Origin of the sequence: Streptomyces sp. NPDC016469 (genome assembly GCF_040632905.1) — a bacterium.
Classification (GTDB): domain Bacteria; phylum Actinomycetota; class Actinomycetes; order Streptomycetales; family Streptomycetaceae; genus Streptomyces.
The window spans coordinates 111430-167601 of record NZ_JBEYCQ010000013.1; the positions used below are offsets into that span (position 1 = coordinate 111430).

At 71.7% G+C, this 56172-nt stretch carries 51 protein-coding genes and 1 riboswitch (1 of these 52 only partly in view); of the genes, 18 read left to right on the forward strand and 33 right to left on the reverse strand.

Translation table 11 applies throughout. The annotated features are described in order from the left end of the window. Window positions 1-532: the 5' portion of a helix-turn-helix transcriptional regulator gene (locus ABZ565_RS17225; RefSeq protein ID WP_361026768.1), read on the reverse strand. It extends 329 nt beyond the left edge of the window; only the first 532 of its 861 coding nucleotides appear in the window; its start codon is at window positions 530-532; its stop codon lies beyond the left edge, outside the window. A gap of 203 nt (window positions 533-735) precedes the next feature. On the opposite strand from ABZ565_RS17225, the gene ABZ565_RS17230 reads away from it, so the two are divergent. After that, on the forward strand, window positions 736-1167 hold the full coding sequence (locus ABZ565_RS17230) for an ATP-binding protein (RefSeq protein WP_361026771.1): 432 nt from the start codon (window positions 736-738) through the stop codon (window positions 1165-1167). Window positions 1168-1177: 10 nt separating this feature from the next. Here ABZ565_RS17230 and ABZ565_RS17235 read toward each other — a convergent pair whose 3' ends face one another. The 3 genes from ABZ565_RS17235 to ABZ565_RS17245 all read right to left on the reverse strand — a co-directional run bounded on the left by ABZ565_RS17235 (window position 1178) and on the right by ABZ565_RS17245 (window position 3105). Beyond that, on the reverse strand, window positions 1178-1651 hold the full coding sequence (locus tag ABZ565_RS17235) for a C40 family peptidase (protein WP_361026774.1): 474 nt from the start codon (window positions 1649-1651) through the stop codon (window positions 1178-1180). A 3-nt stretch (window positions 1652-1654) separates the two neighbouring features. Then, a riboswitch (cyclic di-AMP (ydaO/yuaA leader) is annotated at window positions 1655-1851 on the reverse strand. A gap of 305 nt (window positions 1852-2156) precedes the next feature. Next, window positions 2157-2465: a hypothetical protein gene (locus tag ABZ565_RS17240; RefSeq protein ID WP_361026777.1), complete on the reverse strand. Its 309-nt coding sequence runs from the start codon at window positions 2463-2465 to the stop codon at window positions 2157-2159. A 7-nt stretch (window positions 2466-2472) separates the two neighbouring features. Continuing rightward, on the reverse strand, window positions 2473-3105 hold the full coding sequence (locus ABZ565_RS17245) for an ATP-dependent Clp protease proteolytic subunit (RefSeq protein ID WP_361026780.1): 633 nt from the start codon (window positions 3103-3105) through the stop codon (window positions 2473-2475). Between the two features lie 96 nt (window positions 3106-3201). Between ABZ565_RS17245 and ABZ565_RS17250 the strand changes: the two genes are divergently transcribed. Further along, window positions 3202-3486, forward strand: a complete 285-nt coding sequence (locus tag ABZ565_RS17250; RefSeq protein ID WP_361026783.1) for a type II toxin-antitoxin system Phd/YefM family antitoxin — start codon at window positions 3202-3204, stop codon at window positions 3484-3486. Between the two features lie 19 nt (window positions 3487-3505). Here ABZ565_RS17250 and ABZ565_RS17255 read toward each other — a convergent pair whose 3' ends face one another. The 7 genes from ABZ565_RS17255 to ABZ565_RS17285 form a co-directional block, all read right to left on the reverse strand. Then, window positions 3506-4555 (reverse strand): NAD-dependent epimerase/dehydratase family protein, encoded by a 1050-nt coding sequence (locus ABZ565_RS17255; RefSeq protein WP_361026786.1) that lies wholly within the window; start codon window positions 4553-4555, stop codon window positions 3506-3508. 64 nt (window positions 4556-4619) lie between these two features. Beyond that, complete coding sequence (locus ABZ565_RS17260) at window positions 4620-5333, reverse strand: lysophospholipid acyltransferase family protein (RefSeq protein ID WP_361026789.1); 714 nt, start codon at window positions 5331-5333, stop codon at window positions 4620-4622. Between the two features lie 79 nt (window positions 5334-5412). Beyond that, window positions 5413-7014, reverse strand: coding sequence for a sigma-70 family RNA polymerase sigma factor (locus ABZ565_RS17265; protein WP_361026792.1), 1602 nt, complete (start codon window positions 7012-7014; stop codon window positions 5413-5415). 167 nt (window positions 7015-7181) lie between these two features. After that, window positions 7182-9311, reverse strand: a complete 2130-nt coding sequence (locus ABZ565_RS17270) for a glycoside hydrolase family 6 protein (protein WP_361026795.1) — start codon at window positions 9309-9311, stop codon at window positions 7182-7184. A 140-nt stretch (window positions 9312-9451) separates the two neighbouring features. Continuing rightward, complete coding sequence (locus tag ABZ565_RS17275; RefSeq protein WP_361026798.1) at window positions 9452-9652, reverse strand: hypothetical protein; 201 nt, start codon at window positions 9650-9652, stop codon at window positions 9452-9454. Beyond that, window positions 9649-12408: a glycoside hydrolase family 48 protein gene (locus ABZ565_RS17280; RefSeq protein ID WP_361026990.1), complete on the reverse strand. Its 2760-nt coding sequence runs from the start codon at window positions 12406-12408 to the stop codon at window positions 9649-9651. The genes ABZ565_RS17275 and ABZ565_RS17280 overlap by 4 nt, the downstream gene beginning before the upstream one ends. Window positions 12409-12590: 182 nt before the next feature. After that, on the reverse strand, window positions 12591-14138 hold the full coding sequence (locus ABZ565_RS17285; RefSeq protein ID WP_361026801.1) for an endo-1,4-beta-xylanase: 1548 nt from the start codon (window positions 14136-14138) through the stop codon (window positions 12591-12593). Window positions 14139-14962: 824 nt separating this feature from the next. Between ABZ565_RS17285 and ABZ565_RS17290 the strand changes: the two genes are divergently transcribed. Further along, entirely contained in the window at window positions 14963-15442 is a 480-nt protein-coding gene (locus ABZ565_RS17290; RefSeq protein ID WP_361026803.1) for a diadenosine tetraphosphate hydrolase, read from the forward strand. Here ABZ565_RS17290 and ABZ565_RS17295 read toward each other — a convergent pair. The 5 genes from ABZ565_RS17295 to ABZ565_RS17315 form a co-directional block, all read right to left on the reverse strand. After that, complete coding sequence (locus ABZ565_RS17295) at window positions 15426-15584, reverse strand: hypothetical protein (RefSeq protein WP_361026806.1); 159 nt, start codon at window positions 15582-15584, stop codon at window positions 15426-15428. The two genes, ABZ565_RS17290 and ABZ565_RS17295, sit on opposite strands and share 17 nt — an antisense overlap. A gap of 66 nt (window positions 15585-15650) precedes the next feature. After that, window positions 15651-16601: a cytochrome c oxidase assembly protein gene (locus ABZ565_RS17300; protein ID WP_361026809.1), complete on the reverse strand. Its 951-nt coding sequence runs from the start codon at window positions 16599-16601 to the stop codon at window positions 15651-15653. Between the two features lie 118 nt (window positions 16602-16719). Continuing rightward, a complete protein-coding gene (locus ABZ565_RS17305) occupies window positions 16720-17745 on the reverse strand; it encodes a 6-phosphofructokinase (RefSeq protein ID WP_361026812.1) in 1026 nt (341 codons plus the stop codon). Between the two features lie 167 nt (window positions 17746-17912). After that, window positions 17913-18641, reverse strand: a complete 729-nt coding sequence (locus ABZ565_RS17310; protein ID WP_073865163.1) for a glutamine amidotransferase — start codon at window positions 18639-18641, stop codon at window positions 17913-17915. A gap of 34 nt (window positions 18642-18675) precedes the next feature. Then, complete coding sequence (locus ABZ565_RS17315) at window positions 18676-19914, reverse strand: MurT ligase domain-containing protein (protein WP_073968916.1); 1239 nt, start codon at window positions 19912-19914, stop codon at window positions 18676-18678. Window positions 19915-20302: 388 nt separating this feature from the next. Between ABZ565_RS17315 and ABZ565_RS17320 the strand changes: the two genes are divergently transcribed. After that, complete coding sequence (locus ABZ565_RS17320) at window positions 20303-21469, forward strand: alanine--tRNA ligase-related protein (RefSeq protein ID WP_361026817.1); 1167 nt, start codon at window positions 20303-20305, stop codon at window positions 21467-21469. 56 nt (window positions 21470-21525) lie between these two features. On the opposite strand, the gene ABZ565_RS17325 is transcribed toward ABZ565_RS17320, so the two are convergent. Beyond that, complete coding sequence (locus tag ABZ565_RS17325) at window positions 21526-22719, reverse strand: right-handed parallel beta-helix repeat-containing protein (RefSeq protein WP_361026820.1); 1194 nt, start codon at window positions 22717-22719, stop codon at window positions 21526-21528. 148 nt (window positions 22720-22867) lie between these two features. Then, window positions 22868-23545 carry a 2-phosphosulfolactate phosphatase gene (locus tag ABZ565_RS17330; protein ID WP_361026822.1) on the reverse strand — a complete coding sequence of 226 codons (678 nt, stop codon included), beginning with the start codon at window positions 23543-23545 and terminating at the stop codon, window positions 22868-22870. Window positions 23546-23662: 117 nt separating this feature from the next. On the opposite strand from ABZ565_RS17330, the gene def reads away from it, so the two are divergent. Next, on the forward strand, window positions 23663-24208 hold the full coding sequence (def, locus tag ABZ565_RS17335; protein ID WP_361026825.1) for a peptide deformylase: 546 nt from the start codon (window positions 23663-23665) through the stop codon (window positions 24206-24208). Window positions 24209-24232: 24 nt separating this feature from the next. Here def and ABZ565_RS17340 read toward each other — a convergent pair whose 3' ends face one another. Beyond that, window positions 24233-24883 carry a TetR family transcriptional regulator gene (locus tag ABZ565_RS17340; protein ID WP_361026828.1) on the reverse strand — a complete coding sequence of 217 codons (651 nt, stop codon included), beginning with the start codon at window positions 24881-24883 and terminating at the stop codon, window positions 24233-24235. 170 nt (window positions 24884-25053) lie between these two features. Between ABZ565_RS17340 and ABZ565_RS17345 the strand changes: the two genes are divergently transcribed. Both ABZ565_RS17345 and ABZ565_RS17350 read left to right on the forward strand, forming a co-directional pair. Continuing rightward, a complete protein-coding gene (locus tag ABZ565_RS17345; RefSeq protein WP_361026831.1) occupies window positions 25054-26280 on the forward strand; it encodes an acyl-CoA dehydrogenase family protein in 1227 nt (408 codons plus the stop codon). 151 nt (window positions 26281-26431) lie between these two features. Then, complete coding sequence (locus tag ABZ565_RS17350; protein ID WP_361026834.1) at window positions 26432-26830, forward strand: hypothetical protein; 399 nt, start codon at window positions 26432-26434, stop codon at window positions 26828-26830. Here ABZ565_RS17350 and ABZ565_RS17355 read toward each other — a convergent pair. Together ABZ565_RS17355 and ABZ565_RS17360 are read right to left on the reverse strand one after the other, a co-directional pair. Then, entirely contained in the window at window positions 26827-27315 is a 489-nt protein-coding gene (locus tag ABZ565_RS17355) for a glutathione peroxidase (RefSeq protein ID WP_361026837.1), read from the reverse strand. The genes ABZ565_RS17350 and ABZ565_RS17355 overlap by 4 nt on opposite strands. A gap of 35 nt (window positions 27316-27350) precedes the next feature. Then, a complete protein-coding gene (locus ABZ565_RS17360; protein WP_361026840.1) occupies window positions 27351-27893 on the reverse strand; it encodes a GNAT family N-acetyltransferase in 543 nt (180 codons plus the stop codon). A 201-nt stretch (window positions 27894-28094) separates the two neighbouring features. Here ABZ565_RS17360 and ABZ565_RS17365 point away from each other — a divergent pair, with 201 nt between their 5' ends. Beyond that, window positions 28095-28529 (forward strand): hypothetical protein, encoded by a 435-nt coding sequence (locus ABZ565_RS17365; protein ID WP_361026843.1) that lies wholly within the window; start codon window positions 28095-28097, stop codon window positions 28527-28529. 7 nt (window positions 28530-28536) lie between these two features. On the opposite strand, the gene ABZ565_RS17370 is transcribed toward ABZ565_RS17365, so the two are convergent. Together ABZ565_RS17370 and ABZ565_RS17375 are read right to left on the reverse strand one after the other, a co-directional pair. After that, window positions 28537-30288, reverse strand: a complete 1752-nt coding sequence (locus ABZ565_RS17370; RefSeq protein ID WP_361026846.1) for a cation:proton antiporter — start codon at window positions 30286-30288, stop codon at window positions 28537-28539. 171 nt (window positions 30289-30459) lie between these two features. Further along, a complete protein-coding gene (locus ABZ565_RS17375) occupies window positions 30460-31122 on the reverse strand; it encodes a helix-turn-helix domain-containing protein (protein WP_361026849.1) in 663 nt (220 codons plus the stop codon). Between the two features lie 81 nt (window positions 31123-31203). On the opposite strand from ABZ565_RS17375, the gene ABZ565_RS17380 reads away from it, so the two are divergent. Beyond that, a complete protein-coding gene (locus tag ABZ565_RS17380) occupies window positions 31204-32229 on the forward strand; it encodes a hypothetical protein (RefSeq protein ID WP_361026852.1) in 1026 nt (341 codons plus the stop codon). A 6-nt stretch (window positions 32230-32235) separates the two neighbouring features. On the opposite strand, the gene ABZ565_RS17385 is transcribed toward ABZ565_RS17380, so the two are convergent. The 3 genes from ABZ565_RS17385 to ABZ565_RS17395 form a co-directional block, all read right to left on the reverse strand. Further along, window positions 32236-32934, reverse strand: coding sequence for a hypothetical protein (locus tag ABZ565_RS17385; RefSeq protein ID WP_361026855.1), 699 nt, complete (start codon window positions 32932-32934; stop codon window positions 32236-32238). A gap of 61 nt (window positions 32935-32995) precedes the next feature. Continuing rightward, window positions 32996-33880, reverse strand: coding sequence for an acyl-CoA thioesterase II (locus ABZ565_RS17390; protein WP_361026858.1), 885 nt, complete (start codon window positions 33878-33880; stop codon window positions 32996-32998). A gap of 17 nt (window positions 33881-33897) precedes the next feature. Next, window positions 33898-36411 (reverse strand): DUF3516 domain-containing protein, encoded by a 2514-nt coding sequence (locus ABZ565_RS17395; RefSeq protein ID WP_361026861.1) that lies wholly within the window; start codon window positions 36409-36411, stop codon window positions 33898-33900. A 169-nt stretch (window positions 36412-36580) separates the two neighbouring features. On the opposite strand from ABZ565_RS17395, the gene ABZ565_RS17400 reads away from it, so the two are divergent. Beyond that, window positions 36581-37372 carry a metal-dependent hydrolase gene (locus tag ABZ565_RS17400; protein WP_361026864.1) on the forward strand — a complete coding sequence of 264 codons (792 nt, stop codon included), beginning with the start codon at window positions 36581-36583 and terminating at the stop codon, window positions 37370-37372. 49 nt (window positions 37373-37421) lie between these two features. Here the strand turns inward: ABZ565_RS17400 and ABZ565_RS17405 are convergent, their stop codons facing one another. Further along, on the reverse strand, window positions 37422-39263 hold the full coding sequence (locus ABZ565_RS17405) for an ABC transporter ATP-binding protein (protein WP_361026993.1): 1842 nt from the start codon (window positions 39261-39263) through the stop codon (window positions 37422-37424). Between the two features lie 11 nt (window positions 39264-39274). Continuing rightward, a complete protein-coding gene (locus ABZ565_RS17410; RefSeq protein ID WP_361026867.1) occupies window positions 39275-41113 on the reverse strand; it encodes an ABC transporter ATP-binding protein in 1839 nt (612 codons plus the stop codon). 329 nt (window positions 41114-41442) lie between these two features. Between ABZ565_RS17410 and ABZ565_RS17415 the strand changes: the two genes are divergently transcribed. Then, on the forward strand, window positions 41443-42162 hold the full coding sequence (locus ABZ565_RS17415; protein ID WP_361026996.1) for a L,D-transpeptidase family protein: 720 nt from the start codon (window positions 41443-41445) through the stop codon (window positions 42160-42162). Between the two features lie 9 nt (window positions 42163-42171). On the opposite strand, the gene ABZ565_RS17420 is transcribed toward ABZ565_RS17415, so the two are convergent. Then, complete coding sequence (locus ABZ565_RS17420; RefSeq protein WP_361026870.1) at window positions 42172-45105, reverse strand: FAD-binding and (Fe-S)-binding domain-containing protein; 2934 nt, start codon at window positions 45103-45105, stop codon at window positions 42172-42174. Between the two features lie 59 nt (window positions 45106-45164). After that, a complete protein-coding gene (locus tag ABZ565_RS17425) occupies window positions 45165-45608 on the reverse strand; it encodes a MarR family transcriptional regulator (RefSeq protein ID WP_361026873.1) in 444 nt (147 codons plus the stop codon). A 156-nt stretch (window positions 45609-45764) separates the two neighbouring features. Here ABZ565_RS17425 and ABZ565_RS17430 point away from each other — a divergent pair, with 156 nt between their 5' ends. Continuing rightward, a complete protein-coding gene (locus tag ABZ565_RS17430; protein WP_361026876.1) occupies window positions 45765-47570 on the forward strand; it encodes an ABC transporter ATP-binding protein in 1806 nt (601 codons plus the stop codon). 64 nt (window positions 47571-47634) lie between these two features. Further along, window positions 47635-48495 (forward strand): endolytic transglycosylase MltG, encoded by an 861-nt coding sequence (mltG, locus tag ABZ565_RS17435; protein ID WP_361026879.1) that lies wholly within the window; start codon window positions 47635-47637, stop codon window positions 48493-48495. A 25-nt stretch (window positions 48496-48520) separates the two neighbouring features. On the opposite strand, the gene ABZ565_RS17440 is transcribed toward mltG, so the two are convergent. Further along, window positions 48521-49609: an NAD(P)-binding domain-containing protein gene (locus ABZ565_RS17440; RefSeq protein WP_361026999.1), complete on the reverse strand. Its 1089-nt coding sequence runs from the start codon at window positions 49607-49609 to the stop codon at window positions 48521-48523. 103 nt (window positions 49610-49712) lie between these two features. Between ABZ565_RS17440 and ABZ565_RS17445 the strand changes: the two genes are divergently transcribed. From ABZ565_RS17445 to ABZ565_RS17460, 4 genes are all read left to right on the forward strand, one after another. Further along, window positions 49713-50138: a YjbQ family protein gene (locus ABZ565_RS17445; protein WP_361026882.1), complete on the forward strand. Its 426-nt coding sequence runs from the start codon at window positions 49713-49715 to the stop codon at window positions 50136-50138. A 112-nt stretch (window positions 50139-50250) separates the two neighbouring features. Then, on the forward strand, window positions 50251-51435 hold the full coding sequence (locus ABZ565_RS17450) for a pyridoxal-phosphate dependent enzyme (protein ID WP_361026885.1): 1185 nt from the start codon (window positions 50251-50253) through the stop codon (window positions 51433-51435). Continuing rightward, complete coding sequence (locus ABZ565_RS17455; RefSeq protein WP_361026888.1) at window positions 51432-52073, forward strand: PAS domain-containing protein; 642 nt, start codon at window positions 51432-51434, stop codon at window positions 52071-52073. Before ABZ565_RS17450 ends, ABZ565_RS17455 begins: the two co-directional genes overlap by 4 nt. Window positions 52074-52099: 26 nt before the next feature. Beyond that, a complete protein-coding gene (locus ABZ565_RS17460) occupies window positions 52100-52504 on the forward strand; it encodes an FKBP-type peptidyl-prolyl cis-trans isomerase (protein WP_361027002.1) in 405 nt (134 codons plus the stop codon). A 13-nt stretch (window positions 52505-52517) separates the two neighbouring features. Here the strand turns inward: ABZ565_RS17460 and ABZ565_RS17465 are convergent, their stop codons facing one another. After that, window positions 52518-53753, reverse strand: coding sequence for a DUF6357 family protein (locus tag ABZ565_RS17465; RefSeq protein WP_361026891.1), 1236 nt, complete (start codon window positions 53751-53753; stop codon window positions 52518-52520). A gap of 30 nt (window positions 53754-53783) precedes the next feature. Further along, on the reverse strand, window positions 53784-54647 hold the full coding sequence (locus ABZ565_RS17470; protein ID WP_361026894.1) for an alpha/beta hydrolase: 864 nt from the start codon (window positions 54645-54647) through the stop codon (window positions 53784-53786). A 630-nt stretch (window positions 54648-55277) separates the two neighbouring features. On the opposite strand from ABZ565_RS17470, the gene ABZ565_RS17475 reads away from it, so the two are divergent. After that, window positions 55278-56111 (forward strand): PIG-L family deacetylase, encoded by an 834-nt coding sequence (locus ABZ565_RS17475; protein WP_361026897.1) that lies wholly within the window; start codon window positions 55278-55280, stop codon window positions 56109-56111. Window positions 56112-56172: the final 61 nt, after the last annotated feature.

Genomic DNA, 56172 nt, shown 5'->3' on the forward strand with positions numbered 1-56172 from the left:
GCACCGCCTCGTCCAGGACCGCGCTCAGCCGCAGCGGCGGATCGCTCCGCAGCACCCCCTGCCGGGTCAGCCGCACTTCCACCAGTGAGTCCAGCTGACCGGAAGGCAGCCCGTCCAGGGACGCCCGGGTCACCGCGCGTGCGTAATCCGCCGTCTGCAGCAGGCCCGGAACCACCGAGGTCTCCAGCGTGCGGGCGGTGCGCGCCTGCGACTCCAGACTGATGAAGTCGCGGTACTGGGGCGGGATGAGCCCCCGGTACGCGTGCCACCACCCGGCGCCGCCCCCGCCCGCCGAACCGGCGAGCGCGCCCAGGACCTCGCGGAGCTTCGGATCGTCCATGCCGTACGCGTCGAGGAGCCGGTTCACGTCATCCGGCCGCACCCCGCTGACACCTGTCTCGATCCTGCTCACCTTCGACTGGTGCCAGCCGAGCAGTGCCGCCGCCTCCCGGCTCGTGAGACCTGACGCGTGACGCAGGCTCCGCAGCTCCTCTCCCAGCTTGCGGCGCCGTACCGCAGGGCCGTGCTGCATCCGATGGCTCCCTCCCGCTGCCCGACGAGCAGACAGTGTGGCGCGGAGCGGGCCCGGGTGGGGAGAGTTCACCGGTTTGAGCGACAGATATATGCATATCTTGGTGGATCGCCGCCACGGAGGGCAGCATCGGTGGCAATCTGGCGCAAGCACAACCGGACCGCTCGCCGGGCCGGTAACGGGTGGGAAAGGGACGGCTCGCCATGGCAGACCATCAGGAAGCACGTGTCACCCTGCCGAGCGAGCCGGTCTCGGTCTCCACGGCCCGGAGGTTCGTCGCCCGGGTGCTGACCGAATGGGGCCTGCCCGAGGACGCGGAGGCCGCCGACACCGTCCGCCTCATCCTCTCGGAGCTGGCCACCAACGCCGTGCTGCACACGTTCGGGCAGTCACCCACCTTCACCGTCGACCTGCGGCTCGAACGCGACGAGGAACTGCGCGTCGGCGTCACGGACAGCCATCCCCGCCGGCCCCAGCGGCTGCCGGCCGCCGTCCAGCAGGACAACGGCCGGGGCATGGTCATCATCCGCTCGCTGGCCAAGGAGTACGGCGGCCGGCTGACCGTCACCCCCACCGCCGACGGCGGCAAGACCGTCTGGGTGGCGCTCCCGTGGCAGGTCCCCGTCCAGCCCTGAGGCGGCCGGGTCAGCCCACCCGGCCGTAGTAGACGCTCCGGGTCCAGATCTTCTCGAGGCGGACCACGGCGCCGGTCTTCGGCGAGTGCCAGATCTTCCCGCTGCCGGCGTAGATGCCCACGTGGTAGACGCTGCGCCCGGAATGGAAGAAGACCAGGTCACCTCGTTGCCGCTTGGACGCCGAGATGTGCCTGGTCCTGTTGTACTGCTGCTGGGCCGTCCGGGGGAGTCTCTTGCCGGCCTTCTTGAACGAGTAGAGCGTCAGTCCCGAACAGTCGAAGCTGCTGGGCCCGGTGGCGCCCCAGCGGTAGGGCGCCCCCTTCTTCGACGCGGCGATCTTCAGGGCCTTCATCGCGTGGCCGGCCGCCTGCGCCTCGGGCGCGGCTCCTGGGACCCACAGCGTGCCGCCGACGGCGGCGAGTGTCATGACCGAGGCCGTGGTGGCCCGGGCGAGCAGAGACGGGACATGAACCTGCGCACTCATGCGCAACCCTTCGTCAGCCGCCTGTGAAGGATGACCTGTCGGGTTCGGGCTGGCGAAGTTGCCCGGCCGCGCGCGGCGGCTTCACCCCGAGGGACAACCGGAGATCCGGCGGTCCCGTAGTGCTCGGGTCCTCCACTCCTGCCGATCCACTCCTGTCGACCAGTCATCCGGGCGGCGGCAGGACTCGGCGTCCGCCCGGACCGCCCCGTCGCGGTGGCGGGGGCTTGTCGTCCCAGGGATCTTGACTCACCTCGTGCCGGATTTCCGAGCCGGAACAGCCATCGGTGAAGACCACCGCGGATGGCCCGTTCAGGTGGGCCGGAACCCGTTCGGCGGTCCCTCCGCCGCCGGCGGCCACGGCCGTACCAGCGGTGTCGCGAAGCAATCCGCCCCACGCGCATCAGGAAAAGGCAAATCGGTCCGTCGCTCGTGAGAGGGAACGCCTACGCCGAACGAGCGAGGAAATCCCGCGCGCCCCTCGGGCGTGTCGGTGACCTCCGGCGCCTCAGCCCGGCGGGGCGGGCGGCAGGGCGATCCGGGCCGCCCGCCGCTCGCCGTCCAGCGCCCGCAGCGCGCGGGTCAGCGTGGTGCCGTGGATACGTGTTTCGCCGCGCCGGTGCATCAGCGCGAGGGCGTCCCGCAGCTCCGCCGCGTGCGAGGCGAGCGCCTGGGCCGCGCGCAGGGCCGCGTAGGTGTCATGGCCGTGAGCCGGGTTGATCCGGCCCACCTGGTCGAGCACATGGAGATAGCGGTCGATGAACTCGGACTCGGCCCGGGTCAGGGCGGGCAGCGGCGAGAACTCCGGTGGCTGCATCGGCGGTTCACCACCCGGAGCGCGGCGGCGCCGGCACCCGGCTCCGCACGATGTGGTCGACCAGCCCGTACGCGAGCGCGCCCTCCGCGTCGAGCACGAGGTCGCGCTCGGTGTCCTCGGTGACCTGCTCGACGGAGCGCCCCGTGTGCCGGGCCAGCATGCCGGTCATCGTCCCGCGCATCCGGGCCAGTTCCCGCGCCTCGATCTCCAGGTCGGACGGCTGCCCCTGGACCGGCTCGTCCAGCGCGGGCTGGCTCACGACCACCTTGGCGCCGGGGAGCATGTGCCGCCTCCCCGGGGCGCCCGCGGCGAGCAGCACCGCCGCTCCGGCCCCGGCCCGGCCCAGGCAGAAGGTCTCCACCTCGCAGCTGAGGAAGTTCATCGTGTCGTACAGGGTCGTCATCGCACCGAACGAGCCGCCCGGCGAGTTGATGTACAGCGAGACGGGCCGGTCCGGCGCGTCGTGCTCCAGGTACATCAGCTGGGCCACCAGGTCGTTGGCGGCCGTCTCGTCCAGGGCCGTGCCGAGGAAGACCACGCGCTCGGCGAGCAGCTTGGAGTACGGGTCCAGGGTCCGGGACCCCTGGGAGGTGCGCTCGGTGAACTCGGGCAGGACGTGACGGGCGACGGGACGGTACACGGCTGTGCCTCTCCTCCGGTAGCGCGGGCACAGCGGTGTGCCCGCGCACGCTTCCGTAAAAAATGTACAGGACGTACAGAAGGTTATGATGGGAGCATGGCTCACGAGATTCCGGTGACGCAAGCCCGGGCTGAACTCGCCGAACTGATCAACCGCGTCGTCTACGGCGGCGAGCGCGTCGTCGTCACGCGGCACGGCAAACCGCTCGTCGCCCTCGTGTCGGCCGCTGACCTCGAACGACTCGAGAAAGAGGAAGCGGTGGAGCAGGAGCCCGTGATCAGCTCGGTCTCCTCGCTCGGCTCCACCCCGTCCGCTCCCGGCGAACGGCAGCGCTTCGGCATCGCCGCCGAGCACCGCGGCCACCACGGCCGGGACGACTGACCGCCGCACCGCCCGGGAGTCATGCCTTCCGGGCGTGCTCCTCCAGCCAGGCGTCCTCCGCCGCGTAGTCGAACAGCCAGGTGCCGTACGCCCGCACCATGGCCGGGTAGGCGTCCTGCCAGTCCCGCCCGGCCAGCTGCCCGGCGATCCACTCGACGGTCTCCGGCAGCGACTCCACGTAGCCCGTCACCGGCCGGTAGCCGAGTTCCCGCTCGGCGGCCGTCATGTCGTAGACGATGGGGTGCGGCGCGCTCCAGGGGGTCGTGCCGACGTGCTCCGGCGACGGGGCACCGGGCATCAGCACCGTCTCCGTGGTCCGGCCCAGTACCGCGTCCACCGCCTCGCCGATCTCCGCGACCGTCGGCGCCTGCGGATCGGCGGCGTTCAGCACCCGGGACCCGGGCCGGGCGGCGGCCAGCCGGATCAGCTCGGCCACGTTCGCCGAGTGGACCGGGTGGAAGCGCGAGGCTCCGCCGTAAGCCAGCACGCGCCGGGTCCGGCCGTCCAGCGCCCGCTTCACGAAGTACAGCTCACGCGGCGAGCGGCAGTACGGGCCGTGCACCGCGCCCGCCCGCAACAGCGTGGTGGGCAGTGCCTCGCCCGCCGCCAGGAGATCGCGCTCCAGCCGGATCTTGCGCGAGGAGTACGTGGTCTCGCCCGGCGCGACGGTGGGCAGCGACTCCGGGATCGGCACCGGATAGCGGGGCGACCCGTCGGATTCGCCCTGCGTGTCGAAACTGCGGCCCCGCTCGTCCTCGTACACCGCGCCGCTGGAGATCACCACCGCCGACCCGATCCGGTCCGCGAGCCCGGTCAGCTGGCCGGCGTGCTGCCGCCCGTACGCCACCATGTCCACCAGCACGTCGCATCCCGGGCCGAGCGCCGTCGCGAGCGCGCCCTCCTCGTCGCGGTCCAGGGCCACCGCCCGGACCGCGCCGTCCCACCGCTCGTCACGGCCACCGCCGCGCGAGGCCGCCGTCACCTCCCAGCCGTCCTCCACCAGCGCGCGCACAGCGGCCCGCCCCAGCTGTCCCGTAGCTCCCAGTACCCATGCGTGTCCCTTGCTCATGGCTCGCACGCTATGCCCGGCCCACGCCCCCGGCCGGCGGCGTTCGCCGCTCGCGGATCCGCTGTCAGCGTCGCCGTTTCGGGAACCGGCCCGGCTGCTTGCCCTGGGCCGCCTCCTTCACCTTCACGGCGTACTCGTCCACGTACTCCTGGCCGGAGAGCCGCAGGATCGCGTACATGATCTCGTCGGTCACCGCCCGGACGGCCGCCTTCTCGTTCTCCAGGCCCGCGTAGCGCGAGAAGTCCAGCGGTTCGCCGAAGCGGATGGTGACGGGCTTGAGGCGGGGGAGCCGCCTGCCGGGCGGCTGGATCTCGAAGGTGCCGACCATCGCGCACGGCACCACCGGCACCCCCGCCCGGATGGCCATCACCGCGACCCCGACCTTGCCCTTGTAGAGCCGCCCGTCGTGCGAGCGCGTGCCCTCCGGGTAGATGCCCAGCAGCTCGCCCCGCTCCAGCACCCCGATGCCCTCGCGGATCGCGGCCTGCCCCGCCTCCTTGCCCGACCGGTCCACCGGGATCTGGCCCGCGCTGCGGAAGAAGGCGGCCGTCAGCCTGCCCTTCACGCCCGGGCCCGTGAAGTACTCGGCCTTGGCCAGGAAGGTGATCCGCCGCTTGAGGATCGCGGGCATCAGGAAGTGGTCGGAGAACGACAGATGGTTGCCCGCGACGATCGCGGCGCCGTCGTCCGGAACGTGCTCCGCGCCCTCGATGACCGGCCGGAACAGCAGCCGCAGCACCGGCCCGAGAACGACGTACTTGAGGACGTAGTAGAACACGGTCTCTCCCCGGTCCGGTGGCATCAGCGGGTCGATGATGAAGACATGTACCCCGCGTCCGCCGGGCGACGCCGCGGCCTCACATCCCCGCGCCGAAGTCCTGGGTCCAGACGATGCCGCCGGGACTGTCCTGTATGCCCACACCCAGCTCCTTGAACGAGCAGTTCAGGATGTTCGCCCGGTGGCCCGGGCTGTTCATCCAGGAGTTCATCACGTCGGCCGGCGTCCGCTGCCCCTTGGCGATGTTCTCCCCGTACGTGCTCCACCGGTAACCGGCGGCCGTGATCCGCTCACCGGGGTCCGAGCCGTCCTGCGAGGTGTGCGAGAAGTAGTCCCGCGCGGCCATGTCCTCGGAGTGCCGCTGCGCGGCGGTCGTCAGCCGGTCGTTGCCGGTCACCGGCCCGCAGCCCTCCTCGGCCCGCTCGGTGTTGACGAGGGCCAGGACCTGTTCCGCGTCCGAGGGCGGGGACGGCGCGGGCCGGGCCGGGGCCGGCCGGGTCGCGGAGGGGGACTTCGTCGCCGGGGGACGCCTGGTCGCGGGCGCCGTCGTCCTCTTCGGCTCCGCCCGGTCCTTCGTCCGTGTGGCGCTCGGGCCCGGGCTCCCGGCGGAGCGCGAGGGAGAGGCGGACGGCGTCGCGGAAGCGGACGCCCCGGCGGAAGCGGCCGCGGTGACCGAGCCGTCGGTCTCGGGGGCGGTCGCGACGGAGACCTCGTCGCCGCCGTCGTCCCCCGTCGACAGATGGACGGCGGTGCCCCCGGCCCCCAGCACGCCCACCGCGACGACGGACGCCACCACGGCGTTCCGCCGCCGGCGGCGCGCCTGGTCCCGCCGCCGGGCCGCCCGGCCCGGCCGTGCGGGCGCGGCGAGGGGCGTACCGGCCGCGACCTCGGCCGGCCGGGGGGCCCGGCCCGCCCCGGCCACCGCGAGCGGCACCAGCGCGAGGCCGACGAGCAGGCGCTCGGCCGGCACCAGCCCCGAGCCGAACCCGGAGCAGACCGTGCAGCCGCGCGCGTGCCGCGCGATGCGCTTGCGCCACAGCGGCGAGGGCGTCCCGTCCCACCCGATGAGGATGTCGTCCAGCAGGACGCACCGGGGCTGCGCGGCCAGCGCGCCCACTACCACCCGGGCGGTGTCCAGCCGCTCCTTCATCCGCTGCACGCGTACGGCGGTGTGCTCGGGCGACAGGTTCATCGCGGTGGCCACCTCGGCCCGGGTCAGCTCGCCCGCCGCCTCCAGCCACCACAGCGAGAGCAGCGCCCGGTCGTCCTCGTCCACCCAGCGGGTCGCCTCGGCGACCTGCCGGCGCTGCCCGGACAGGCCGAGCCGCAGGATCGTCACGTCCACGAAGTCCGCCGCCGGATCGACCCGGTCGTGGCCGGTGGCCAGGGGCTCCACGGGGATCGCGGCGGACTGCCGGTCGCGCCAGTGCCCCCGTATCTCGTTCATCGCGATGGCCACCAGCCAGGAGCGGAAGCTCTCCGGGTTCCGCAGGCCGGGCAGGGCGCGCAGCATGCGCAGGACCGTCTCCTGCACCACGTCGTCCACGTCCGCGTGGCCGTTCAGCGCGCGTCCGACGATGTTGTAGAGCAGCGGAAGACAGGACGCGACGAGCTGGTCCTTGGCGTCGCCGTCACCGGCCCGCGCCGCCTTGATCAACGCCCGTTCGCGGTCCTGGCCCATGCTGTGCTCACTCTTCCGGAGTCCTGTTCTGGCTTCACGCACACCTGGGAGATGCCGCCCGGCCGGAGACCATAACAAAAACCCGTCGCTCACTTGTGCGTAAAGAGGTCCGGCCCCGCCACACGGTGGCGGGGCCGGACGGAGTCACCGGATCATCCGGTCACTGATCAGGGCGCGGTGCCCCAGGAGAGCGCACCGGCCGTGTACACGCCGACCTTGGAAGCGTCGGCGTACGAGGTGCCCGTGCCGTGGCTGTAGTCGTCCGCCTCGTTGAAGTTGGACCAGTCGCTCTTGTTCAGCCGCAGCTGCATCTCACCGGTGGAGGCGCCGGCCGCGAGGGTGCCGCTGCCGAAGGAGACCTCCAGGTACTGGCTGGCACCGGCCGCCGAACCGTTCGACTTCACCGCCAGGCTCAGCTTCCCACAGCCGATGACCGCCCAGTCGCACGAGGTGCCGAAGGTGGAGGAGCCGGACTCCGGGGTGAACCAGTAGCGCAGCTTCACCGTGGACAGGTCCACCGCCGTGCTGCCGGTGTTGACCAGCTGGAGACCCATCCGGATCTGGTTGTCGGTCGCGGAGGAGTCGTTGTTCTTGTACTGGACCTTCAGGGCGCCCGTTCCGGTGCCGCCGCCGGCGGAGGTGGTGACGGAGAGGGCCGAGGAGGCCGCCGAGACGTTACCGGCCGCGTCCTTCGCCTTGACGGTGTAGCTGTAGGCGGTCGAGGCCGACAGACCCGTGTCCGTGTACGAGGTGGTGGTGGTCGAACCCACCTTGGTGCCGCCCCGGTACACGTCGTAACCGGTCACCGCCTTGTTGTCGCTCGACGCGGTCCAGGACAGCGAGACGCTGCTGCTGGTCTTCGCCGTGGACGTCAGACCCGTCGGCGCGGTCGGCGCCTGCGTGTCGTCGTCGCCACCGCCGGGGTTCTCGCCGCTGCCGTCGATCGGCGGGTAGGCGTTGCGCACCAGCTCCTGGAACTGCGCGGAGAACCAGTGGCCCGCGACCGGGGAGTTCGGCAGCGCGCCCGTCTTGCTGTTGCCGTTGCGCCCGTTGCCCTCATAGGTCGGGTCGCACATCCGGTCCCAGCCCTTGCCCTCGTCGTTCTCCTCGGGCTCGCTGTTGCCGTCCGACTCCCCCGGGGGCTTCGCCCACACATAGGCGTCGATCCCGGGTTCGGGGGCGGCGGTGGGCCGCTCACCGATGCCGGCACCGCTCTGGTTGCACCAGTTGCCGGCGTGGATGCGCCGGTCGACGCGGCCGCCGTTGACGTAGGCGTCCACGCTGGTCAGCGGGCCCGCCGAGGTGGGCCGGTCGGGGCCGCCCCAGCCGTTGCGGGCGGTGTCGATCAGCATGCCGATGTTGGAGTTGAAGCCCTGGCCGACCAGCTGGGTGCGCAGTGCCTGGGCGAACGTCAGCTCATCGGTGTAGTAGTTCCAGTCGACCCACTTGGACTGGCGCACGGTGGTGCCGTTCACCGTGTCGGTGATCTTGAAGTTCGGCTCCTTGAGAGCCGAGTAGTTCGCCGTGTTCACGATGAAGCCGGAGACGTCGTTCACCGTGGCGCCCTCGGAGGTGGCGGCCTTCTTGAACTCCAGGCCGGCCGGGGCCATGTTGCTGTCCCAGCCGAGCCAGCCGTGGTGGGCGGCGTCGATGTAGTTGTAGACGTTGGGAATGGCACCCAGGGTGTGAAGGGCGTAGCCGATGCCCTTCTCGTAGTTGCCGTTCGCCTTCATCGTCGCGCAGTCCTCGGTCGAACCGGCGGTGCCGCCCGCGTTGGTGACGATGTTGGGCAGCGAGTCGGGCTCGATGATCGTGACGATGCGCAGGTTCGCGTACGCCGGGTCGGCGAGGATGTCGGCGATCGGGTCGATGTATTCGTTCTTGTAGCGGTCGATCTCCGTGGCACCGAGCTCGCCGTGGGAGGCCAGCGCGGCACAGTCGCGTCCCGGAAGGTCGTAGATGACGACCTGGAACAGGTTCGCGCCCTGGGCGAGGGCGGTGTCCAGGTGGCCGCGCAGGCTCCGCTTCCCTTCCGTGCCGTCGATGGCCGCGATGCGGTCCATCCAGACGAAGGCGGGCGTGTCCGCGATGGCCGCCCCGCCCGGCTCGGCCTTCGCCAGGGCGGACCAGTCCGGGTTCACGTACGCCTTGGCGCCCACGTAGGGGTTGTCGACCCGGGCCGCCGCCGCGTCGGCGGTGGTGGGGATCGCCACCGCCAGCGCTGCGCCCATGGCCAGGGCGGAGGCTGCGGCCAGCCTCCTGCGCAGACCTTGCTTGATGGTGCCTCTGGTACTCATTGCGGCTCCGTGCTCCTCTCGTACGCCTGCGGAAACTCCCCGCAGACGGGTTCATGGGGGGTGCTGCCCGATGGCGGGTTCAGCGGGGTGAGTGTGTGACCCGCCATCGGGAGTGGTGGGGGGACCGGCGGTTCAGCCGGTCACGGGGCGGTGCCCGAGGACAGGGCGCCGTTGACGTACACCCCGGCCTTCGAGGCGTCGGTGACGGCCGTGCCGGTGTTCCGCCTGTGGTGGTCGGGCTCGTCGGAGGGGGCCGTGGACGCGCCGGTCAGCATCGACGCGGCGGCCAGGACCAGGGCGGCGGCCGTCCCGGCCAGTGCCGGCAGGGGGTGGCGTGTCACGGCTCGATTCCCCAGGCGAGCGTGCCGGCGACGTAGGCGCCGACCTTCGAGGAGTCCGCGTACGAGGTGTTGGTGGCCCGGCTGTAGTCGTTGCTCTCGTTGAAGTTGGACCAGTCGCTCTTGTTGAGCCGCAGCTGGATCTCACCGGTGGAGGCGCCGGCGGCCAGCGTGCCCGCGCCGCCCGCGAACCCGACCTCCAGGTAGCGGTCGGCGCCGGTCTTCGGGCTGGAGACGGCGACCACCGTGTGCGTGACGGTGGAGGAGCCGAGCGCCGCGTAGTCGCAGTAGGTGCCGAAGGTGCTCGGTCCGCCGTCCGCGGTGAACCAGTACCGCACCTTGACCGTCGACAGGTCGATGGGCGCGCTGCCCGTGTTCACGACTTGCAGGCCCATCCGGATCTGGTTGTCCGTCGCGGAGGAGTCGTTGTTCTTGTACTGGACCTTCACCGCGCCGGTGCCGGTCGAGCCGCCCGTCTTGGTCTTGGCGAGGACCGCGTCGGACAGCGCCGAGGTGTTGCCGCCCGCGTCCCGGGCCGCGACCGCGTAGGTGTACTCGGTGCCGGCGGCGAGGCCGGAGTCGGTGAACGTCCGCCCGGTCGCGTTGCCCGCCAGCACGCCGTTGCGGTACACGTCGTAGCCGGTCACGCCGACGTTGTCGGTGGACGCGGTCCACGAGAGCGAGACGCTGTCCTTGGTGGTCGCGGTCACCGTGAGGCCGCCCGGCGCGGTCGGCGGTTCGGTGTCGCCGCCCGGCTCACCGCCGCCGCCCTCCACCAGCAGCTCCGCGTAGATCGCGAAGGCCAGGGCGAGCGCGGCCTGCGCCCAGAAGCGGTGGTACGTGAAGACGGGCGCGTCCCCGCCGTCCAGGTACGCCTGCACCTTCGGCCAGTCCGGGTCGTCCTTGTACCAGCTGCGGAGGGAGATGAACGTCGAACCGGACCGGATCGGGTCGCCGTTGGGCATGGTGCCCGACCAGCCGGACGGGATGTAGACCTCGTCCTCGAACCGGTTGTAGTCCAGCCGGGTCTCCGGCACCGAGATGCCCTTGTCCGTGGCGTTCGTCGCCATCGCGTCCAGCAGCGCCTTGGCGAGCGCCGCCGCGTCCTCGTCGCCCGACTTGGCGGCGTAGTAGGTGAGCGTCTTGACGTACGCGGCGCCCACACCGACGTCGTTGGCGTAGTTCACGACGGAGACGTGCAGACCGGCGTTGTCACCGGGCGACGAGGCGTTCCAGGTGTCCGGCTCGCCCGTCCAGTTCAGGGTGGACGGGAAGCGGAAGCTGCCGTCGGCGCCGATGGTCGTCTCGCTCGACGCCCAGGCGACCCACTTCGAGAGCAGCGCCTCGGCGGTCGCGTTGCCGGTGACGTAGTAGTACGCGGCGACGCGCTCCATGCCCCACGCCTGGAAGCCGAACCAGTTGTTGCTGGCCGGGTCGTGGTACACCGGCTGCCAGTCGTACGCCATGCCGTAGAAGGTGGGCGTGCCGGCCGGAGGCTTGCTGTAGCTGCCCTCCCAGCTGTTGGTGCAGCCGCCGGCGAGGGCGCCCTCGCTGGACTGCAGCCAGGTCAGGAACTCCAGCTGCCGGGTCAGGCTCTTGGACCAGTCCGACTTGGCCGTCGCCGACTTGGGGGTGAGCGAGGGCACGTTGGACAGCGCCCACGCGGCCAGCGGGTTCTGGTAACCCTGGTGCGAGGCACTGTCACCGATGCGCCAGGCCCAGCCACCGCCGGTGCCCGCGGACCCGCCCCAGGCATAGTACCACGACAGCAGGTAGTGCTGGGAGTCCCGGCCGGAGGCGGCCGGGCAGGAGTTGGGATCGGTGCAGTCGCCGATCCGCTTGAAGTACTTGTCGAACATGGCGTATCGGAGGTAGTCGCCCATCTTGGCGGCCTTCGCCACCGAGGCCGCGACCTGGCTCCCCTTGCCCTGCTCCGAGGCCCAGCGGTACGCCCAGTAGGCAGCCTGCACCGCGCGGGCGTCGGCGTCCGGCGCGTTGGTGTACTTCCACTGCTTGGCGTAGCTCTTGTCCCCGACGAACAGGTCCAGGTACCCGTTGGGGCCGCCGTACTTGAAGAGGTCGGTGGTCGGCTGCGGGACGGTCTCCCACACCGACTCCTGCGCACCGCGCTGGTAGGTGTTGATGAAGGAGGCGCCTGCACCCGGCCCGGACTGGCCGCCCGTGCCCGGCTTGTTGCCGTAGCCGTAGGTGTTGTCGAGGTCCATCAGCCAGTGCATGCCGTAGACGTCCATGTTCCCGTAGGACGACGCGAGTTCGGCCGAGAGCGGGTCGCTGCCCACCGAGACGCCGGTGTCCATGACCGAGGGGTAGCCGCTGGGCAACGGGTGCTCGGGTGCGTAGGTCGCGGGCGCCGAGGGCTTGTAGGCGTCGCTGCTGGCCTGGTCGGCGTGCTGGGGGATGATCGTCTTCTCGGCCACCGCCCAGGCCGCGTTGAACGGCGCCCAGTCACCGGTCACCCTGCCGTACGCCGCCTCCAGCCACATCCAGAAGCTGACGGCCTCCGACGTCGTCTGGTGGCCGTGGTCCGGCGCCTCGACCATCAGGGTCTCGACCGAGTGGTACGGGAGGCCGTCGGGGCTGAAGTAGCCGTTCGCGGCGTCCTTGATCTTTCCGTACTGGGTGAGGAACGCCTGCGTGTACGGGTCGTCGCCGGCGGCGGCCGCGCGGGCTCCGGTACCGGCCTGGGCCGAGGCGGGCCCGGCGGTCGCGGTGCCCTGGGCCAGACCCATGGCCAGCACGCTGCCGCCGAGGGCGCTGCTGAACGTTCTACGTGATATCGACACAAATCCTCCAGTGGCGGGTGTCGTCGAGGGGGAGGGGAGGAGGGGAAGCGGTGGGGACGGGGTGCGGCGGTTCCGCGGAAGGGTCTACGGGGAGGGGTCACGCGAGGGGAGCGGGGGCCTGAGCGGGGCCCCCGGGATCAGGGCTCGATGCCCCAGACCAGTTCGCCGCCGACGTACACGGTGACCTTCGAGGCGTCCGCGTACGAGGCGCCGGCGCCGTGGCTGTAGTCGTCGGACTCGTTGAAGTTCGACCAGTCCGTCTTACTGAGGCGCAGCTGCATCTCGCCCGTCGAGGCGCCCGGGGCGAGGGTGCCGCTCGCGAAGCCGACTTCGAGGTAGCGGTCGGCGCCGGCCTTCGGAGTGCTCGCGGCCACCACCCGGTGCGTGATGGTGGAGCAGCCGATCGGCGACCAGTCGCACCAACTACCGTACGTTGAGGCGCCGTTGTCGCCGGAGAACCAGTAGCGGACGGTCACCGCGGGGAGGCTGACCGGGGCGCTGCCGGTGTTCACGAGTTGGAGGCCGGGCTTGATCTGGTTGTCGCCGGCCGAGGTGTCGTTGGCGCGGTACTGGGCCTTCAGGGTGCCCGGCGTGCCGCCGTCGTCACCCCCGTCGTCGCCGCCGTCCTCGTCGCCCAGGGCGGTGCGCACGGCGGCGTAGGCGGGCTTCGGGGTCAGGTTGTCGTCGTACAGGTTGGCGGCGCCCTCGCCCGGGAAGGTGCTCGGCACCCAGGAGTACTTGTCCGTGTAGTCCCACACCGTGATGCCGACGCAGCGCTCGACGGCGAGGCAGGCGTCGACCACCTGCGCGTAGTAGGAGGACTGGGTGGCGAGCTTGGCGGCGTCCGCCGGAAGCTGCATGCGCACGTCAAGTTCGGTGACGGCGACGTCCAGGCCCAGATCGGCGAACCGCTGCATGTTCGCCTGCATCTGGTAGGGGAAGCCGTACTGGGTCGCCAGGTGCGCCTGCATCCCGACCCCGTCGAGCGGCACGCCCTCGGCGAGCAGATCGCTCACGAGGCCGTACATCGCGTCGCTCTTCGCACCCTTGCCCTCGACGTTGTAGTCGTTGATGTACAGCTTGGCGTCCGGGTCGGCGGCGTGCGCCGCGCGCAGGGCCTTGGCGATGTAGTCCTTGCCCATGGCGTTGTAGAACGGGCTGGTGCGGAAGGTCCCGTCCTCGTTGAACGGTTCGTTCACCACGTCCCACGCGGCCACCTCGCCGCGGTAGTGGGTGGCTTCCGCGGTGATGTGGTCGGTCATGGCCGTCTCCACCTCGGCCGAGGGCAGCGAGCCCACCCAGCCGGGCAGCTGGTTGTGCCAGACCAGGGTGTGCCCGCGCACGGTCTGGCCGTGCTCCTGGGCGAAGTCGGTGATCACATCGCCCTTGGTGAAGTCGAACCGGCCCCGGGTGGGCTCGGTGGTGTCCCACTTCATGGAGTTGCCGGGGGTGATCTGCCCGAACTCGGAGCCCAGTTTCGCCGCGTAGGCCGCGTCGGGGAGCTCGGGGTTGTCGGTGGCGGAGCCGAAGTACCTGCCCTGGGCCGCGGCGAGGTCGTGCAGCGTGTCCTGCGGTGCGGCCGACGCCGGCCCGCCCGCCAGGCCGGTGGCCAGGGCGAGGGCGCCGACCACGACGGCCGGGAACCCCGGAGAGCGGAGGGGGCTACAGCGCTTCACCAAGTTCATGACAAACGCCTTCCTCTGCCGGTAGCGCTGAACGTCACGGGGAGCGCGGCTGCGCCCCGTAACGCCCTTGCGGTTCAACGGCGTTGGGGGAGAAGGGGAGGGGGTGGAGTGTGCAAGTCTTGATTGTGGGAGCGCTCCCAAGGTGGCGTGGCGACAGGCACCTGTCAAGAGTTAAAGCGCAACTGGCTTACGGGCGTGTGAACGCGGCCATACGTCGAACGGACTCCCGGCGCAGCGGAGTTGTCGACCGGGTAACTGCCGGTAACCAGAGGCGGGGGCGCGCCTGGCGGCGTCCGCCCGAGACGTTCGCAATCGCATGCGCGGGGCCGCGTGCGCGGCCGGACGGTGCATCCGGGGCGCGTGCCCGTGGTCACCCGGAGTGAGGTGTGCCTTCACCGCGGTGACGGGTTCCACGGCGCGACCGGTGGCGACGAAGCGCAGGGCAATGGCACACCCGGCAGGACTCTTCGGCGGCGAGGCCGGCCCGGCGACGACGGCCGCCCGTCCGTCGAATCGGACCGGGAGTGACGGGAGGGGCGGGAGCGCCGACAGCTGCCGCAGGCGTTTGCGGTGTTCGCATCGCCATCGCCGGTCCCGAAAGGTGTACGCGGCAACGGTGGGGTGCCCGCATGGGGCCGGGCCGGTCGTGCGGCCCGGACGGAACCGGTTGCGGCCGGTCACTGTATGCGCCGGTTCACCTCGGCGTAACGCTTCCCGAATCCGCGTCCGCCGGACGCGGAACAGCGCATGGGAGCGCTCCAGCCTCCGGCGGACGCGCCCGGGGCCCGGTACGGTCGCCGCCGCCGTCGGTACAGTCGTCACCCATGGCGGACGACTGGCGGCAGGACAGGATCGGCACCGCGCTCCGGGGCGGGAACCCCACGGTGCTCCGGAGGCTGGAGGCGGGGTTCGCCGTGATCGGGGACGTCCAGTTCCTGCCGGGATACTCGGTGCTGCTGGTGGACGACCCCGCCGTGCGGCGGCTGTCCGAACTCCCGCGCCCCCGGCGGCTGGCGTTTCTGGCCGACATGGACGTCCTGGGCGAGGCCGTCGAACGCGCCTGCAAGCAGCTGGACCCCGCCTTCCGACGGGTCAACCTGGAGATCCTCGGGAACACCCATCCGTACCTGCACGCACACGTGTGGCCCCGGTACGACTGGGAGCCGCCGGAGCTGGTGGGCAGGCCGGTGTGGCTGCACCCGCGCGAGCGCTGGAGCGACGAGGGCCACGCGCTCGGCGCCCGGCACGCCGCCCTGCGCGAGGCGATCGGCGAGGAGCTGGACCGCCTCAGGTCTCCCGCGTAGCCGCCATTCCGATCGTGATCAGCCCCAGGATCACCCAGCCGAACCAGAGCCAGCCGTTGCTCCCCAGGGCCACCGTGTAGGCGGTCACCGCCACCAAGGCGCCGCCGGTGAGCATTCCCATCGTCTTCGTGGATCCGGACATGCGCGCACCCTCCTCGTCGGCCGCGCGGCCGTAAAGGCCATCGTCACCCGAAAGGAGGGTCCGCCGCTACTGTCCGCGCGCCTGCAACGAGGCGAGATACGCGTTGTACGCCTGGAGCTCCTGGTCCCCGTCGCGGTCCGCCGCCCGGTCCGAGCGCTTCGCCGTCCGCTGTTCCGAGCGGTACCACTGGAACACCAGGGCCACCAGGACCACCACCGAGGGGATCTCGCTGAACGCCCAGGCGATGCCGCCCGCCGCGCTCTGGTCGGACAGCGCGTCGATGCCCAGCGAGCCCGGCGGGTCCTTGTACACCTCCACCATCGGCGTGGAGGCCATCATCAGGGCGATCCCGAAGAACGCGTGGAACGGCATCCCGGCGAACAGTTCCAGCATCCGCATCACATACCCGGGGCGGTGCGGACCCGGGTCGACACCCATGATGGGCCAGAAGAAGAACAGACCGACCGCCAGGAAGTGCACCATCATCACGAGGTGCCCGGCCGTGGAGCCCATCAGGTAGTCGAAGAGCGGCGTGAAGTACAGGCCGTACAGGCTGGCGATGAACAGCGGAATCGTGAACGCGGGATGCGTGACGATCTTCATGTACCGGCTGTGCAGCAGCATCAGGAGCAGCTCGCGCGGCCCCTTGGTGCCACGCTGCGCCACCGGCAGCGCGCGCAGCGCCAGTGTCACGGGCGCGCCCAGCAGCAGCAGGATCGGCGACAGCATGCTGATCACCATGTGCTGCACCATGTGCACGCTGAACATGACCATGCCGTAGTCGTTGAGCCGGGTGCACATCACCAGCGCGATCGTCAGCACCCCGGTCATGAACAGGACCGTGCGCCCCACCGGCCACGCGTCCCCGCGCCGCCGCAGCCGCAGCACCCCGTACCCGTACAGCAGCACCGCCAGAACGCAGCCGATCAGGAAGAACGGGTCCGCGGAGAAGTGGAGCCCGCGTCCCAGCGTGAACGGCGGCAGGTCCATGTCCATGCCGTGCCCGCTGTGATCCATCTGTTCACTCCCGATGGGAACGCCGGGACGTCCCCGTTTCGTGCTGGTTGTCCCGACCAGAGTAGAACCGCCCCCGGCCGAGGATGCGGCCGGGGGCGGTCTCGTGTCGGGGTGTCGCTCAGAGCACGCACTCCGCCTCGGCGTACCGGGCGGCCGGGACCGTCTTCAGGGTCTCCACGGCGTGCGCGAGGGGCACCAGGGTGATGTCCGTGCCGCGCAGCGCCGTCATCATGCCGAACTCACCGCGGTGCGCCGCCTCCACCGCGTGCCAGCCGAACCGGGTCGCGAGGACGCGGTCGTACGCGGTCGGCGTGCCGCCACGCTGGACGTGGCCCAGGATCACCGGGCGGGCCTCCTTGCCGAGGCGCTGCTCGAGCTCGACGGAGAGCTGGGTCGCCACGCCCGTGAAGCGCTCGTGGCCGTAGACGTCCTTGGCGCCCGACTGGAAGTCCATGGAGCCCTCCCGCGGCTTCGCGCCCTCCGCGACGACGACGATCGCGAACTTCTTGCCCGCCGAGAAGCGCCGGCCCACGACCTCGGTCAGCTCGTCGATGTCGAAGGGACGCTCCGGTACGACGACGGCGTGCGCGCCGGCCGCCATGCCGGAGTGCAGGGCGATCCAGCCGGTGTGGCGGCCCATGACCTCGACGATCATGACGCGCTGGTGCGACTCGGCGGTGGTCTTCAGCCGGTCCAGCGCCTCGGTGGCGACGCCGACGGCGGTGTCGAAGCCGAAGGTGACGTCGGTGGAGGCGATGTCGTTGTCGATGGTCTTCGGCACACCGACGATCGGCAGCCCCGCCTCGGACAGCAGGTTCGCCGCCTTGAGGGTGCCCTCGCCGCCGATCGGGATGATCGCGTCGAGCCCGAGGTCCCGCACATGGCCGCGGGCCGTCTCGACGCCCCCGCGCAGATGCGCCGGCTGCACCCGGGAAGAGCCGAGGATCGTACCGCCACGGGCGAGGATGCCGCCCACGGCGTCCAGGTCGAGCTTGCGGTAGTCGCACTCCAGGAGGCCCCGCCACCCGTCGTGGAAGCCGATGACCTCGTCGCCGTGGTCGACCACAGCGCGGTGGACGACGGACCGGATGACGGCATTGAGGCCGGGGCAGTCGCCGCCGGAGGTGAGCACACCAATTCGCATTGCCCGGGGAACCTTTGCAACGTGGGCCGACGACCGGACCACGTCGTCCGGTTGGATCCCCGCCACCCTACCGGCGCAGGGTGGCGGGACCGAACCGGGCGTCCGCCTGCTGGACGCCGCTCAACTGAGCCATGCGCCCCTCATCGGACCAGCGGTGAATCTCCTGGTCAGGCGGGCTGCGTGGCAGCCGCGACGCGCTCCGCGCGCAGCGCCTCGTACCACCGGTCGTCGGTCGGCGGCAGGGCGTTCACATCGAGGGCCAGCTTCAGCAGCAGGTCCGCGATCATGGGGTTCCGCGCCATCACCGGACCGTGCATGTACGTGCCGAACACGGTGTCGTTGTACGCGCCCTCGGTGCCGTCGCCCGTGCCGTTGCCCCGGCCGAACCGCACCCGGGCGAACGGTCGCGCCGTCGGCCCGAGGTGCGTGACGCCCTGGTGGTTCTCGAACCCGGTCAGCGGCGGAAGGCCCAGCTGGGGGTCGATGTCCGCGAGCACGTCGCCGACGCACCGCGCACCTTCGCCGCGCGTCGAGACCACGTCCAGCAGACCGAGACCCTGCTCGCGCTCACCGAGGTCGTTGATGAACTCGTGGCCGAGGATCTGGTAGCCGGCGCAGACCGAGAAGATGATCGCGCCGTTGGACGCCGCCCGGCTGAGCCCGCCGTCGCGGCGCAGCCGCTCCGCCGCGAGCCGCTGCGGCCGGTCCTCGCCGCCGCCGATCAGATAGATGTCGCCCGACGTGGGCACCGGCTGGTCGCTGCGCACGTCGACGCGCGCCACGTCCAGGCCGCGCTGCCGGGCCCGGCGCTCAACCACCAGGGCGTTGCCCTGGTCGCCGTAGGTGCTCAGCAGGTCCGGGTACACCCACACCAGCCGCAGGCTGTTGTTGCTCATGCTTCGTCCTCTCCGGAGGGGCCCGGGGCCGGGGTCAGTTGCCGACACGGCGGCGCAGGTCCTGGAAGGCGGTGTAGTTGGCGATGACCTCGATGCGTCCGGGCGGAGCCTGCTGAACGGCCTCGTCCAGGTTCTCGCAGACCCGGAAGTCGAGTCCGGCCACTTCGAGGCGGACCGCGAGGTCCAGCTTGCGGTCGCCGAGCACGAAGATCGGGTGGCCCGCGAGCTGGGTGTAGTCGACGTCCCACAGCCACGAGGTGTCCGTGCCGTCCGCGCCGCGCGCGTTCACCGAGAGGATGACCGGGGTGGGCGGCGGGTCGATCAGCGAGAACGTCTCCAGCCAGCCCGCCGGGTTCTTCGCCAGCAGGAGCCGCAGCTCCCGGCCGAGGAAGCTCACCACGTCGTACCGGCCGGCGACGGCCTGCACCTGGTACATGCGCTCCAGCGCGACCTGCGGCGGCACACCGAAGACCGCCGCGACGGCCGCCGAGCTGGTGGCGTTGGCCTTGTTGGCGCGGCCGGGGAGCTGGAGGTGGATCGGCCACGCCGAACCGTGCGGATCGAGCACGTAGTCGCCGTGCAGGACCCAGCTCGGCGGCGGACGCCGGAAACCGCACTCGCCGCAGAACCAGTCGTCGCCGGGACGCTGCATGACCCCGCCGCAGGACGGGCAGGACCAGGCGTCGTCCTTCCACGCCTGGCCGGCCGCGACCCACACCACGTTGGGGGAGGAGGAGGCCGCCCAGACGATCAGCGGGTCGTCGGCGTTGGCCACGATCACGGACTTCGAGCCGGACAGCCCCTCGCGCCACTTCTCGGCCAGCATCCGCGTCTCCGCGGCCCGGTCCAGCTGGTCGCGCGAGAGGTTGAGGAGCGCGATCACCTTGGGCGTCGTGTCGCGGGCCACCCCGGCGAGGTACTTCTCGTCGACCTCGATCACGCCGTACTGCGCGTCGGAGCCGCCGGCCAGCGCCGATGTGATGCCCGCGGGCATGTTGGCGCCGAGCGCGTTCGACACGACCGGGCCCGCGGCGCGCAGCGCCTCGGCGATCAGCCGGGTGGTGGTCGTCTTGCCGTTCGTCGCCGAGACGAGGATCACGTCCAGGTGCTGCGCCAGCCGCCCGAGCAGGTCGGGGTCGAGTTTGAGCGCCACCCGGCCGCCGATCACCGACCCGCTGCCCCGCCCGGCCGCCCGCGACACCGCCGCAGCGGCCTTGCCCGCCGTCACGGCCAGCTTGGCCCGCGGCGACAACGGCTCCGTGTTGCCTGCCATCGTCCTAGATCCTCCTTGCATCGGTCCGCCGCCCAGCCTATCGATGTCCGGCACCATGACCGCACGGCGGCACCGTCCGGCACGTGGACTTCCCGTGGAATGGAGGACGCGTGAGCGGGCCGTCACGTTCTCCACGGGCCCGCCGGCGACGGAATCCGGGTGCACGGGCGGCCGGGGGCGCGTTACCGTCGGCGTATGGACGTCAACGGCATCACCACCACCGCGACCGCGCGAGCGACCAGCTCGCCGGTTGCCGCCGTCTGACTTTCCCTTCCCCCGGCGACCGGAAACGGTCCGTCGGTGGTGCCGCGGTGATTCCTCCCCGGCCGGGTGACCGAACGGTCCCGTTCTCCGGCGCCTCCCCGCCACCCGCGAAGGAGCCGTCCCCATGGAAACCGAACAGCTCGCCCGTACCTTCCTCGAGTACTTCGAGGAGCGCGGCCACCGCCGCATCACCGGCTCCACCCTGCTGCCGCCGCCGGGCGACCCCGTGCTCTTCACCACGTCCGGGATGCATCCCCTCACCCCGTACCTGGAGGGCCGCCCGCACCCGCTGGGCAGCCGGCTGGTCAACCGGCAGCGGTGCCTGCGCACCACCGACCTGGACGAGGTCGGCGACGCCACCCACCTCACCGTCTTCGAGATGCTCGGCAGCTGGTCGCTGGGCGACTACGAGGGACCGCGCAGCCTGGAATGGGGGTACGGGCTGCTCACCGAGGGCCTGGGCGTCGACCGCGGCCGGCTGCACGCCACGGTGTACGCCGGTGACGAGCGCACCGAGCGCGACACCGCCTCGCTGCGGACGTGGCAGGAGCTGGGCGTCCCCGTGGAGCCGACCGTGGAGGACAACTGGTGGTCCAACGGGCCGACCGGGCCGTGCGGCCCCGACTCGGAGATCTTCCTGTGGAGCGGCGAGGGGCCGCCCGTCTCCACGCCCACGGGGGACGACCGCTGGGTGGAGGTGTGGAACCACGTCACGATGAGCCACCGCAGGCTCGACGACGGCTCACTGGTGCCGCTGCCTCGGCGCAACGTCGACACCGGGCTCGGCCTGGAGCGGCTGGCCTCGCTGCTCCAGGGCAGGCGCTCGGTGTTCGAGTGCGATGTCTTCGATCCCTGGCGCCGGCTCGCACCGGCCCTCTGGCCACTGGACGAGCCCTCGCTGCGGCTGATGTGCGACCACCTGCGCTCCGCCGTCGTCGTCATCGGCGACGGCGTCCGCCCGGCCGCCACGGGACGCGGATATGTGCTGCGCCGCCTGCTGCGACGGGCTCTGACCGTGCTCCGGCGCGACGACCCCTCGCGCACGCTCGGCGATCTGCCGTCCGAGCCGGTCCGGCACACCCTGGACCACTTCCGGCAGGAGGCGGACCCCGGGGAGGTGCTGCGCGTGCTGGCCGACGAGGAGCGCCGGTTCGACCGGCTCCTGGAACGCGGACGGCAGGTGCTGGCCCGGCCCCGGTTCCGCGGGACGCTGACGGAGGAGGACCTCCACTACCTCCACGACACCCACGGGCTGCCGCGCGACCTGGTCACGAGCCTGCGCGAGGAGTGAGACGGCAGCGGTGCCGGGGGGGCTTGTCCGCCCCCCCGGCACCGCAGGACGACGTGTTACGGAGTGACCACGGTCCCGCCGAAGGACACGACCAGGCGGCCGTCGGAGGCGAACGACCAGTCCAGGGCCCCGTCGTAGGCGGAGCACCGGGAGCCGTTCGAGCCGGTCCAGAACTGGTTGGAGCCGTCCGCGTCGCCGACGGTCTTGTCGTTGGAGCCGTCACCGCTGCGGCAGGAGGTGTTGTCCCGGAACACCGAAGTGCCCTTGTCGAAGGAGAAGTTGCGCTCCTCGTTGTCGATGCCGACGTTGTCGGACACGGTCATCGAGCCGGGGTTGCTGTTGTACGTGAAGCCGTGGTGGCCGTTGTTGTAGGCGATGTTGCGCCGCACGATGTGGTTGACCTTGATCCCGTCGCCGCCGAGCTTGAAGCCGTTGCGGTCGCCGTCGCTGTTCACGGTCCCGTCGGAGAGGGTGCCGTTGTCGTAACTGAGGGAGTCCTCGATGGTCACCGGGCCGATGGGGCCGGTCTCCGTCTTGGTGTACAGGTCCCAGCCGTCGTCGATGTTGTTGTGGGAGACGGTGTAGCGGAAGACGTTGCCGGGGCCCGCGGTGAGCTTGGCGGCGAACCCGTCAGCGTCCTCGCCGTCGGAGTCCGCGTTGTCGTGCGACTCGGAGCTGAGGACGAGGTTGTCCGCCGGCCACTCGTCGTCGGGGGTGTCGGAGGAGATCCGGGATATCTGGAGCCCCGAGTCGTGGTTGAAGCGGGTCACGACGTGCTCGATGACGTTGTCGCTGCCGCCGACGAAGATGCCGTTGTCGCCGGCGTGCTCGACCGTGAGGCCGTCGATGTGCCAGTAGTCGCCGTTCACCGCGAGTCCGCGGTTTGCGGGGTCCTCATTCATCTCCGAGAAGTTGAGCACCGGTTGCTCGCCCGGGTAGGCGGCCATGGTGGTGCGGGCGCCCGAGGTGCCGTCGTTGCCCGGCGGGATGGTGACCGTCTGCCCGTAGCGGTACGTGCCGCCGCGCAGGTAGATCGTGCCGCCGGCGTTCACCCGGCTGATCGCCGAGGCGAGTGTGGTGGGGTCCGACTCGGTGCCGGCGGCGTCGGCGGTACCGTCCGGCGCCACGTACAGTGCCGAGGCCGCGAGGGAAGCGATTTCCTGACCGGGGGCGGCCTGCGCGGGGGCGCCCAGAACGGCGAGCGAACCGGCCAGCAGACCGGCACAGGCGAGAACAGGCTTGAGCTGCATCTTCGACTCCAGGTGGGGGGAGTGGGCCGGACGGAACTGCCGCCCGGCGGGGTGCAAGCGCTTTCCCTCGACCGTAGAGTGATGCCATGGCCACGTCAACGGTCATGCATGTGTCCGGTGATCGGATATGTGAACGCCCTGCGGGGTTTTACGGGAGGACGTACGGGCGCAGCACCATGAGCGAGTCCTCCGGGGCCGCAGCCATGGCGAAGGGGAACCGGTCGAGTTCCAGGCAGAGCGCGACGTCATCGGGGTGCACCCCCTCGCGTACGCCCTCCGTCAGGTCGGCGGCGGCCCGCGATGCCCCGGCCCGGCGCAGATACGGCGCCGCGTCCGCCTCCTCCCCGGCGGCCCGGCGGGCGATGTACTGGGCGCACGCCAGGTCCTCGTCGGCGCGCCCGTCCTCCCCGGTGATGACGAAGGTGACGTCGTCGCACCCGCGTGCCCGCAGCAGTCGGGCCGTCGCCTCCGCCACTACGAAGCCGGCGCACAGGACCAGCGACGCGTCCCGGGCCGCCAACGCCCCGACCGTCCCCGCCGTGGTCTTCTGCACGACGGTCCGGCCGCCCAGGTCGCGGGAGCGCAGCAGGCCGGGCGAGTTGACGGCGTCGAAGCCGGGGGCGGCCGGGCCGTCCTTCAGGGCCACCCAGTCCGGGTGGCGCGCCTTGAGCGCCAGGGCCTCGTCCAGGGAGGCGGCCAGTGCGATCTTCTCCGCGCCCCGGGCGAAGGCCCAGGCGGCCACGGTGTACGCGCGCATCACGTCGACCACGACCGCCACCGACGGCGGTGCGGTCAGATCGGAGATGGCGAGGAATCGGGTGTCCATCCGGTCATGATCGCGCACAGGCCGGCGGGGTTCGGCCGGGTGACCGGGGCGCGGGCGTTGACGGGGGCGGATCCGGGGTTGTCCGGCGCAAGTCCCGTGGAACGTACGATGACCGCCATGCGCAACCGCCCGATCCCCGGCAGCTCCGGAGTCGTCCGCACCATGAGCCTGCTCGGCGACCCCGTCCTGCACGCGGCGTGCGAACCGGTCACGGAGTTCGGCCCCTCGCTCGCCCGGCTCGTCGAGGACATGTTCGCCACGATGTACGAGGCGCGGGGCGTGGGGCTCGCCGCCAACCAGATCGGTGTGCCGTCGCGGGTGTTCGTCTTCGACTGCCCCGACGACGAGGACGTGCGCCACCTCGGGCATGTGGTGAACCCGGTGCTGGTGGAGGCGGACGGGGTCACGGTGCGCGGCTCCGAGGGCTGCCTCTCGCTCCCCGGTCTTGAGGCCGGCACTCCGCGCTTCGACCACGCGGTGGTCGAGGGCGTCACCGTGACCGGTGAGCCGGTCCGGATCGACGGCACCGGGTTCTTCGCCCGCTGCCTCCAGCACGAGTGCGACCACCTGGAGGGCCGGGTCTACACCGACCGGCTGACCGGGCTGCGCCGCGCCCGGGTGCTGCGCGCGGCCCGCCGGGCGCCGTGGGCGCGTACCGGCTGACCACGCCCTCCGATTGACGGCCCGTCAGAAACCGGGCCCGTCCTCGCGGTCGCCCGCCGCGGCCAGCCTGCCCCAGAGGAGGTCGGCGAGGCTGCGGACCAACTGCTCGCGCGAGCAGGGGCGTTCGCCCAGCCACCAGTCACCGGCCGCGTGCATCATGCCGACGATGCCGTGGCCCCAGATCCGGGCCATCGCCTCGCTGTCCGGGCCGAGGTCCACCCGCTCCGCGATCACCGTGGCCAGTTCCTCGCCCAGGCGGCGCAGCAGCGGTGCGGAGTGCCGGCCGACGTCGAAGCCCTGCTCCGGGGAGGGGGCCGAGTCGTCGGACGGGTGCATCAGGAAGCGGTAGACCTGCGGGCGCGCCTCGATCGCCGCGAGGTAGGTGTCGAGCGTCGACTCGACCCGGGCGCGCCGTTCCGCGGGGGCGTCGAGCGCGGCGCGCAGGGCGCTCAGCAGCGCGTCGGTGTGCCGCTTGGCGAGGGCCCGGTAGAGCCCGCCCTTGTCCCCGAAATGGCGGTAGAGGATCGGCTTCGTGATGCCCGCCTCCGCCGCGATGGCGTTCATCGAGGCCCCGGGGCCGTCCCTGAGCACCACGCGGTCGGCGGCTTCGAGCAGCTCCCGGCGGCGGCGCTCGGCCGTGGTCCGCTGGCGCTCGGCCTGTCGTGTGGTCCCCATGTCGTCTCTCCACCCCTGACCGTGCCTGTCCGTCGTGCCTGCGCAACGTAACACCCTGTCCGGCGGGGTGCGGATGGCGTCTCATGCGGTTGACACAGGCTACTTGCCAGTAACAGACTGTTGTTACCGCAAGTAACGAGGCGTTTCGACGGCAGTACGTGGAGGGGAACATGGCCGAGTTCACGCTTGAGCTCAACGATGACCAGAAGCAGGTCCGTGACTGGCTCCACGGCTTCGCCGCGGACGTGATCCGTCCGGCCGCTTCGGAGTGGGACGAGCGTGAGGAGACGCCCTGGCCCGTCATCCAGGAGGCGGCGAAGGTCGGGATCTACTCCCTCGACTTCTACGCCCAGCAGTTCTTCGATCCTACGGGGCTCGGCATCCCGATGGCCATGGAGGAGCTGTTCTGGGGCGACGCCGGCATCGCCCTGTCGATCGTCGGTACGGGCCTGGCGGCCGTCGGCGTCCTCGCCAACGGCACCGAGGAGCAGATCGGCACCTGGATCCCGCAGATGTACGGGGACGCCGACGACGTGAAGGTCGCGGCCTTCTGCTCCTCCGAGCCCGACGCCGGTTCCGACGTCGCCTCGATGCGCACCCGCGCGGTCTACGACCAGGCCAAGGACGAGTGGGTGCTCAACGGCACCAAGACCTGGGCGACCAACGGCGGCATCGCCAACGTTCACGTGGTGGTCGCGGTCGTCGACCCCGAGCTCGGTTCCAAGGGCCACGCCTCCTTCATCGTCCCGCCGAACACTCCCGGCCTCTCCCAGGGCCAGAAGTTCAAGAAGCACGGCATCCGCGCCTCGCACACCGCCGAGGTCGTCCTGGAGGACGTGCGCGTACCGGGGCACTGCCTGCTCGGCGGCAAGGAGAAGCTGGACCAGCGCCTCGCCCGCGCCCGCGAGCGCGCCGCCACGGGCGGCGAGCGCGTGAAGAACGCGGCGATGGCCACCTTCGAGGCGTCCCGCCCGGCCGTCGGCGCCATGGCGGTCGGTACCGCCCGGGCCGCGTACGAAGTGGCGCTCGACTACGCCAAGACGCGGACCCAGTTCGGCCGCCCGATCATCGACAACCAGGGCGTCGCCTTCCAGCTCGCCGACATGCGGACCCAGATCGACGCGGCCCGGCTGCTGGTCTGGCGCGCCTCCTGGATGGCCACCACCGGCAAGCCGTTCGAGTCCGCCGAGGGCTCCATGTCCAAGCTGTACGCGAGCGAGACGGCCAAGAAGGTCACCGCCCAGGCGATCCAGATCCTCGGCGGCAACGGCTTCACCCGTGAGTACCCGGTGGAGCGCATGCACCGGGACGCCGCGATCTACACGATCTTCGAGGGCACCAGCGAGATCCAGCGCCTGGTCATCGCCCGCACCCTGTCGGGCATGCCCATCCGCTGACCGCGTCGCGAGGCGCTCCCGGCCCCCGTCCCACCGGCACGTTCCGGGAGGACGGGGGCCGGGGCCGTGCAGCACTCACGATGGTGTGCACCTGCCATGTACCTGTAGATTCCCGGTGGAGATCGTGACCGGGTGATGGAGGGGGCAGGGCATGGCGAGAGCCGGGGCGGGACGGATCGCGGTGACCGCGGCGGCGGCCTTCGGGCTCGTGGCCACCGTGCAGACGACGGCGCACGCCGAGCCCCGGACGGTCGACGCGGTCTTCGGCGGTTACGGGGAGTGGAACGCCGACCCGTACGGCACCGCCACCGGCGACTCGATCCGCGCCTGCGACACCGTCGCCGACGGCTGGAGCATCGAGGTGAAGCTGGACATCGGCCGGGACGGCACCTGGGACCGCATCGCCACCACCCGCGGCCACACCTCGCCGTACTGCACGCCGTGGAAGACCGGCAACATCAAGGAGGGCACCCCCGTCCTCGTCCAGGTGGCGAACGTGGGCGGCGATGCCACTTACCCCAAGGGCTCCGTACTGCTCAGCCGCGCCTAGGCGGGCAGCTGGGCCTCGATGGCCTTGACCAGCTCGGGCGCGTCCGGCTCCGTGCGGGGGCGGATACGGGCGACCGGCTCACCCGCCGGGGAGATCAGGAACTTCTCGAAGTTCCACTGGACGTCCCCGGCCTCGCCGTCGGCGTCCGCCACCTGGGTCAGCTCCGCGTACAGCGGGTGCCGGTTCGCACCGTTCACCTCGGTCTTCTCCAGCAGCGGGAAGCTCACCCCGTATGTCGTCGAGCAGAACGTCTCGATCTCCTCGGAGGTCCCCGGCTCCTGGCCGCCGAACTGGTTGCACGGCACACCGAGCACGGTGAACCCGCGGTCTCCGTACTCCTTCTGGAGCCGTTCCAGACCGGCGTACTGCGGGGTCAGTCCGCACTTGGATGCCACGTTCACCAGCAGCACGGCCTGCCCGCGGTAGTCGCCCAGCGACGTCGGCTCGCCGGTGAGGGTGCGCAGCGGAATGTCGTACAGCGTCATCGATGTCTCCTCGTCGGTGTCTTCCCGGCCCATTCTCACCCCAGGGAAGCGTCGGCGACGCGGCCGACCGCCTTGTAGTAGAAGGTCGTCGGCTTCAGGACCCCGTCCGGCCCGGCCGCGTAGTCCGGAACGGAACCGCACTCCGTCCACCCCGCCGCGCGGTACAGCCGCTCCGCGGGGCTGCCGCTCTCGGTGTCCAGGACCAGGAGCGTGACGCCGTCCTCGGCCGCCGCGCGCTCGGCCGCGGCCAGCAGCTCACGGCCGAGCCCCCGCCCGCGTGCCGAGGGGCGGACCATCAGCTTGGTCACCTCCGCGCGGTGGCGGGCGTTGGGCAGCGGCGCCCGGACCAGGCCGATGGTGCCCGAGATGCGCTCCCCGTCCCGGGCGATCCACGCCTGAAGCCGCCCCGCCTCCACGGACGCGGCCCGGGCGCGCCACCACTCGGCGGCGGCACCCCGGTCCAAGGGCGCCAGGAAGCCCACGGACGAGCCTTCCTCGACAGTCTCCACCAGCAGGGCGGCCAGCTCATCGGCGTAGGTGACCAGCTCGGGGCCGGACACCGGGACGATCTCGGTCATGGGGGCAGGTCCTTCCACGGAACAGCGAGCGCCTGGCCGAATCCCCTACGGACCGGCCGCGACGTGATCGTAGGCGGTGCGCGCCACCCGCCCCCTGCCCGCCGTACTGCCGGACACGCGTCCTCATGACACTCTGGAAGCGGAACGTCCGGTTCGGCTCCGGTCCGCGCCGGGCGACCGCGCCAGAAAGGGAGGCCCGACATGGGCAACACGGGCAGCGCACCGGCGGCTTCACACGGCACCAACGGATCACACCATCCAGCCCGCGCGGGCTGGACCGCGTTCGCCGCGGTCCTGATGATCTTCGGTGGTGCCATGGCGATCTTTCAGGGCATCGCGGCCATCGCCAAGGACGACGTGTTCGTCGCCACGCGCAACTACGTCTTCCAGTTCAATCTGACGGGCTGGGGGTGGATCCACCTCATCCTCGGCATCGTCATCGTCCTCGCCGGTTGCGCACTGTTCACCGGGGCCTTCTGGGCGCGGGCGGTGGGCGTGGTCCTCGCCGGGCTCGGAGCACTGGCCAACTTCCTGTGGCTACCGCACTACCCGCTCTGGTCCATCGTGCTCATCGCCATCGACGTCTTCATCATCTGGGCGCTCTGCGCGGGCCCGGACCACCGCGCGAAGGCCTGACGGGGCCTTAAGGCTCCCTCAGCAGAACGAGCGTGTCGCCCGGAGCCGGCTCCGGGCGACCACTCTGTGTGGCCGGGACGAGCCGGCCCTCCGGCCGCACCACGAACAGCATGTGCTCCCCGGGCGCCGGCGGGCTGTCCGCCGGCCGCGTCACCACCCGCGCGCCGGCCTCGTACTTCCGGGCGATCTCGGGCCGGGTGAGACCGGGCCCGAACAGGGCCTCGCCGTCCGTGTACGGGGCCACCACACCGTGGTTCGCGGAGGGCGGGGCGAGCCGGCCGATCTCCCCCTCGACGCTCTCCCGGAGCGTGAGCGACGCCAGCGCGTTGAAGTCGTCCTCGCCGGTGAGCAGCAGCACCGAGGTGATCCCCTCCAGCTCCGCACCGGCGCCGGTGGCCGAGGCGAGCAGCTCGCCGGGCGCCAGCTTCAGCCCCGCCGCCGTGATCCGCGCCCGCTCCTCCTCCGCGCCCGCCCACATCAGCACGTCGAGCCCCGCCGCGCTCAGGGCGCCCGCCAGGTCCACCGCCCAGGGCGCCCCGCCCACCAGCAGCGGCCGGGACCGGGCGGGCCGCAGCACCCCGAGCCGCCGCGCCGCCGGGAACGCCGTCAGGCCGTAGAGCGTCACCGCCGCCACGATCACCATGAAGGTCGCGGGCAGGATGCGCTCCGCACCGGCGATGTGGTGCCCGGCCAGCTCGGAGGAGAACGTGGAGGCGGTGGCCGCGGCGACGATGCCCCGGGGCGCCATCCAGCCGATGAACCACCGCTCCCGCGCGGGTACGTCGGTGCCGGCCGCCGCGAGGTGGGCGATGAGCGGCCGGGTCACCAGGACGAGGAGAGCGGTCAGCGCCAGCGAGGGCAGCACCACGTGCCGCAGCGACGCCGGGGTGACCGTCGCCGAGATGGAGACGAAGAGCAGGCCGATGATCAGGGAGACCAGCGTCTCGAAGAACGGGCGGCGCGCCGGCAGATCGAGACCGGGCAGATTGGCCATCGCCATCCCCATGACGACGGCCGAGATCAGCCCCGTGTCGTCGCGCAGCGCGTCGCAGGCCGCGGCCACCCCGACCACGGCGGCCAGCTGGAGCGACGTCTCCAGTTCCTCGCTGAGCCGCGCCCGCCGCAGCACCAGCCACAGCACCGCCGCACCGGCCGCGCCCGCCCCCACGCCCACCGCCGCGCTGGCCAGGAAGTGCCCGAGCCCGCTGCCGAACCCCCGCCGGTCGCCCGCCACGACCCCGTGGAAGACGAGCGCCCCCAGAATGCCGCCGACCGGGTCGATCAGAGCACCCTCCCAGATGAGGATGCGCCGCAGCCGCTCCGTGGGCCGTACGAAGGCGAGCAGCGGCCCCACGACCGTCGGGCCCGACACGACGAGGATCGCCGCGAGCATGACCGCCGCCTTCGCCGACATGTCCAGCACGGGTACGGCGAAGAGCGCGGCGGACACCAGCGTCAGCAGCGCCCCCAGCCACAGCAGCCGGATCACCACCCGCCGGTTGTGCCCCCTGAGCCGCTTCAGGTCCAGGCCGAGCCCGGCGTCGTACAGGATCACGGCCACCGCGAGCGACACCAGCGGCGAGAAGGAGGGTCCGAGGAGCCGTTCGGGATCGATGTCGTCGGTGAGCGCCCCGGCGGTGAACCCGGCCGGCAGCAGCACGAGCAGTGCCGGCACCCGCAATCGCCTCGCCAGCAGCTGCGAACCGACCGCGAGGACCACGATCAGCCCGAGCCCCACGTACACCTGGTCCGCCGTCATCGACCCGCCTCCTCCAGCGCACCCGGGCGCCGGACGCGACCCGCACACCAGCGCGCGCGACCACCTTCCGTGCCGCCGCCCGGCCAGGACGCGAGGGCTCGCCTCAAGGAGCGCACCGGTTGGCCGGGACCGCCCGGACGGGCTATCCGCCGAGGTGGGGCGGCACGCACCTCACGGCCGGACGCGATTCTCGGCGGCGTCGAACGCGGGCGCGAGCGGGGCCAGTGCCGCGCGGAGCCGGCCGGCCAGTGAGCCGGCCGGCACGACCAGTCCTCCGGCACCCGGAGTCCCGGCGGTCCCGGCCGGCTGGATCCAGCCTTCCAGCGCGATACGGACGGCGGCGGCCACACTCGCCGCGAGGACGCGGGCGGTCGGCGCCGGGGTGTCGTCCAGGCGTGCCGCGACGGCCGTGGTGAGCGGGGGCTCGATGCCGGCGGTGGCGTCGAGGAAGGCGTCGCGCAGCGCGGGCCGGGTGGTGACGAGCAGCACCGCCTCCCGGCCGTGCGCACCGGGGTCCGTGTACTGCTCGACCACCGCTTCGGTGACGGCGTCGGCCAGGCGGACTTCCGCCGCCCGGGCCGTGACGGCCGCCGCGACGCGCGCCTCCCGGTCGGCGGTGACGGCCGAGACGATCGCCTGCTCGCGGCTGGCGAAGTAGTTGTTGTACGTACGCGGCGAGACGCCGGCCGCCTCGGCGATGTCCTCGACCCGCACCCGGTCGGGCCCGTGCTCGATGGCCAGGCGCAGCGCCGCCTCGCGCAGCGCCTCGCGGGTGGCCTGTTTCTTGCGCTCCCGCAGTCCCGGTGGTGTCGTCACCGCGCCAGCGTTCCACATGGGATGCGTGCACGCAAACTTGCGTGCGCGCATTTTTACTGTCAGCCTCGGCCGGACCGAACCGACGGAGAGGACGCCGCCATGCGGGCAAGAGGAATGACCTACGACACCGGATTCGTCCTGCACGGCCGCACCTCGCGCGAGCACTTCGACCTCGCGGTGGTCCGGCGCGAACTGGCGATCATCCGCGACGACCTGCACTGCGACGCCGTCCAGATCATCGGAGGCGACCCGGACCGGCTGGAACAGGCCGCCTCCGCCGCGGCCGCACTCGGCCTGGAGGTCTGGTTCTCGCCCTATCCGCTGGAGCTGGAACCGGAGCAGATCCTCACGCTCTTCCGCGACTGCGCCGCACGAGCGGAACGGCTCAGGCGGGAGGGCGCCGCGGTCGTGTTCGTCGCGGGCGTCGAGCTGAGCGTGATGAACCGGGGGTTCCTGCCCGGAGAGAGCCCCGAGGAACGGGTCGGACAGCTGATGAGCCGCCCCGAGCGGCGGGCCGGGGCGATCCGTGAACTCGGCGTGCGCGTCAACGCGTTCCTCGGCGACGCCGTGGCCGCCGTCCGCGAGAACTACGGGGGCACCCTCACGTACGCGGCCATCCAGTTCGAGCAGGTCGACTGGGCGCCCTTCGACATCGTGACGTACGAGCTGATCCGCTCCGCAGAGATCGCCGACCGGTTCCGCGACGCGGTCCGCACCCTGGCCCGTGGCCCGAAGCCGCTCGCCGTCACCGGGTTCGGCACCGCGGCCTACCGTGGCGCGGGGGACCGGGGCGGGCGGGTCCTGGAGGTGGTCGAGCTCGACCCGCTGACCAAGGACCCGGTACGGCTGGACGGCGTCTACGAGCGCGACGAGGCCGGCCAGGCCGCGTACCTGAGCGAACTCCTGGAGGTCTTCGAGACCGAGGGTGTGGACAGCGCGTTCGTCTTCCTGTTCGCCCTGCCCGGCTACCCGCACCGCCCGGACGGCGATCCCAGGGACGACCTGGACCGGGCGGGGCTGGGCATCGTCAGACTCCTCGAAGGGCGCCGGGGGCGGGCCTACCCCGACATGGAGTGGGAACCCAAGGCCGCCTTCGGGGCGGTGGCACAGCGATACCGGAGATGAGGGCCGTTACTCCCGCTTGTCGTCCCAGGGCGTGCCCAGCCAGCTGTCGAACGAGGTGATCAGCGCCGTCAGCGCCGCCGCCAGCCGCTGGTCGGTCCACTGCGCGTGTACGACGATCTCACCGTCGGAATGGAACTCGAACGGGGTCTCACCCGCAGCCCGCCAGCGGATGCGCCGGGGCCCGCGCGGCACATCGCCCCCTCCGTTCACCAGGCTGCCCACCCCGATCGCCAGCCACAGCGGAAACAGCAGCCACCACACGTACCACCAGAAGATCCGGCCCTTGAGGCCAACGGCCTCGGGGCAGCCGGTCTGGGTGACCGTCCAGCGGGTGCGCAGGCCCTTGCCCGAGCACGCCTTCTCCCGGACGACGGTGCCCAGCAACTCCCCGTAACCGCCCAGCACCTGGTACGCCGAAATCCCGTCACCGGCCGACGAGGTGACGACCGTCGCCAGTCGGGCGCGGCGCTCCGGGTCGGCCCACAGGACGAAGGAGCGGGCGCCGGTCTTCCGGGCCGCGAGGTAGGCGGGTATGCCGCCCGGCGGCAGCTCCCGCTCCAGATGCGCCAGCACCCGCGACTCCGCGCCCGGCTCGTCCGTGACCTTGACGACATGGCTGAAGGGCGACAGGGGAACGGGCGCCGGCGCGCCCTTGCGCGGCTTCCTCCCCGTCGCGACCGGACTCACTTTCAGGACGGTGGCCACGTGCGCGCTCCTCCGTTGCGATGATCGGGAAGTCGAACAGTAGCCCTACCGTCAGAGGGGGTTACGCGGACGGGGCCTCGCCCAGCCGCCGGAACAGGCCCTCCTGCACCACCGACACCAGCAGATTGCCCGCCCGGTCGTAGATCCGGCCGCGCGCCAGACCCCGCCCGCCCGTCGCGACCGGCGACTCCTGGTCGTACAGGAACCACTCGTCCGCCCGGAACGGCCGGTGAAACCACATCGCGTGGTCCAGCGACGCCATGTCGAAGCCGCGCGGCCCCCACAACGGCTCCACCGGGATGCGGACCGCGTCAAGCAGCGTCATGTCGCTCGCGTACGTCAACGCGCAGGTGTGCACCAGCGGATCGTCGCCCAGCGGCCCCACCGCGCGCATCCACACCGCGCTGCGCGGGTCCGCGTCCTTGATCTCCTCCCGCGTCCACCGCAGCCGGTCCACATAGCGGATGTCGAACGGCTGGCGCCGCGCCATCCGCTCCAGGGCGTCCGGCAGACCGCCCAGGTGCTCGCGCACCTCCTCGGCGACCGTCGGCAGCTCCTCCGGGTCCGGTACCGCCCGGGCAGGCGGCAGCTGGTGCTCGAAGCCCGCCTCCTCCGGGCGGTGGAACGACGCCGTCAGGTTGAAGATCGTCCGGCCCTGCTGGACGGCCGTCACCCGCCGGGTGGTGAACGACCTGCCGTCCCGGACGCGCTCCACGTCGTACACGATCGGCACCCCGGGACGCCCCGGCCGCAGGAAGTAGGCGTGCAGCGAGTGCACCGGACGGTCCCCGTCCGTGGTGCGGCCCGCCGCCACCAGCGCCTGCCCCGCCACCTGGCCGCCGAAGACCCGTTGCAGGGACTCCTCGGGGCTCCGGCCGCGGAAGATGTTGACCTCGATCCGCTCCAGGTCGAGCAGATCGACCAGGCGCTCGGCGGGGTTCGTCATGCCGTTCTTCTCCACTCTCACAACTGGCCCACGGACGTGACCCGCACGACCGCCCGGCCCTCCTCGTCCGACGCGGCGAGGTCGACCTCCGCGCTGATGCCCCAGTCGTGGTCGCCGTTCGGGTCGGCGAACGTCTGGCGGACCCGCCACACACCGTGCGCCGCGTCCTCGTCGATCTTCAGCAGCTTCGGACCGCGCGCGTCGGGACCGGTGCCCAGCTCCTCGTACTCGTCCCAGTACGCGTCCATCGCCTCGCCCCACGCGTCCTCGTCCCAGCCCGTGTCCGCGTCCAGCTCGCCCAGGTCCCGGACCCGGTCCAGCGCGGCCAGCTCCACCCGGCGGAACATCGCGTTGCGCACCAGCACCCGGAACGCCCGGGCGTTCGCGGTGACCGGCTTGACCTCGTCGGCCCGCTCCTGCGCCTGCTCGGCGGTCTCCACCTCGGGGTTGGCCAGCTGCTCCCACTCGTCCAGCAGACTGGAGTCGACCTGACGGACCATCTCGCCCAGCCAGGCGATCAGATCCTCCAGGTCCTCCGACTTGAGGTCGTCCGGAATGGTGTGCTCCAGCGCCTTGTACGCGCTCGCCAGATACCGCAGCACGATGCCCTCGGTCCGCGCCAGCTCGTAGTTCGACGTGAACTCCGTGAACGTCATGGCCCGTTCGTACATGTCACGGATCACCGACTTCGGCGACACCGGATGGTCGCCCACCCAGGGGTGGCTGCGCCGGTAGACGTCGTACGCGTGCCACAGCAGCTCGCTCAGCGGCTTCGGGTACGTCACCTCCTGGAGCAGCTCCATGCGCTCCTCGTACTCGATGCCGTCGGCCTTCATCTGCCCGACCGCCTCGCCGCGCGCCTTGTTCTGCTGCGCGGCCAGGATCTGGCGCGGGTCGTCGAGCGTCGACTCCACCACGGAGACCATGTCCAGCGCGTACGACGGCGAGTCCGGGTCCAGCAGCTCGAACGCGGCCAGCGCGAACGTGGACAGCGGCTGGTTCAGCGCGAAGTCCTGCTGGAGGTCCACGGTGAGCCGCACGATGCGCCCCTCGGCGTCCGGCTCGGCCAGCTGCTCCACCACACCGCCGTCCAGCAGCGACCGGTAGATCGCGATGGCCCGGCGGATGTGCCGCAACTGCGCCCGGCGCGGCTCGTGGTTGTCCTCCAGCAGATGCCGCATCGCCTCGAAGGCGTTGCCCGGCCGGGCGATCACGGACAGCAGCATCGTGTGCGTGACCCGGAAACGCGAGGTCAGCGGCTCCGGATCGGACTGGATGAGCTTGTCGAACGTGGTCTCCGACCAGGCCACGAAGCCCTCGGGTGCCTTCTTGCGGACGACCTTCCGCTTCTTCTTCGGGTCGTCACCCGCCTTCTTGACCGCCTTCTCGTTCTCGATGACGTGCTCGGGCGCCTGGGCGACGACGAAGCCCGCCGTGTCGAAGCCCGCCCGCCCGGCCCGGCCGGCGATCTGGTGGAACTCCCGCGCCCGCAGCGTCCGCACCCGGGTGCCGTCGTACTTGGTGAGCGCGGTGAACAGCACCGTGCGGATCGGTACGTTGACGCCGACGCCCAGCGTGTCCGTACCGCAGATCACCTTCAGCAGACCCGCCTGCGCCAGCTTCTCCACCAGCCTGCGGTACTTGGGGAGCATGCCCGCGTGGTGCACACCGATCCCGTGGCGTACGTACCGCGAGAGGTTCTGGCCGAACTTGGTGGTGAAGCGGAAGTTGCCGATGAGATCGGCGATCTTCTCCTTCTCCTCCTTGGTGCACATGTTGATGCTCATCAGCGACTGCGCCCGCTCCACCGCGGCCGCCTGCGTGAAGTGCACGATGTACACCGGCGACTGCCGGGTGTCCAGGAGCTCCGTGAGCGTCTCGGTGATCGGCGTCAGCCGGTACTCGTAGCTCAGCGGTACGGGACGGGTCGCCGAGCGCACCACGGAGGTCGGGCGGCCGGTGCGCCGTGTCAGGTCCTCCTCGAACATCCGGACGTCGCCGAGCGTCGCCGACATCAGGACGAATTGCGCCTGCGGCAGCTCCAGGATCGGGATCTGCCAGGCCCAGCCGCGGTCCTGCTCCGCGTAGAAGTGGAACTCGTCCATCACGACCTGGCCGATGTCCGCGTACTTCCCGTCACGCAGCGCGATCGAGGCCAGCACCTCGGCGGTGCAGCAGATCACCGGGGCGTCGGCGTTGACCGAGGCGTCCCCGGTGAGCATGCCGACGTTCTCCGTACCGAACAGCTTGCACAGGTCGAAGAACTTCTCCGAGACCAGCGCCTTGATCGGCGCGGTGTAGAAGGTGACCTTGTCCTGGGCCAGCGCCGTGAAGTGCGCCCCCGCCGCGACCAGGCTCTTCCCGGACCCCGTGGGCGTGGAAAGGATCACGTTGGCCCCGGACACCACCTCGATCAGCGCCTCCTCCTGAGCGGGGTAGAGGGTGATCCCCTGCGTCTCGGTCCAGGACGAGAAAGCCTCGAAGAGAGCGTCGGGATCGTCGGTCGGGGGGAGCTGATCGATAAGGGTCACGCCCCCATCTTGCCTGTCTTCCGCCCCGATGAGGGAACCGGACGACGGCCCGAAGATCACGGACGATACGCTTCCCTCTCAACTCGGCCACGCCGCAACGGCGGTGGCCGAGTCTCGCGCCCGGGCACCACCAGGCGCACGCGGCGACACCTACGGGGGCTCGGCAGTCATGATGGGACCGGCACACTCTCTGTCGGGGGCGGCGGCCTGGCTGGGGGTGGGAGCCGCGGCGGCGGCCACCGGCCACACCATGCCGTGGCCCGTCCTCGTCGTCGGGGCGCTGATCAGCGCGGGCGCCGCGCTCGCGCCCGACCTCGACCACAAGTCGGCGACCATCTCGCGCGCCTTCGGCCCCCTCTCGCGCGGGGTGTGCGAGATCGTCGACAAGCTCTCGCACGCCGTCTACAAGGCCACCAAGCTGCGGGGCGACTCGAACCGCAACGGCGGCCACCGCACCCTCACCCATACCTGGGTCTGGGCCGTCCTGATCGGGGCGGGCGCCTCCGCCGTCGCGATCAGCGGCGGGCGGTGGGGGGTCCTCGGGATCCTCTTCGTCCACCTGGTCCTCGCCGTCGAGGGGCTGCTCTGGCGGGCCGCCCGCGTCTCCAGCGACGTCCTGGTGTGGCTGCTCGGCGCGACCAGCGCCTGGATCCTCGCGGGCATCCTCGACAAGCCGGGCAACGGCGCGGACTGGCTGTTCACCGACCCCGGCCAGGAGTACCTGTGGCTCGGGCTGCCGATCGTGCTGGGCGCCCTCGTCCACGACATCGGCGACGCGCTGACCGTCTCGGGCTGCCCGATCCTGTGGCCGATCCCGTTGGGCCGCAAGCGCTGGTACCCGATCGGCCCGCCCAAGGCCATGCGCTTCAAGGCCGGCAGCTGGGTGGAGATCAAGGTGCTGATGCCGGTCTTCATGATCCTCGGGGGAGTGGGCGCGGCGGCGGCGATGAACGTCATCTGAGCCGCCCGGGCGCCGAATCCGGGGGCCGGCGCACCGGCCCCCGGGACCCTCAGCCGTGCCAGGAGCGCCAGAGCGCCGCGTACGCCCCGTCCGCCGCCACCAGCTCGTCGTGGCTGCCCAGCTCCGTGATCCGGCCCTGCTCGACCACGGCGATCACGTCCGCGTCGTGCGCGGTGTGCAGCCGGTGCGCGATCGCCACCACCGTACGGCCCTCCAGCACCCGGGCGAGCGACCGCTCCAGGTTGCGGGCCGCCCGCGGATCCAGCAGCGACGTGGCCTCGTCCAGGACCAGCGTGTGCGGATCGGCCAGCACCAGCCGGGCGAGCGCGATCTGCTGGGCCTGCGCCGGGGTGATCACCAGGCCCCCTGAGCCGACCTCGGCGTCGAGCCCCTGCTCCAGCGCCCGCGCCCAGCCGTCCGCGTCGACCGCGGCGAGCGACGCCCACAGCTCCGCGTCCTCGGCGTCCGTACGGGCCAGCCGCAGGTTGTCCCGCAGCGAGCCGACGAACACGTGGTGCTCCTGGTTGACCAGCGCCACGTGCGACCGCACCCGCTCCGTCACCATCCGCGACAGACGCGCGCCACCCAGCGTGACCTCGCCGGCCCGGGGCGCGTAGATCCCCGCCAGCAACCGGCCCAGCGTCGACTTGCCCGCACCCGACGGGCCGACCAGCGCCACCCGCGTGCCCGGCGCGACGTCCAGCGACACCCGGTGCAGCACGTCGACCCCGTCCACGTACCCGAAGCGCACCTCGTCGGCCCGCACATCCCGCCCGTCCGGGGACACCGACGCGTCCCCCGCGTCCGGCTCGATCTCCCGGACGCCCACCAGCCGCGCCAGCGACACCTGGGCCACCTGCAACTCGTCGTACCAGCGCAGGATCAGACCGATCGGGTCCACCATCATCTGGGCGAGCAGCGCACCCGTGGTGAGCTGGCCGACGGTCATCCACCCCTCGATGACGAACCAGCCGCCGAGCAGCAGGACCGCCCCGAGGATCGTCGCGTACGTGACGTTGATGACCGGGAACAGCACCGTCCGCAGGAACAGCGTGTACCGCTCCCACGCGGTCCACTGCTCGACCCGCAGGTCCGACAGCGCGACCCGGCGCGCCCCCAGCCGGTGCGCCTCCACGGTCCGTCCCGCGTCCACGGTCTCCGCCAGGGCCGCGGCGACCGCCGCGTAACCGGCGGCCTCCGAGCGGTACGCGGAGGGCCCCCGGCGGAAGTACCAGCGGCAGCCGATGAGCAGCACCGGCAGCGCCACGACGACCGCCAGGGCCAGCGGGGGAGCGGTGACGGTGAGGGCGGCGACCAGCAGGCCCACCCACACCACGCCGATCGTCAGCTGCGGGACGGCCTCGCGCATGGCGTTGGCGAGCCGGTCGATGTCGGTGGTGATCCGGGACAGCAGGTCACCCGTCCCGGCCCGCTCCAGCACGCCCGGCGGCAGCCGCACCGACCGGACGAGGAAGTCCTCGCGGAGGTCGGCGAGGATCTCCTCGCCCAGCATGGCGCTGCGCAGCCGCATCATCCGGGTGGCCACCGTCTGCACGACGAGCGCCAGCGCGAACACCACGGCGGTGCGCTCCAGACGCAGGTCGCGCACCTCGTCGGACAGATCCTCCACGAGGCCGCCCAGCAGGTACGGGCCCACGATGGACGCGATCACCGCGCACGTGTTGAGCAGGGTCACCACGAGGAACGGCTTGCGGTGGCGCCGCATCAGCTCCAGGACGTAGGCCCGAACGGTCGCGGGCCGGCCGACCGGCAGGGTGGCGGCGGTCTCGGGGGCCGCCGGGTCGTAGGCGGGGGGTACGTGGGCGGGAGCCGCCCGGGTGGGGGTGTCCTGGGCGGGCGGTTCCTGGGCCGGTGGGGCGACGCCGGTCATGGCCTGTCCTTTCATGCCCGTTCCTCGATTTCCTGGTGTGCTTCCCGGCCTTCGACGGCGCGCTCGCCGTGCTCCGGTGCGGCCGCGGCCTCCGCTTCGTCGTCGGTCTCGCGGGTGACGACGGCGCGGTAGCGCTCCTCGGTGCCCATCAGCTCGCGGTGCGTACCGACCGCCACCACCGTGCCGCCGTGCACCAGCGCCACCCGGTCGGCCAGGTCGAGGAGCAGGGGCGACGAGGAGAACACGACGGTCGTACGGTCCGCGCGCAGCGCCTTGACGCCCGCCGCGACACGGGCCTCGGTGTGCGAGTCGACCGCGGAGGTGGGCTCGTCCAGGACGAGCGTGTCCGGGTCGGTGAGCAGCGACCGGGCCAGGGCGAGCCGCTGGCGCTGGCCGCCGGACAGGGACCGGCCGCGTTCGGTGATCCGGGTGTCCAGCGGCTCGCGGCCCGGCTCGGGGGACGCCTGGGCCAGCGCGGCCAGCACGTCGTCGCACTGCGCGGCGGACAGGGCGGCCGCGGCCTCCACCTGTCCGGACGACGGAACGTCCAGCAGTTCGCGCAGGGTGCCCGAGAGCAGCACGGGGTCCTTGTCCTGGACGAGCACGGCGGCCCGCGCCGCGCCCAATTCCAGTTCGTCCAGCGGCACGCCGCCCAGCAGGACGGAGGGCGGCTCGGGGGCGTCGGTGTCCGGTGCCTCGGGCTGGGCGTGTCCGCCGAGCCGTTCCGCCAGCCGCCCCGCCTCGTCGGGGTCGCCGCAGACGACCGCGGTGAACGCGCCCCGCGGGGCCAGCAGCCCGGTGACCGGGTCGTACAGGTCACCGGCCGGAACGGTGTCGACGGTGGCCGGGCGGGTGTTCCGGCTCAGCGACAGCACGCGTACGGCGCGCTGCGCGGAGGGGCGGGAGAAGGAGTACGCCATGGCGATCTCCTCGAAGTGCCGCAGTGGGAACAGGGTCAGGGTCGCCGCGCTGTACACCGTCACCAGCTGGCCCACCTCGATCCTGCCGTCCCGCGCCAGCGAGGCCCCGTACACGACCAAGCCGAGCAGCAGCACGCCGGGCAGCAGCACCTGGACCGCCGAGATCAGGGACCACATCCGGGCGCTGTGCACCGCGGCCTCGCGGACCTCCTGCGAAGCGCGCCGGTAGCGGTCCAGGAACAGCTCCTCGCCGCCGATGCCGCGCAGGACGCGCAGCCCGGCCACGGTGTCCGAGGCGAGTTCGGTGGCCCGGCCGCCCTTCTCGCGCTGCACATCCGCCCGCCGGGTGGCACGCGGCAGCAACGGCAGGACGGACAGGGCGAGGAACGGCATCGCGACCGCCACCAGAACGCCGAGCGACGGAAGGTAGAGGACGAGCCCCACGCTGATGACGACGAGGGCCGTGGCGGCGGCCAGGAAGCGCGAGAGCGCCTCGACGAACCACCCGATCTTCTCCACGTCACCCGTGGACACCGCCACCACCTCGCCCGCAGCGACCCGGCGGGTCAGGAGCGAGCCCAGCTCGGCGGTCTTGCGGGACAGCAGCTGCTGGATCCGGGCGGCGGCGGTGATCCAGTTGGTGACGGCGGCCCGGTGGAGCATCGCGTCGCCCACCGCGGTCAGCACGCCCAGCAGCGCGGTCAGCCCACAGGCCAGCGCGAGCCTGCTGCCGGACCGGTCCACCACGGCCTGGACGGCGAGCCCCACCGTCAGCGGGTACCCCGCGATCGAGCACTGGTGCACCAGCCCCCAGAACAAGGACTTGAGCTGGCCGCGGATCTGATTGCGGCCCAGCCACAGCAGGAAGCGGGGGCCTGAACGGACGTCGGGATCGCCGGGGTCCGAGTACGGAAGATCGCGAATGTGCATGACATCCCAAAGGATCGGAAGAGGCCGGGCCCGCGAGGCGCCGCGAAAGCGCGTCGGGGCAGCACTGGGTTGCCCACGGGATACGCGGGCGGGGGAACCGGACCGCGCAAGCCTTGCCTGTCGCCGGGATCGCGGCAAACGGTTTTACGCGGCGGCGGATACGGGTGCGGCCTCAGGTGCTGCTGGGATGCGTCCGGGCCGCGCGCCCCGGACGGGCAAAGACGACGGGTAAAGATTCGGCACGCATTCGCCGGGGCCGCCCAGGGTGGACGGCCGCGTACATCGCCAGGTGCGAGCATGGACGGATGCGTATAGCCGGTGCGGTTCGGATGGTGGCCTCGGCGGCCGCCTGCGGTGTCCTGCTCACGACCCTGACGTCCTGCGGTGACGGACAGGACACGAAGAAGGGCGCCGCCGGCGAGCGGCCGGCCGCCGGAAAGGGCAGTACGAAGGCCCCCGTCAAGGACCTGAAGCGCATCCCCGATGTGGGCGACCGGCTCCAGTCGCAGATCCCGGCCGACTCGCGCCAGGTCGTCGCCGTCTACGGCGAGGGCAAGAACTCCGCGGACTCCACCGTCGTGCTCTACACCAAGTCCGGCTCCACCTGGGACAGGGCCGCCTCCTGGAAGGGCCACAACGGCAAGAAGGGCTGGACGCCCGACCACCACGAGAACGACAAGCGCAGCCCCGTCGGCGTCTACACCCTCAGCGACGCGGCCGGTGTCCTGCCCGACCCGGGCGCCCGCCTCCCGTACACGCAGACCGCCTCGATCCAGGCCCCGCACTACTGGGCCAAGTCCCACTGGCACGACTTCGACTACGTCATCGCCATCGACTACAACCGGGTCAAGGGCACCCCGCCCAACGACCCGACGCGCCCGCAGGGCCAGACCAAGGGCGGCAGCATCTGGCTGCACATGGACCACGGCAGCGGCACCTCGGCGTGCGTGAGCGTGTCCAAGCAGGCCATGGAGAAGCTGCTGCGCACACTCGACCCGAAGCAGCACCCGGTCGTCGTCATGGGCGACCGGGCCAGCCTCCGCGCCTGACCCGCACCGTCAGGCGGGGCCGGGGCGGGTCGCCCACTCCAGCTCCATCAGAGCCGAGTGGTACGAGCGGCCCGTCGCCCGGTCCATGCCGATCTCGCACATCCGGTTGGCCGAGAGGTACGCGTCGTACTCCCGGGACCGCACCTCGGCGGCCTCCTTGGCGGTCGCGGACGCAGTCAGCTCCTTGTGCAGCATCCCCCGGTCGCCCGCGAAACCGCAGCACGCGGCGTCGTCGGGGACCACGGCCTCGTCCGCGCAGGCATCGGCGATCGCGCGCAGCCGGTCCACATCGTCCAGATGCTCCATGGAACAGGTCGGGTGCAGCACGGCCGAACGGGACTTCCGCTCCACCGTCAGCTCCGGCAGCAGCTCGTCCGCGGCCCAGACCAGGGAGTCGACCACGGTCAGCTCCCGGTGCAGCGCCCGGTTGTCCTCGGTGAGATACGGGACCACCTCATGGGCGATGCCCAGCGTGCACGAGGAGGCGTCGACCACCAGCGGCAGCTTCCCGCCGGCCGTCCAGCCCCAGGCCGCTTCCACGATCCGGTTGGCCATCACGGCGTTGCCGGAGTCGTACCCCTTGGAGTGCCAGATGGTGGCGCAGCAGGTGCCGTTGACGTCGTCCGGGATCCAGACGGGCTTTCCCGCCCGGGCCGACACGGCCACCACCGCCTGCGGCAGCGACGGGCCGCGATGGCCGTCCGGGCTGCCGAAGATGCGATTGACGCAGGCCGGGTAGTAGACGGCGCTCGCCCCTGCCCTGGAGGTGCGCGGCAGCTTGCGGGGCGCGGCGCCGGGGATCTCCGGAAGCCACTCGGGGACCAGATCGGGGTGCACCGCCCGGCGGGCGAGCCGGGTGACGCCTTGCAGCAGCCGGTCGTCGACCCGGCTCGCCGCGGCGACGGCCAGCCGCGCCGCCGTCTCCGCCGTACGGAAGTGCTTGGCGGCGAGCGCGGCGACCCGCTCCTCGCGCGGAGAGTGCCGCTGGTGGCGGAAGCTCTTCATCATGGCGCCCGTGTCGATGCCGACGGGGCAGGCCAGTTTGCAGGTGGAGTCCCCGGCGCAGGTGTCCACAGCGTCGTAGCCGTAGGCGTCGGCCAGCCCCGTCTCGACGGGCGAACCGTCGGGCTGGCGCATCATCTCGCGGCGCAGCACGATCCGCTGACGCGGTGAGGTCGTCAGGTCGTGGCTGGGGCAGGTCGGTTCGCAGAAGCCGCACTCGATGCAGGGGTCGGCGATCGCCTCGACCTTCGGGATGGTCTTCAGCCCGCGCAGATGGGCCTTCGGGTCGCGGTCGAGGACGATCCGCGGCGCCAGGACCCCGTCGGGGTCGATGACCTGCTTCGTACGCCACATCAGCTCGGTGGCCTGCGGGCCCCACTCCAGTTCGAGGAAGGGGGCGATGTTGCGGCCGGTCGCGTGCTCCGCCTTGAGTGATCCGTCGAACCGCTCCACCGTCAGCCGGCAGAAGTCCGCCATGAAGGCGGCGTACCGGTCGACGTCGGACGGGCGGGCCGCGTCGAAGGCCAGCAGGAAGTGCAGGTTGCCGTGCGCCGCGTGACCGGCGACGGCGGCGTCGAAGCCGTGTTCGGCCTGGAGCGCGAGCAGCGCCTCGCAGGCGTCGGCCAACCGGGACGGCGGGACCGCGAAGTCCTCGGTGATCAGCGTCGTACCCGAGGGGCGGGAGCCGCCGACCGCGGTGACGAACGCCTTGCGGGCCTTCCAGTAACCGGAGATGGTGCGGACGTCCCGGGTGAACTCGTTGGTCACCGAGGTGACGGGCCGGACCAGCTCCAGCCGCCGCACCACATCGGCCGCCGCCCGCTCGCAGGCCTCCTGGCCCGCCTCGTCCGGCGCCCGGAACTCCACCAGCAGCGCGGCGGTCTCCTTCGGCAGCCCCGCCCAGTCCGAGGGGACCCCCTGCACGCTGACCGAGGCGCGCAGCGTGTTGCCGTCCATCAGCTCGACGGCGATGGCCCCCGCCTCGTTGAACAGCGGGACCGCCGCGGCTGCTGCCGTCAGCGAGGGGAAGAACAGCAGCGCCGTGGAGATCCGGCGGTCCAGCGGAAGGGTGTCGAAGACGACCTCGGAGATGAAGCCGAACGTCCCCTCGGAGCCGACCATGAGGCCGCGCAGGATCTCCACCGGGGTCGAGCCGTCGAGGAACGCGTCCAGCCGGTAGCCGTTGGTGTTCTTGATCTCGTACTTGGCGCGGATACGGGCCGTGAGCGCCGCGTCCGCCTCGATCTCCGCCTTCAGCGCCAGCAGCCCTTCGCACAGGCGGGGTTCGGCCCGGGCCAGGTCCTCGTCGGCCGCCGGATCGCCGGTGTCCACGACGGTGCCGCTCGGCAGCACGAAGGTGAGCGAGGAGACGGTCCGGTACGAATTGCGGGTGGTGCCCGCGGTCATGCCCGAGGCGTTGTTGGCGACGACCCCGCCGATCGTGCACGCGATGGCGCTGGCCGGGTCGGGGCCCAGCAGCCTGCCGTACCGGGCGAGGGCGGCGTTGGCCCGTACGACCGTCGTCCCGGGGCGGATACGGGCGCGGGCGCCGTCGTCCAGGACCTCGACGCCCGCCCAGTTCCGCCGGACGTCGACGAGGATGTCCTCGCCCTGGGCCTGGCCGTTGAGGCTGGTGCCGGCGGCGCGGAAGACGACGTTGCGGCCCTTGCCGTGCGCGTACGAGAGGATCGCCGAGATGTCGTCCAGGTCCTCGGGGACGACCACCACCTGGGGAACGAAGCGGTACGGGCTGGCGTCCGAGGCGTACTTCACCAGGTCGGAGACCTTCCAGAGCACCTTTTCCGCGCCGAGCAGGGCGGTGAGGTCGGTGCGCAGCGTCTCCGGCGTGCCCTGCGCCCGCGCGTCGGGGACGCGGTCGTGGGAGGGCGGGCGCACCGCCGAGGGGCGCAGTGTGTCGGGGTCCGGCTCCAGCAGCGGCATGGTGGTTCTCCTCGGCGGGCTTGTCGGTCCGACGGCTCGGCGCCGCGTCCCGTGACCGGTCAGCAGTGGCGCTCCGGCATTCCGTTGACCAGGGCGGTCAGCAGGTCGCCGAGCACCTCGCGCTGGTCGGCCGTCAATGGAGCCAGGATCTCCTCTGCGGCCGCCCGGCGCGCGTCGCGCAGCGAGCGGAGCGTGGCGATGCCCTCGTCCGTGATCTCGATCCGGACCACCCTACGACTGTCCGGATCGGGGACACGGCGCACCCTGCCGCTCGCCTCCAGGGCGTCGACCAGCGTGGTGACGGCACGGGGGACCACGTCGAGGCGCTGCGCGAGATCCGCCATCCGGGGCGGTCCGTCGTAATGAGCGACGGTGCGCAGCAGCCGGAACTGCGCGGGCGTGATGCCGATCGGCTCCAGCTGTCGGCCCTGGATGCGCTGGAGCCTGCGCGTCAGCCGCAGCAGTTGTTCGGCGAGCATGCCGTCGGGGTCGGGGGAGTCCATGGCAGGAACGGTATCAGGACTTCGGTCATTGTGAGTAGGGGTAACAATGAGCTATGCTCTCATTCGGCTCGACTGTCGCGGTCGCGATTCCCGCGTCCGGGCGGCCCCGCCCCGCACCGTTGCCGCCTTGTTGTCGCACGCCCGACGAAGGAGCTCATGAAACCCGACGAACCCACGTGGACACCCCCGCCCAAGGACGCCGCCCAGCCGCCCGCCGAGCTGCGCCGCATCCTCCGCCTCTTCCGCCCCTACCGCGGCCGCCTCGCGGTGGTGGGACTGCTCGTCGGCGCCTCGTCGCTGGTGTCGGTCGCCTCGCCGTTCCTGCTGCGCGAGATCCTGGACACCGCCCTCCCGCAGGGGCGGACCGGGCTGCTCACCCTGCTCGCCCTCGGCATGATCCTCACCGCCGTGATGAACAGCGTCTTCGGCGTGCTCCAGACCCTCATCTCCACCACCGTCGGCCAGCGCGTCATGCACGACCTGCGCACCGCCGTCTACACCCAGCTGCAGCGCATGCCGCTCGCCTTCTTCACCCGGACCCGCACGGGCGAGGTCCAGTCCCGGATCGCCAACGACATCGGGGGCATGCAGGCCACCGTCACCTCGACGGCGACCTCACTCGTCTCCAACCTCACCGCGGTCATCGCCACCGTCGTCGCCATGCTCGCGCTCGACTGGCGGCTCACCGTCGTCTCGCTGCTCCTGCTGCCCGTCTTCGTCTGGATCAGCCGCCGGGTCGGCCGGGAGCGCAAGAAGATCACCACCCAGCGCCAGAAGCAGATGGCCGCCATGGCCGCCACCGTCACCGAGTCGCTGTCCGTCAGCGGCATCCTGCTCGGCCGCACGATGGGCCGCTCCGACTCGCTCACCCAGGGCTTCGCCGAGGAGTCCGAGCGGCTGGTCGACCTCGAAGTACGTGCCAGCATGGCCGGACGGTGGCGGATGTCCACGATCGGCATCGTCATGGCCGCCATGCCGGCCGTCATCTACTGGGCCGCCGGCATAGCCCTGCAGTCCGGCGGGCCCGCCGTCTCGATCGGTACCCTGGTCGCCTTCGTCTCCCTCCAGCAGGGCCTCTTCCGCCCCGCCGTGAGCCTGCTCTCCACAGGGGTGCAGATGCAGACGTCCCTCGCACTCTTCCAGCGGATCTTCGAATATCTCGACCTCACCGTCGACATCACGGAGCCGGAGAACCCGGTGCGCCTGGAGAAGATCCGCGGCGAAGTCCGCTTCGAGAACGTCGACTTCAGCTACGACGAGAAGAGCGGCCCGACCCTCAGCGGCGTCGATGTCACCGTTCCCGCCGGAGCCGGACTGGCCGTCGTCGGCCCCACGGGGTCCGGCAAGTCCACCCTCAGCTACCTGGTGCCCCGGCTGTACGACGTGACCGGCGGCCGGGTCACCCTCGACGGAGTCGACGTGCGCGACCTCGACTTCGACACCCTCGCCCGGGCGATCGGCGTCGTCTCGCAGGAGACGTACCTCTTCCACGCCTCGGTCGCCGAGAATCTGCGCTTCGCGAAGCCGGACGCCACCGACGAGGAGATCGAGGCGGCGGCCCGCGCCGCGCAGATCCACGACCACATCGCCTCGCTCCCCGACGGCTACGACACCCTCGTGGGGGAACGCGGCTACCGCTTCTCCGGCGGTGAGAAGCAGCGCCTCGCCATCGCGCGGACGATCCTGCGCGACCCGCCGGTGCTGATCCTGGACGAGGCGACGAGCGCACTCGACACCCGTACCGAGTTCGCCGTCCAGGAGGCCATCGACGCACTCTCCGCCGGACGCACCACGATCACCATCGCCCACCGGCTCTCCACCGTCCGCGACGCCGACCAGATCGTCGTCCTCGACGGCGGCCGCACGGCGGAGCGCGGTACCCACGAGGAACTGCTCCGGCTCGACGGGCGGTACGCGGCACTGGTCCGCCGGGACACGGAGATGGCCCCGGTGGCGGGCTGACCGGGAGGCGTGCCCCGGGCATGGCGTCCCCGGGGCCGGGACCGGCGCGGGTTAGCGTGCCCGCATGGCGCACGAGCCCCCGGATGCCCCGCCCCCGGCCACCCCGCCCCGCCGCCGCCCGCGCCTCACCCGGCGCGGCCGCCTGACGCTGTTCATCGGCTCCCTGCTCGTCCTCGTCGTGGCCGCAGCGGTGCTCGTCCCCCTCCTCACGCGAGAACCGAAGACCCAGGAGGCGGCCCGCACGCTGCTGATCCCCGAGGGCCGTCGGGCGACCCAGGTCTACGCGGCCGTCGACCAGGCCCTCGGCGTACCCGCCGGCACGACCGCAGGGGCGGCGCCGACGTCGGACCTGCCGCTCCCGGCCGCGGCGAAGGGGAACCCTGAGGGCTACCTCTACCCGGCGACGTACCCGGTCACCTCCGCGACCACCCCGAAGAGCCTGCTGCGCTACATGACCGACACGGCGGGCCGCCACTTCGGCGCCGACCACATCACGGCGGGCGCCCGCCGCAACGACGTGACCGTCTACCAGACGGTGACCATCGCCAGCATCGTCCAGGCCGAGGCGGACACCGCGGCGGACATGGGCAAGGTCGCCCGCGTCATCCACAACCGCCTCGACCGGGGGATGCCGCTCCAGATGGACTCCACCCTCAACTACGCGTTGAACCGCAGCACCCTGGACACCACCACGGGCGACACCGAACTCGCCAGCCCCTACAACAGCTACGCCCACAAGGGCCTCCCGCCCACCCCGATCGGCAACCCGGGCGAACAGGCGATGACCGCGGCGATCAGCCCCACCCCGGGCCCCTGGCTGTACTTCGTGACGGTGGCCCCTGGCGACACCCGCTTCACGGACGACTACGCCGAGCAGCAGCGGAACGTCGCGGAGTTCAACCGGAACCGTGGGGGAGCGGGATGAGGCGTACGGGGGGCTCGCCCGGCCTTCAGGCGAAGGCGGGCACCTCTACACGTCCCGCAGGCGCGTCCCGCAGCAGCGCGACGATCTCCCGCACGGCGGCGCGTCCCGCGCGGTTGGCGCCGATCGTGCTGGCGGACGGGCCGTAGCCGACGAGGTGGATACGCGGGTCGCGGACGGCTCGGGTGCCCTCGACCTGGATGCCGCCGCCGCGCTCCCGCAGCCGCAGCGGGGCGAGATGGTCGATGGCCGCGCGGAAGCCGGTGGCCCAGAGAATGACGTCGGCCTCGATGTGGCGGCCGTCGTCCCAGGCGACACCGGTGGGCGTGATCCGGTCGAACATGGGAAGCCGGTCGAGCACCCCGGACTCCCGGGCGCGCCGGATGGCGTCGTTGACGGGCAGCCCGGTCACGCTCACCACGCTCTGCGGCGGCAGCCCGCGCCGCACCCGCTCCTCCACCAGGGCGACCGCGGCCCGCCCCTGGTCCGCCCCGAAGGGCTCTTCCCGGAAGACCGGCGGCCGGCGCGTGACCCAGTGCGTCTCCGCCGCCACCTCGGCGATCTCCATCAGATGCTGCGTACCGGAGGCGCCGCCGCCGACCACGATCACCCGCTGCCCGGCGAAGTCGTCGGGGCCCGGATAGCCGGCCGTGTGCAGTTGTCGGCCCCGGAACGTCTCCTGCCCCGGGTAGCGCGGCCAGAAGGGCCGGTCCCACGTCCCGGTCGCGTTGATCAGCGCGCGCGTCGCGTACGTACCCTCGGAGGTCTCGACCAGCAGCCGGCCGCCTTCGCCCTCGCGCACGGCGCCGACGTCGACCGGCCGGTGCACGTGCAGCCCGAAGGCGCGCTCGTACCGGTCGAAGTAGGCGCCGATGACCTCGGACGAGGGCCGCGCCTCGTCCGCACCGGTCAACGGCATGCCCGGCAGCGCGTGCATGCCGTGCACCTTGCCGTACGTCAGCGAGGGCCACCGGAACTGCCACGCGCCGCCCGGGGCCGGCGCATGGTCGACGACCACGAAGTCGCGGTCCGGCTCCAGACCGCTGTGCCGCAAGTGGTACGCGGCCGACAGCCCCGCCTGCCCGGCGCCGATCACCACGACGTCCACCGACCGCATCGCCACATCGTTCACGCTTCTACCAACTACGACCGGCCCACGGAACTTCCCGCGCGCCCGTCGCTCAGCGGAATCGGCCCAGCGGCGCGGCAGGATGGGAACCATGTCTTCTGCAGCCTTCACCACCACGGTCCTGCACCTCACGACGGGCTCGACGGAGACCGTCACCGACCTGACATCGGACTGCGAACAGTTCCTCGCCCGCGCGGCCTCCGGCCGCGACGGCCTGCTCAACATCTTCGTCCCGCACGCCACCGCCGGAATCGCGGTCCTGGAGACCGGCGCCGGCAGCGACGACGACCTCCTCTCCGCCCTCCACACGCTGCTCCCGGCCGACGACCGCTGGCAGCACCGCCACGGCCACCCCGGCCACGGCCGCGACCACGTGGTCCCGGCCCTGGTCCCCCCGCACGCGACCCTGCCGGTGATCGCGGGCCGGCTGGAACTGGGCACGTGGCAGTCGGTGTGCCTGGTCGACACGAATGTCGACAACGCGGACCGGCAGGTGCGGTTGAGCTTTCTGGGGTGATCGGGGGTCTGCCGGGGCAGAGGCTCACATGCCCGAGCCTTGGACCTGTTGTTCATATCTGGATGATGCGTCTAACCTGAACGGGCGCCGAGTGAGGGGACCGGGACCGTCCATGACCGACCAGCAGCCTTCAGACTTCGCCGCCCCCGTCCTCGTCGACCGGTCCGGCAGGCGCTACCCCCTGGACGACCCCCGCTGGCGGGGCGACGACGGGGGTCCCCTCGCCGTCAGTGCGCTGCCGGGGCTGCGGCCGGAGCAGATCGATACCGCCGAGCGGTCCCTCTGGCGCTACCGCGCCGCCCTCCCCGTCCCGGCCGGGCGCCGGGTGAGCCTGGGGGAAGGCTGTACGCCGATGATCCCGGTCGACTGGGCCGGTCGGCGGGTCCATTTCAAGCTGGAATGGTTCAATCCGACGTCCAGTTTCAAGGACCGGGGCGTATCGGTGATGATCTCGCACCTGGTGGCGCACGGCGTCGATCGTGTGCTGGAGGACAGTTCGGGGAACGGCGGCTCCGCGGTGGCCGCGTACGCCGCCGCTGCCGGTATCCGCGCCAAGATCCTCGTTCCCGCCGCCACCTCGGCGGCCAAGGTCCTCCAGACCCGGGCGTACGGAGCCGAGATCGAGCTCGTGGAAGGCACCCGCGACGAGGTCTCGGAGGAGGCGATCCGGCAGTCGCGGCGGATCCCCTATGCCAGCCACAACTGGCACCCCATGTTCATCCAGGGCACCAAGACCGTCGCCTACGAAATGTGGGAGTCCCTGGGCTTCACGGCGCCCGACAACGTGGTCCTCGTGGCCGGCGCCGGCAGCAACGTCATCGGCTGCGACCTCGCGTTCGGCGAACTCCTCGACGCCGGACAGATCGGCAGGCGCCCGCGCCTCTTCGTCGGGCAGCCCGAGCACTGGGCGACCATCGCCGACACGTTCAACGGCGTCGCCCCGGGCCACCGGGGCGAGCGGGTGCCGACGATCGCCGAGGGCGCGTCCATCGCCCGCCCGGTCCGGCTGCCCGAGGCGGTGGCGGCCATCCGGCGCTCCGGCGGCGCCGCGTACGCCGTTCCCGAGGCGGAGGTCCATGCCGCGGTACGTGCCCTGAGCGCGCGCGGCCTGTACGCCGAGCCGACCAGCAGTGTCGCGGCGGCGACCCTCGACCACTTCATCGCGTCCGGTGAGATCGCTCCGGGCGAGACGACCGTCGTCGTGCTCACCGGCGCGGGCCTCAAGTCCGCCGAGAAGATGGCCGCGGTGTTCGCCGGCGACGGTGACGGCGACCGGGACGCGGGCGGCGCTCGATGACCCGGCCCACCGGCGATGCGGACGACGAGCACCTGGTACGGGAGGCCGAGCGCATCGCCGTCGCCGTCGGGCGCATGTTTCCCGGGCTGTGCGAGGTCGTCCTCCACGATCTGCGCCGACCCGACCACGCCATCCGCGTGATCGAGAACAACCTGTCAGGACGGCAGGTCGGCGACCCCGCCACCGAACTCGGCCTGCGCCGCATCGCGGACCCCGACTACCCCGGTACCGTCCAGAACTACAGCAACCGGTTCCCGGACGGGCGACCCGCCAAGAGCACGTCGATCGGCATCAAGAACGCGGAGGGACGCTATGTCGCGGCCCTCTGCCTGAATCTGGACGTCAGTACGCTCTCGCCACTGGCCCTGACCCTGGCCAACCTCGTCGCCACGGACGCCGAACACCGGGGCGCGGCACTGGAGACACTGCGCGACCGCGGCGGCCGCGAACTCCGTTCGGCCATCGACGCGTTCGCGGCGGAACGCGCCAGCACACCGCGCGGCCTGAACCGGGAGCAGAAGCGCGAGCTGGTCCGGCGGCTGCACTGCGACGGGTTCTTCGAGGCCCGCAGCTCCGCCCAGCTCATCGCCGACCAGTTGGGCGTCTCGCGGGCGACCGTCTACAACTACACGAAGTAGCCGTGCCGACAAGCAAGGGATCCATGATGAGTGAACCGGCCAAGCCCCAGGTCGAGGTGCCGGAGGGCGCCGCGCCCACCGAGTTGACGACCCGGGACCTGGTGGTCGGGGAGGGGCCGGAGGCGCTGCCGGGCAGGGTGGTCCAGGTCCACTACGTCGGGGTCGCGTTCGCGTCCGGGAGGGAGTTCGACTCCTCCTGGGAACGGGGCCGGCCGTTCAAGTTCGCCGTGGGCGGCGGCAAGGCCATCAAGGGCCTGGACCGGGGCGTGCGGGGCATGAAGGCCGGCGGCCGACGCGAGATCATCGTTCCCCCGCGTCTCGGCTACGGCAAGCAGTCGCCCTCCGCCTTCATCCCGCCGAACTCGACCCTGATCTTCGTCGTGGACCTGCTCACGGTGGTGGGGCCGGGCGGCTCCACCGGACCGGCCTGAACCCCGGCGCTCCCTACCGGCCGCCCCGCCGCCGGCGCGCACGCTCGAACTCGGCATAGTCCGACATCCACGGGCCCAGCCCGTCGAGCGCGGCGCAGCCGCCACGGACGAAGGCGCTCACCAGGCTCCGGTACCCGCTCATCCCGTCGACCAGGCCGTACTCGACCCGGTACTCCGGATCCGCCCCGCCCGCACCCTCGCGCACGGTCGTGATCCGGGCGACGGAATCCGCGGAGAAGTGGACCTGGATCCCTTCGCCCCTCTCCTCGTCCTCGATGGTGAAGACCTCGTTGCCCGACGCGACGCGATCTTCGACGAACTCCCAGAACTCCACGGCGGGGATACGGGGACTGCCCGGGCGCCACTTCTTCTCGGCGCCCTTGTCGTCGGTGAACGACAGGCGCGTGCGGCCGCCGGCAGCCTCCTCGTAGGCTTCCAGGGGCGTGCTCCTGGCGCGGCCGGCGGCCTCGGAGCACATCAGGAAGCCCACTGTGCTCACCGCCTCATCGGCGAGTCCCGGGTGTGCCCGCCGTACGGCCGACTCGACCGCCGTCGCCATCCGTTCCCAGTCCCGCTTGTCCGTGCCGCGCTTGCCCCGCCGCGGATCGCGGCCGATCCGGAGGCCGCCGCACGCGTGCTCGGCGGTGGCGATCACCCGTATGACCTCGGGCAGCAGCGCGGCGTCGACGGCGTCGGGCAACCGTTTCGGAATCGTCGCGCCGTGCACGTACTGACCCGTGTACTTGAGAACCGCCGCGTCGAGTGGCCCGAGTACGATGCCGCGCTCGGCGCGACGGCGTTGCGCCTGGTACTCCTGGGTCCGTGTCACGTCGGACGCCTCCGTCGCCGTACGCATCGCCGCACAGACCTGCCCCCGTTCGAGCGACTCGACGCCGGCCCCATGCGCGACGAGCCGGCCCTTGTCCCAGGGGATGCGCCGGAAGTGCGCGTCGACGTCGGCGGGCGCGGAGAGAAGGACCGGGTCCAGGAGCGCGACGGCGGCGTCCTCGTCGAGCCGGCCCCGTGTCCCGGCGGCGTCGCACCGCGGAAGAACCGCACTCCACAGCAGCAGATGCCGGCCCAGGTCCTCCCGGATCACCGAGAGGTGCCGTTCCCCGATCGGGAACGTGAAGGTCCGGGGCTCGTGATGGGCATCCGCCCCGGCCCCGAGCATCAGCTTCAGCACGCCGTCCTCGCGGACGACGCTCGGGATCCAGCCGCTCCCGCGCGTGAAAACGACCTCGCTCATGAGCGCAGTCTTCCCCACCCGGCCGGGCTCCTAGGAGGAGGTGGAGCCGACGTCCGGTCCGCCGTCCAGCAGGAAGGACCGGATGTGGGCGCTGAGCTGGGCCGGCTGGTCCTCGGGGATCAGGGTGTAGCTGTCCTCGATCTCCACGAGCCGGCCCTTGGGCAGGAGCTCGGCGAGCCTGCGCCCGTGCTCCGGGGGCATTACCTTGTCCTCCGCCGCCCACACCACGAGGGCGGGCCGGTCGAAGTCCCGCAACTTCTCCGCCCAGCCGAGCAGTTCGCTCTTCGGTGGGACTCCCAGCACGTACTTGCGCAGGTCCCGGCGGATCTCCTTGGAGGTCCACAGCGGGGTGAACCAGGCGTTCATCACCTCGTGCGGGACCGGCCGCTTGCTCATCCAGCCCCAGGTCACGGGCAGTCGGCGCATCGGCTTCAGCTTCAGCAGCTTGAAGGCGAGGTTGATGCCGCCCGGCAGCTTCGCCGAGGTGAACAGGTTGCTGCCCGGCACGCCCGGCGGGAAGTTGTCGAACGCCTCGCACGACGTGATGACGAGCCGCCCGATCCGCTCGTCCCTGCCCTCGGAGACCAGGGCCTGCGCACCGCCCCAGTCGCTCATCACCAGCGTGACGTCGCGCAGGTCGAGCCGGTCGAGGAACTCGGCGACCAGTCGGGCCACGCCCACGATCGACAGGTCGGCGTCCGGGCGCATCGGCCGGCGATGGCCCCCCAGCGGCAGCGTCGGCACCACACAGCGGAAATCGGATCGCAGAGGCTCCACCACATTCCGCCACAGGGAACCGTCCATCGCGACGCCGTGCAGCAGGACCACGACCGACCCCTCACCGCCGGTGTCCAGATACTCGACCGTGCCGGCCGAAAGGTCTACCTCAGCCATGTCACCTCTCCTCGGAGTCGGGAACCCGGTGGCTCGTGCGGTCGATTCCCGGCCCTCTCCCCGTGCATGCGTTCTCCAACTCCCGGAGGAATTCGTCGCCGCAAGGGATTCGGGCAGGCGTAATAGGCGCAATCGGTATTCCCTCTTCACGTCTCTTGCACTGTACCCCCGCTGGTGAGACATCCGACCGGGGCCCCGGGTCCCGCGAGAGGGGTGGATGCGCGGGGGAATTCTCTGCCCGTGTGACGGAATGCGAGCCGGGGCGAAATCAGGCCAAGGTGGAGTTTTCGATAAACGGAATTGACGACTCCGTGCGGAAATCCGTCGTATTCGGGGCCCGGTGGCCCAAAAAGCTTCCCGCCGTGGCCGGATCCCGTGTCGCCGCCGTCGCCGGTGTCCGGCCCGAATGCGTCGTCCGCAACGGGGAGCCGGGCGGCGGTCTGGGCATCGCGGCCGAGTGGATCGAGCGCCGCGCCGGCGTCTGCCTGTGCGCGTGCCGGACCATTTCGGTCGGACGGATCGGCGGCACCGGGAACACCGGGTCCGGTCGGGGCGGTTGCACCGACGGGGAGCGCGGTGGGTCCGCCGCGCCTCCGTACCGCATGCTTGTTTCCGCTGGAGGAATGTGTGATGACTGACCGGCCGCTGACCCTCATGGCAGTGCACGCCCACCCCGACGACGAGGCCACCGGGACCGGGGGCGTGCTCGCCCGGTATGCGGCGGAAGGCATTCGCACGGTGCTGGTGACCTGTACCGACGGCGGTTGCGGTGACGGACCGGGAGGCGTGAAGCCGGGCGATCCCGGGCACGACCCGGCGGCCGTCGCCGTGATGCGGCGCCGGGAGCTGGAGGCCAGTTGCGAGGTGCTGAAGATCAGCGACCTGGAGACGCTCGACTACGCCGACTCCGGGATGATGGGCTGGCCGGCCAACGACGCGCCCGGCTCCTTCTGGAGCACGCCAGTGGAGGAGGGCGCCGCGCGGCTCGCCGAGCTGATGCGCCACTACCGCCCCGATGTGGTCGTCACCTATGACGAGAACGGCTTCTACGGCCACCCCGACCACATCCAGGCCAACCGCATCACGATGGCCGCCCTGGAGATGACCGAGCTGACGCCGAAGGTCTACTGGACGACGGCACCGCGCTCGATGATGCAGCGCTTCGGGGAGATGATGCGCGAGTTCGGCGAGGACCTGCCGGAGCCCGACCCCGAGGAGGCCGCCGCGATGGCGGAGATCGGCCTGCCCGACGACGAGATCACCACCTGGGTCGACACCACCGCGTTCAGCGGTCAGAAGTTCGACTCCCTGGCCGCTCACGCCAGCCAGGGCGAGAACATCTTCTTCCTCAAGATGGGCAAGGAGCGGTTCGGCGAGCTGATGGGCATGGAGACCTTCGCGCGGGTCAAGGACACCACCGACGCCCCTCTCCCCGAGAACGACCTCTTCGCCGGGCTGCGCTGACGCCTGGCCCTTGGGCCGCGTCCTTCCGGATCACACCCGGCCGGGTGTGATCCGGAAGGCG

Bases quoted from the DNA above. Each gene is read 5' to 3' on its own strand.
- ABZ565_RS17370 (WP_361026846.1), bottom strand. From the start codon at position 30,288: ATGACGGCGGACCAGGTGTACGTGGGGCTCGGGCTGATCGTGGTCCTC.
- mltG (WP_361026879.1), top strand. From the start codon at position 47,635: ATGGCGCACGAGCCCCCGGATGCCCCGCCCCCGGCCACCCCGCCCCGC.
- ABZ565_RS17340 (WP_361026828.1), bottom strand. From the start codon at position 24,883: ATGGGGACCACACGACAGGCCGAGCGCCAGCGGACCACGGCCGAGCGC.
- ABZ565_RS17465 (WP_361026891.1), bottom strand. From the start codon at position 53,753: ATGAGCGAGGTCGTTTTCACGCGCGGGAGCGGCTGGATCCCGAGCGTC.
- ABZ565_RS17405 (WP_361026993.1), bottom strand. From the start codon at position 39,263: ATGACCGGCGTCGCCCCACCGGCCCAGGAACCGCCCGCCCAGGACACC.
- ABZ565_RS17390 (WP_361026858.1), bottom strand. From the start codon at position 33,880: ATGACGAACCCCGCCGAGCGCCTGGTCGATCTGCTCGACCTGGAGCGG.
- ABZ565_RS17410 (WP_361026867.1), bottom strand. From the start codon at position 41,113: ATGCACATTCGCGATCTTCCGTACTCGGACCCCGGCGATCCCGACGTC.
- ABZ565_RS17235 (WP_361026774.1), bottom strand. From the start codon at position 1,651: ATGAGTGCGCAGGTTCATGTCCCGTCTCTGCTCGCCCGGGCCACCACG.
- ABZ565_RS17330 (WP_361026822.1), bottom strand. From the start codon at position 23,545: ATGGACACCCGATTCCTCGCCATCTCCGATCTGACCGCACCGCCGTCG.
- ABZ565_RS17285 (WP_361026801.1), bottom strand. From the start codon at position 14,138: ATGAACTTGGTGAAGCGCTGTAGCCCCCTCCGCTCTCCGGGGTTCCCG.
- ABZ565_RS17255 (WP_361026786.1), bottom strand. From the start codon at position 4,555: ATGAGCAAGGGACACGCATGGGTACTGGGAGCTACGGGACAGCTGGGG.
- ABZ565_RS17325 (WP_361026820.1), bottom strand. From the start codon at position 22,719: ATGCAGCTCAAGCCTGTTCTCGCCTGTGCCGGTCTGCTGGCCGGTTCG.
- ABZ565_RS17420 (WP_361026870.1), bottom strand. From the start codon at position 45,105: ATGCCGCTGCTGGAGCCGGACCCCGACACACTGCGCCCCTCGGCGGTG.
- ABZ565_RS17440 (WP_361026999.1), bottom strand. From the start codon at position 49,609: ATGCGGTCGGTGGACGTCGTGGTGATCGGCGCCGGGCAGGCGGGGCTG.
- ABZ565_RS17295 (WP_361026806.1), bottom strand. From the start codon at position 15,584: ATGTCCGGATCCACGAAGACGATGGGAATGCTCACCGGCGGCGCCTTG.
- ABZ565_RS17265 (WP_361026792.1), bottom strand. From the start codon at position 7,014: ATGGGCCAGGACCGCGAACGGGCGTTGATCAAGGCGGCGCGGGCCGGT.
- ABZ565_RS17450 (WP_361026885.1), top strand. From the start codon at position 50,251: ATGACCGACCAGCAGCCTTCAGACTTCGCCGCCCCCGTCCTCGTCGAC.
- ABZ565_RS17250 (WP_361026783.1), top strand. From the start codon at position 3,202: ATGGCTCACGAGATTCCGGTGACGCAAGCCCGGGCTGAACTCGCCGAA.
- ABZ565_RS17270 (WP_361026795.1), bottom strand. From the start codon at position 9,311: ATGAGTACCAGAGGCACCATCAAGCAAGGTCTGCGCAGGAGGCTGGCC.
- ABZ565_RS17300 (WP_361026809.1), bottom strand. From the start codon at position 16,601: ATGGATCACAGCGGGCACGGCATGGACATGGACCTGCCGCCGTTCACG.
- ABZ565_RS17345 (WP_361026831.1), top strand. From the start codon at position 25,054: ATGGCCGAGTTCACGCTTGAGCTCAACGATGACCAGAAGCAGGTCCGT.
- ABZ565_RS17230 (WP_361026771.1), top strand. From the start codon at position 736: ATGGCAGACCATCAGGAAGCACGTGTCACCCTGCCGAGCGAGCCGGTC.
- ABZ565_RS17445 (WP_361026882.1), top strand. From the start codon at position 49,713: ATGTCTTCTGCAGCCTTCACCACCACGGTCCTGCACCTCACGACGGGC.
- ABZ565_RS17310 (WP_073865163.1), bottom strand. From the start codon at position 18,641: ATGAGCAACAACAGCCTGCGGCTGGTGTGGGTGTACCCGGACCTGCTG.
- ABZ565_RS17475 (WP_361026897.1), top strand. From the start codon at position 55,278: ATGACTGACCGGCCGCTGACCCTCATGGCAGTGCACGCCCACCCCGAC.
- ABZ565_RS17315 (WP_073968916.1), bottom strand. From the start codon at position 19,914: ATGGCAGGCAACACGGAGCCGTTGTCGCCGCGGGCCAAGCTGGCCGTG.
- ABZ565_RS17320 (WP_361026817.1), top strand. From the start codon at position 20,303: ATGGAAACCGAACAGCTCGCCCGTACCTTCCTCGAGTACTTCGAGGAG.
- ABZ565_RS17290 (WP_361026803.1), top strand. From the start codon at position 14,963: ATGGCGGACGACTGGCGGCAGGACAGGATCGGCACCGCGCTCCGGGGC.
- ABZ565_RS17360 (WP_361026840.1), bottom strand. From the start codon at position 27,893: ATGACCGAGATCGTCCCGGTGTCCGGCCCCGAGCTGGTCACCTACGCC.
- ABZ565_RS17305 (WP_361026812.1), bottom strand. From the start codon at position 17,745: ATGCGAATTGGTGTGCTCACCTCCGGCGGCGACTGCCCCGGCCTCAAT.
- ABZ565_RS17350 (WP_361026834.1), top strand. From the start codon at position 26,432: ATGGCGAGAGCCGGGGCGGGACGGATCGCGGTGACCGCGGCGGCGGCC.
- ABZ565_RS17240 (WP_361026777.1), bottom strand. From the start codon at position 2,465: ATGCAGCCACCGGAGTTCTCGCCGCTGCCCGCCCTGACCCGGGCCGAG.
- ABZ565_RS17400 (WP_361026864.1), top strand. From the start codon at position 36,581: ATGATGGGACCGGCACACTCTCTGTCGGGGGCGGCGGCCTGGCTGGGG.
- ABZ565_RS17380 (WP_361026852.1), top strand. From the start codon at position 31,204: ATGCGGGCAAGAGGAATGACCTACGACACCGGATTCGTCCTGCACGGC.
- ABZ565_RS17460 (WP_361027002.1), top strand. From the start codon at position 52,100: ATGAGTGAACCGGCCAAGCCCCAGGTCGAGGTGCCGGAGGGCGCCGCG.
- ABZ565_RS17470 (WP_361026894.1), bottom strand. From the start codon at position 54,647: ATGGCTGAGGTAGACCTTTCGGCCGGCACGGTCGAGTATCTGGACACC.
- ABZ565_RS17425 (WP_361026873.1), bottom strand. From the start codon at position 45,608: ATGGACTCCCCCGACCCCGACGGCATGCTCGCCGAACAACTGCTGCGG.
- ABZ565_RS17430 (WP_361026876.1), top strand. From the start codon at position 45,765: ATGAAACCCGACGAACCCACGTGGACACCCCCGCCCAAGGACGCCGCC.
- ABZ565_RS17355 (WP_361026837.1), bottom strand. From the start codon at position 27,315: ATGACGCTGTACGACATTCCGCTGCGCACCCTCACCGGCGAGCCGACG.
- ABZ565_RS17415 (WP_361026996.1), top strand. From the start codon at position 41,443: ATGGTGGCCTCGGCGGCCGCCTGCGGTGTCCTGCTCACGACCCTGACG.
- ABZ565_RS17365 (WP_361026843.1), top strand. From the start codon at position 28,095: ATGGGCAACACGGGCAGCGCACCGGCGGCTTCACACGGCACCAACGGA.
- ABZ565_RS17375 (WP_361026849.1), bottom strand. From the start codon at position 31,122: ATGTGGAACGCTGGCGCGGTGACGACACCACCGGGACTGCGGGAGCGC.
- ABZ565_RS17455 (WP_361026888.1), top strand. From the start codon at position 51,432: ATGACCCGGCCCACCGGCGATGCGGACGACGAGCACCTGGTACGGGAG.
- def (WP_361026825.1), top strand. From the start codon at position 23,663: ATGCGCAACCGCCCGATCCCCGGCAGCTCCGGAGTCGTCCGCACCATG.